At 70.9% G+C, this 57032-nt stretch carries 46 protein-coding genes, 1 tRNA gene and 4 pseudogenes (1 of these 51 only partly in view); 24 read left to right on the forward strand and 27 right to left on the reverse strand.

Going from position 1 to position 57032, the window contains the following annotated elements; translation table 11 throughout:
* Positions 1-264, forward strand: partial view of a hypothetical protein gene (locus ABT009_RS12160; RefSeq protein WP_351292373.1) — the 3' portion only. Its footprint begins 228 nt before the window's first position; 264 of the gene's 492 nt are visible here — the last part of the coding sequence; the start codon falls outside the window, past its left edge; the stop codon is at positions 262-264.
* A gap of 430 nt (positions 265-694) precedes the next feature.
* On the opposite strand, the gene ABT009_RS12165 is transcribed toward ABT009_RS12160, so the two are convergent.
* Positions 695-1948, reverse strand: coding sequence for a hypothetical protein (locus tag ABT009_RS12165; RefSeq protein WP_351292375.1), 1254 nt, complete (start codon positions 1946-1948; stop codon positions 695-697).
* 191 nt (positions 1949-2139) lie between these two features.
* On the opposite strand from ABT009_RS12165, the gene ABT009_RS12170 reads away from it, so the two are divergent.
* From ABT009_RS12170 to ABT009_RS12180, 3 genes are all read left to right on the forward strand, one after another.
* Positions 2140-5016, forward strand: a complete 2877-nt coding sequence (locus tag ABT009_RS12170) for an SCO1167/SCO6262 family helicase (RefSeq protein WP_351292377.1) — start codon at positions 2140-2142, stop codon at positions 5014-5016.
* Positions 5013-6260: an SWIM zinc finger family protein gene (locus ABT009_RS12175; RefSeq protein WP_351292379.1), complete on the forward strand. Its 1248-nt coding sequence runs from the start codon at positions 5013-5015 to the stop codon at positions 6258-6260. Before ABT009_RS12170 ends, ABT009_RS12175 begins: the two co-directional genes overlap by 4 nt.
* An 82-nt stretch (positions 6261-6342) precedes the next feature.
* Complete coding sequence (locus ABT009_RS12180) at positions 6343-7794, forward strand: AAA family ATPase (protein ID WP_502989866.1); 1452 nt, start codon at positions 6343-6345, stop codon at positions 7792-7794.
* Here the strand turns inward: ABT009_RS12180 and ABT009_RS12185 are convergent.
* Complete coding sequence (locus ABT009_RS12185) at positions 7755-7901, reverse strand: hypothetical protein (RefSeq protein ID WP_351293013.1); 147 nt, start codon at positions 7899-7901, stop codon at positions 7755-7757. The genes ABT009_RS12180 and ABT009_RS12185 overlap by 40 nt on opposite strands.
* Between ABT009_RS12185 and ABT009_RS12190 the strand changes: the two genes are divergently transcribed.
* Positions 7833-8426 carry an ISAs1 family transposase gene (locus ABT009_RS12190; protein ID WP_351292383.1) on the forward strand — a complete coding sequence of 198 codons (594 nt, stop codon included), beginning with the start codon at positions 7833-7835 and terminating at the stop codon, positions 8424-8426. The two genes, ABT009_RS12185 and ABT009_RS12190, sit on opposite strands and share 69 nt — an antisense overlap.
* 396 nt (positions 8427-8822) lie before the next feature.
* Here the strand turns inward: ABT009_RS12190 and ABT009_RS12195 are convergent, their stop codons facing one another.
* Positions 8823-10400, reverse strand: a complete 1578-nt coding sequence (locus ABT009_RS12195; protein WP_351292385.1) for a pectate lyase family protein — start codon at positions 10398-10400, stop codon at positions 8823-8825.
* Between the two features lie 197 nt (positions 10401-10597).
* On the opposite strand from ABT009_RS12195, the gene ABT009_RS12200 reads away from it, so the two are divergent.
* The 3 genes and pseudogenes from ABT009_RS12200 to ABT009_RS12210 form a co-directional block, all read left to right on the forward strand.
* Positions 10598-11956 (forward strand): hypothetical protein, encoded by a 1359-nt coding sequence (locus ABT009_RS12200; RefSeq protein ID WP_351292387.1) that lies wholly within the window; start codon positions 10598-10600, stop codon positions 11954-11956.
* The gene (locus ABT009_RS12205) at positions 11925-12203 is read left to right on the forward strand and encodes a Rieske (2Fe-2S) protein (RefSeq protein ID WP_351292389.1); all 279 of its coding nucleotides are present in this window, start codon (positions 11925-11927) and stop codon (positions 12201-12203) included. Before ABT009_RS12200 ends, ABT009_RS12205 begins: the two co-directional genes overlap by 32 nt.
* Before the next feature lie 20 nt (positions 12204-12223).
* Positions 12224-12979: pseudogene (locus ABT009_RS12210) on the forward strand (NAD(P)/FAD-dependent oxidoreductase); the annotation flags it as partial.
* A gap of 32 nt (positions 12980-13011) precedes the next feature.
* Here the strand turns inward: ABT009_RS12210 and ABT009_RS12215 are convergent.
* The 5 genes from ABT009_RS12215 to ABT009_RS12235 all read right to left on the reverse strand — a co-directional run bounded on the left by ABT009_RS12215 (position 13012) and on the right by ABT009_RS12235 (position 18479).
* Positions 13012-13938, reverse strand: coding sequence for a 2-keto-4-pentenoate hydratase (locus ABT009_RS12215; RefSeq protein ID WP_351292391.1), 927 nt, complete (start codon positions 13936-13938; stop codon positions 13012-13014).
* A 66-nt stretch (positions 13939-14004) separates the two neighbouring features.
* Complete coding sequence (locus tag ABT009_RS12220) at positions 14005-14544, reverse strand: flavin reductase family protein (RefSeq protein ID WP_351292393.1); 540 nt, start codon at positions 14542-14544, stop codon at positions 14005-14007.
* Positions 14541-15653 carry an LLM class flavin-dependent oxidoreductase gene (locus ABT009_RS12225; RefSeq protein WP_351292395.1) on the reverse strand — a complete coding sequence of 371 codons (1113 nt, stop codon included), beginning with the start codon at positions 15651-15653 and terminating at the stop codon, positions 14541-14543. The genes ABT009_RS12220 and ABT009_RS12225 overlap by 4 nt, the downstream gene beginning before the upstream one ends.
* A gap of 102 nt (positions 15654-15755) precedes the next feature.
* The gene (locus ABT009_RS12230; protein WP_351292397.1) at positions 15756-17246 is read right to left on the reverse strand and encodes a purine-cytosine permease family protein; all 1491 of its coding nucleotides are present in this window, start codon (positions 17244-17246) and stop codon (positions 15756-15758) included.
* 231 nt (positions 17247-17477) lie between these two features.
* Positions 17478-18479, reverse strand: a complete 1002-nt coding sequence (locus tag ABT009_RS12235) for a LysR substrate-binding domain-containing protein (protein ID WP_351292399.1) — start codon at positions 18477-18479, stop codon at positions 17478-17480.
* Positions 18480-18694: 215 nt separating this feature from the next.
* On the opposite strand from ABT009_RS12235, the gene ABT009_RS12240 reads away from it, so the two are divergent.
* The 8 genes and pseudogenes from ABT009_RS12240 to ABT009_RS12275 all read left to right on the forward strand — a co-directional run.
* The gene (locus ABT009_RS12240; RefSeq protein ID WP_351292401.1) at positions 18695-19534 is read left to right on the forward strand and encodes a cyclase family protein; all 840 of its coding nucleotides are present in this window, start codon (positions 18695-18697) and stop codon (positions 19532-19534) included.
* Positions 19535-19536: 2 nt separating this feature from the next.
* Positions 19537-21189 carry a thiamine pyrophosphate-binding protein gene (locus ABT009_RS12245; protein WP_351292403.1) on the forward strand — a complete coding sequence of 551 codons (1653 nt, stop codon included), beginning with the start codon at positions 19537-19539 and terminating at the stop codon, positions 21187-21189.
* Positions 21190-21412: 223 nt separating this feature from the next.
* A complete protein-coding gene (locus tag ABT009_RS12250) occupies positions 21413-22885 on the forward strand; it encodes a 2-hydroxymuconic semialdehyde dehydrogenase (RefSeq protein ID WP_351292405.1) in 1473 nt (490 codons plus the stop codon).
* Positions 22886-22946: 61 nt separating this feature from the next.
* A complete protein-coding gene (locus ABT009_RS12255; RefSeq protein ID WP_351292407.1) occupies positions 22947-23717 on the forward strand; it encodes a 2-keto-4-pentenoate hydratase in 771 nt (256 codons plus the stop codon).
* Positions 23714-24142: a RidA family protein gene (locus ABT009_RS12260; RefSeq protein ID WP_351292409.1), complete on the forward strand. Its 429-nt coding sequence runs from the start codon at positions 23714-23716 to the stop codon at positions 24140-24142. Before ABT009_RS12255 ends, ABT009_RS12260 begins: the two co-directional genes overlap by 4 nt.
* Positions 24143-24185: 43 nt before the next feature.
* A complete protein-coding gene (locus ABT009_RS12265) occupies positions 24186-24707 on the forward strand; it encodes a 3-hydroxyanthranilate 3,4-dioxygenase (protein ID WP_351292411.1) in 522 nt (173 codons plus the stop codon).
* A 3-nt stretch (positions 24708-24710) separates the two neighbouring features.
* The gene (locus ABT009_RS12270) at positions 24711-25706 is read left to right on the forward strand and encodes an amidohydrolase family protein (protein ID WP_351292413.1); all 996 of its coding nucleotides are present in this window, start codon (positions 24711-24713) and stop codon (positions 25704-25706) included.
* Between the two features lie 84 nt (positions 25707-25790).
* Positions 25791-26388 (forward strand): annotated as a pseudogene (locus tag ABT009_RS12275) (FtsK/SpoIIIE domain-containing protein); the annotation flags it as partial.
* Positions 26389-26468: 80 nt separating this feature from the next.
* On the opposite strand, the gene ABT009_RS12280 reads toward ABT009_RS12275, so the two are convergent.
* The 13 genes from ABT009_RS12280 to ABT009_RS12340 all read right to left on the reverse strand — a co-directional run bounded on the left by ABT009_RS12280 (position 26469) and on the right by ABT009_RS12340 (position 40139).
* Entirely contained in the window at positions 26469-27806 is a 1338-nt protein-coding gene (locus ABT009_RS12280) for an MFS transporter (RefSeq protein ID WP_351292415.1), read from the reverse strand.
* 113 nt (positions 27807-27919) lie between these two features.
* The gene (locus ABT009_RS12285) at positions 27920-29296 is read right to left on the reverse strand and encodes an FAD-dependent oxidoreductase (protein ID WP_351292417.1); all 1377 of its coding nucleotides are present in this window, start codon (positions 29294-29296) and stop codon (positions 27920-27922) included.
* Positions 29286-30125: an aspartate/glutamate racemase family protein gene (locus ABT009_RS12290; protein WP_351292419.1), complete on the reverse strand. Its 840-nt coding sequence runs from the start codon at positions 30123-30125 to the stop codon at positions 29286-29288. The genes ABT009_RS12285 and ABT009_RS12290 overlap by 11 nt, the downstream gene beginning before the upstream one ends.
* A gap of 9 nt (positions 30126-30134) precedes the next feature.
* A complete protein-coding gene (locus tag ABT009_RS12295; protein WP_351292421.1) occupies positions 30135-31595 on the reverse strand; it encodes an FAD-dependent oxidoreductase in 1461 nt (486 codons plus the stop codon).
* Entirely contained in the window at positions 31592-32209 is a 618-nt protein-coding gene (locus tag ABT009_RS12300) for a cysteine hydrolase family protein (protein WP_351292423.1), read from the reverse strand. Before ABT009_RS12300 ends, ABT009_RS12295 begins: the two co-directional genes overlap by 4 nt.
* A 43-nt stretch (positions 32210-32252) precedes the next feature.
* A complete protein-coding gene (locus ABT009_RS12305) occupies positions 32253-33035 on the reverse strand; it encodes an SDR family NAD(P)-dependent oxidoreductase (protein ID WP_351292425.1) in 783 nt (260 codons plus the stop codon).
* Positions 33032-34384, reverse strand: a complete 1353-nt coding sequence (locus ABT009_RS12310; RefSeq protein ID WP_351292427.1) for an FAD-dependent oxidoreductase — start codon at positions 34382-34384, stop codon at positions 33032-33034. The genes ABT009_RS12305 and ABT009_RS12310 overlap by 4 nt, the downstream gene beginning before the upstream one ends.
* Complete coding sequence (locus ABT009_RS12315) at positions 34377-35282, reverse strand: isocitrate lyase/PEP mutase family protein (protein WP_351292429.1); 906 nt, start codon at positions 35280-35282, stop codon at positions 34377-34379. Before ABT009_RS12315 ends, ABT009_RS12310 begins: the two co-directional genes overlap by 8 nt.
* Positions 35279-36454: an acyl-CoA dehydrogenase family protein gene (locus ABT009_RS12320; protein ID WP_351292431.1), complete on the reverse strand. Its 1176-nt coding sequence runs from the start codon at positions 36452-36454 to the stop codon at positions 35279-35281. The genes ABT009_RS12315 and ABT009_RS12320 overlap by 4 nt, the downstream gene beginning before the upstream one ends.
* 133 nt (positions 36455-36587) lie before the next feature.
* Complete coding sequence (locus ABT009_RS12325; protein WP_351292433.1) at positions 36588-37136, reverse strand: flavin reductase family protein; 549 nt, start codon at positions 37134-37136, stop codon at positions 36588-36590.
* A 62-nt stretch (positions 37137-37198) separates the two neighbouring features.
* Positions 37199-38050, reverse strand: coding sequence for an alpha/beta fold hydrolase (locus ABT009_RS12330; RefSeq protein WP_351292435.1), 852 nt, complete (start codon positions 38048-38050; stop codon positions 37199-37201).
* Positions 38047-38967 (reverse strand): VOC family protein, encoded by a 921-nt coding sequence (locus ABT009_RS12335; protein ID WP_351292437.1) that lies wholly within the window; start codon positions 38965-38967, stop codon positions 38047-38049. The genes ABT009_RS12330 and ABT009_RS12335 overlap by 4 nt, the downstream gene beginning before the upstream one ends.
* On the reverse strand, positions 38964-40139 hold the full coding sequence (locus tag ABT009_RS12340; RefSeq protein WP_351292439.1) for an acyl-CoA dehydrogenase family protein: 1176 nt from the start codon (positions 40137-40139) through the stop codon (positions 38964-38966). Before ABT009_RS12340 ends, ABT009_RS12335 begins: the two co-directional genes overlap by 4 nt.
* 219 nt (positions 40140-40358) lie before the next feature.
* Between ABT009_RS12340 and ABT009_RS12345 the strand changes: the two genes are divergently transcribed.
* On the forward strand, positions 40359-41696 hold the full coding sequence (locus tag ABT009_RS12345; RefSeq protein WP_351292441.1) for a TetR/AcrR family transcriptional regulator: 1338 nt from the start codon (positions 40359-40361) through the stop codon (positions 41694-41696).
* A gap of 22 nt (positions 41697-41718) precedes the next feature.
* Here ABT009_RS12345 and ABT009_RS47445 read toward each other — a convergent pair.
* Positions 41719-41869: pseudogene (locus ABT009_RS47445) on the reverse strand (IclR family transcriptional regulator); the annotation flags it as partial.
* Between the two features lie 172 nt (positions 41870-42041).
* Between ABT009_RS47445 and ABT009_RS12350 the strand changes: the two are divergent.
* Positions 42042-42601, forward strand: a pseudogene (locus ABT009_RS12350) (IS5 family transposase); the annotation flags it as partial.
* 114 nt (positions 42602-42715) lie between these two features.
* Here the strand turns inward: ABT009_RS12350 and ABT009_RS12355 are convergent.
* Together ABT009_RS12355 and ABT009_RS12360 are read right to left on the reverse strand one after the other, a co-directional pair.
* Positions 42716-42800: transfer RNA gene (locus ABT009_RS12355), tRNA-Leu, on the reverse strand.
* A 170-nt stretch (positions 42801-42970) separates the two neighbouring features.
* Positions 42971-43225 carry an ANTAR domain-containing response regulator gene (locus ABT009_RS12360; RefSeq protein ID WP_351292443.1) on the reverse strand — a complete coding sequence of 85 codons (255 nt, stop codon included), beginning with the start codon at positions 43223-43225 and terminating at the stop codon, positions 42971-42973.
* Positions 43226-43912: 687 nt separating this feature from the next.
* Between ABT009_RS12360 and ABT009_RS12365 the strand changes: the two genes are divergently transcribed.
* The 6 genes from ABT009_RS12365 (at position 43913) to ABT009_RS12390 (ending at position 53018) form a co-directional block, all read left to right on the forward strand.
* Positions 43913-46456, forward strand: coding sequence for a glycosyltransferase (locus tag ABT009_RS12365; RefSeq protein WP_351292445.1), 2544 nt, complete (start codon positions 43913-43915; stop codon positions 46454-46456).
* Complete coding sequence (locus ABT009_RS12370) at positions 46453-47988, forward strand: ArnT family glycosyltransferase (RefSeq protein ID WP_351292447.1); 1536 nt, start codon at positions 46453-46455, stop codon at positions 47986-47988. The genes ABT009_RS12365 and ABT009_RS12370 overlap by 4 nt, the downstream gene beginning before the upstream one ends.
* Complete coding sequence (locus tag ABT009_RS12375; RefSeq protein WP_351292449.1) at positions 47985-49292, forward strand: alkaline phosphatase family protein; 1308 nt, start codon at positions 47985-47987, stop codon at positions 49290-49292. Before ABT009_RS12370 ends, ABT009_RS12375 begins: the two co-directional genes overlap by 4 nt.
* On the forward strand, positions 49289-50308 hold the full coding sequence (locus ABT009_RS12380) for a hypothetical protein (protein ID WP_351292451.1): 1020 nt from the start codon (positions 49289-49291) through the stop codon (positions 50306-50308). Before ABT009_RS12375 ends, ABT009_RS12380 begins: the two co-directional genes overlap by 4 nt.
* A 77-nt stretch (positions 50309-50385) precedes the next feature.
* Positions 50386-51549, forward strand: coding sequence for an endo-1,3-alpha-glucanase family glycosylhydrolase (locus ABT009_RS12385; protein ID WP_351292453.1), 1164 nt, complete (start codon positions 50386-50388; stop codon positions 51547-51549).
* On the forward strand, positions 51546-53018 hold the full coding sequence (locus ABT009_RS12390; RefSeq protein WP_351292455.1) for a purple acid phosphatase family protein: 1473 nt from the start codon (positions 51546-51548) through the stop codon (positions 53016-53018). The genes ABT009_RS12385 and ABT009_RS12390 overlap by 4 nt, the downstream gene beginning before the upstream one ends.
* Positions 53019-53068: 50 nt before the next feature.
* On the opposite strand, the gene ABT009_RS12395 is transcribed toward ABT009_RS12390, so the two are convergent.
* The 3 genes from ABT009_RS12395 to sucC all read right to left on the reverse strand — a co-directional run bounded on the left by ABT009_RS12395 (position 53069) and on the right by sucC (position 56944).
* Entirely contained in the window at positions 53069-54610 is a 1542-nt protein-coding gene (locus ABT009_RS12395; protein ID WP_351292457.1) for an aldehyde dehydrogenase family protein, read from the reverse strand.
* 276 nt (positions 54611-54886) lie between these two features.
* On the reverse strand, positions 54887-55771 hold the full coding sequence (gene sucD, locus ABT009_RS12400) for a succinate--CoA ligase subunit alpha (protein WP_351292459.1): 885 nt from the start codon (positions 55769-55771) through the stop codon (positions 54887-54889).
* Between the two features lie 12 nt (positions 55772-55783).
* Positions 55784-56944 carry an ADP-forming succinate--CoA ligase subunit beta gene (sucC, locus tag ABT009_RS12405; protein WP_351292461.1) on the reverse strand — a complete coding sequence of 387 codons (1161 nt, stop codon included), beginning with the start codon at positions 56942-56944 and terminating at the stop codon, positions 55784-55786.
* Between the last annotated feature and the right edge of the window lie 88 nt (positions 56945-57032).

Consider the following 57032-nt stretch of genomic DNA (forward strand, 5'->3'; position numbering starts at 1 on the left):
GTCCAATTGATCGTCACCGGAGCCCTGCCAAGGCCCGTTCTACTGACGGATCTCCGGGTGGAAGTGGTGGCGCGTTCCGATCAATTCGGGGTGCTGAACCGCCACGCGGGCGAGGTTCCCAGGCGCCGTTTCGATGTGCTCCTCGATACCCAGCCGCCGTGCGTGCGGACTCGTGGCGACAGCGACTTCCCCTACACGATCAAGGAACACGAGTCCGAGGCCTTCGACCTCATTTCGCAGTCCGTCCCCCGCCAATCTAGATGACACACCGTCAGCAACATCCGGCGCTGATCCAGCAGACGTACAGATAACCAGGATTGACGACAGGTGACGAGACGTCAAGAAATCCAGCACGGATCCAGGAGCGGGTATGCCGAGGGGGGCGGCCCCGGATGGGACCGACCTCTCCTGAAGTGCACATTTGCCAGATCGTCACGTCGACGCTACGGCGGCTTCTAAACGTTGAACCGGAACATCAGCGACTCGGCTACTACCTGCGGAAACCGCCCGCCACGGCACGCGATCCAGCAGCGGAACAGCATCGTCCGGCGTGCCTGTCCAGGACCACTGCATCACCCGTGCCGGCCGTCTACGTCACGGCCGAGCCAGGGCGCAGCGCGACCTGCACCACGCTGCGGCAGCGGTCCCACGGGGTGAGATTGGGCTGGCGCCGTCAGGGATTGCGTCGTGCGGGTCATTCCTCGGTGAGCTGCTGGGCGAGGCGTTCGGCGTTCAGGGCGCGGATCGCGGCGTCGACGGCGGCCCGGTCCGTAAGATCGGTGCCGCGGGCGGCCAGGGCGGCGGCGGTCTGCTTGGCCGGGCCCCAGGCGATGTGGTCGTCGAAGGCCGCCTCGAAGTCGGGGAGATGAGTGTCGACGGCGTCGGTGGCAGGGGTGATCCAGCGGTCCTCGACGCCTCGCTCGGTGAGTGCGAAGCGCACCCAGTCCTTGAGTACGTGGGGCAGCAGGCTGCGGTGTGCCTGGTCGAGGACGGCCTTTCGGGGCAGCCAGTCCGTGAGGAACAGCGCGATGTGGGCGGGGCTCCAGCACAGGGGGCCGGTGGTGATGTAGTTCTCGCCGTAGTCGAGGAAGAGCTGGGCCAGGGAACGGACCGTGGCCGCGTCCTCGCCGGGGGCGGTGGCGCGGCTCGCGGTGAACTCGGTGAGCAGGCGGTCGCGTTCCGTCTCGGGCAGCTCCTGATGGTCGGACCAGTCGGGCTGGTGGCCGCGGCAGCGCGACCATGCCAGAGCGCGCAGCGCCACGTAGTCCTCGTCGTCGTGGCGGGGCCAGGTCATGTCCGTGGTGCGCAGGGCCGATGCGAGGTCGGCGAGGGTGTCGGGGACGGGGTGCTCGGCGAGCGGCATGGGGACGTCCTCGTCGTCGTGCAGGTCCGTCCAGGCAGTGGCCGCGTCGGGAGCGAGGAGGGCGAGTTTGCTAACGAGGGTGCCGCCGGGTTCGGTGATCTGGGCCATGAGGGTGTGGGGCACGGGGCCGTCGTAGGCGAGGAACAGCACGCGTTCGCTGTCGTAGACGTCCACCGCCCGCCAGGCGCGTACCGGCCGGTGGTCACCGGCGCCGTGCCAGACGGGCGGGGGCTGGGTCTCGGCGAGGATGGTGACGGTGCTCGCCAGCATCGGCCGGCTCGCCTGGGGTGCGACCCGTGACAGGGCGGCGACGGCGGCAAGGCCGTGCGGGGAGGGGGTGGTGGAGGCGCGGCCGGTCACTTCCAGGCACAGCCGTTCCTCCGGTTCGCGTTCCCCGAGGGGGGCGGCGAGCCAGGCCTCCCCAAGCCAGTCGCTCGCCCACGCCTCGGCCTGCAGCACGTCGATACCGCCCCCGGTCATCCGGCGGGCATCGCGCATCATCCGGTCGGACAGGCGCAGGGGTGCCGGGGAACGGCGTACGGACTTCTTCGACGAGGACTTGCGGCGGCCACGGCTCTTCGGCATACCCGCCAGGCTGCCACATCCGGCCCGGGCGCCGGGACGCGCGGCATCGTCCGGCGAGGGACGGCCGGCGTGCCTCTGGTGAGCGTGACCCTTGGCCTGGGTTTGGCTGCCGTGCGGACGCTGTGATGGAGTCGGCGTACGTGGTCGGCGGCAGTGGCGGCGACCGCAGGGACAGGGAGGGGTGGCCAGGCATGGCTCGCGTGTTCGTCGCGGCTCCCGGTGAGCGGATCCAGGTGGCACAGCCACTCGCCTCGCCTCAGTGCGCGGGGTGGGTGCGGGGACTGCTGGACGGCGGCTGGGCCGCGGTGTTCATGCCCGGGGAGCCGGACCGGCTGGGGCGGCTGCATCTGTGGCAGCCGGCAGATGCCGCGGCGCCCGCCATGCCGCCTCCGGACGGTGTCGAGCCGGTACGCGTCGAGTTGGTGCTGCCGCACGGCCGTGCGGTGCGCCGCCGAAGCATCGCCTCGTACGCGGTCTCGCCCGCCGTGGCGGTGGCCGGGCTGCTCGGCGCCGCGCCCTCGCATCCGTCCGCCGCCGCCTGGGGGCAGGCCGCCCGTCTGGCGCTGGGGATGCTGGCCGAGGGACGGCTGTATCCGACGCTGAGCGATGCGGCGTACGACGCCTGGCGGATCGGCCCGTACGACGCCTCTTGGCGGCGGGCCGTCGACGAGCTGGCCGCCGCGTTCCCGCCGTATGCGCACTGCCTGCCGCTGCCCGGCACCTCGCCCCTGCGGATCGCCGAACCGGCCGCGTTGATCCGGGACTTCGCGGACGCCGTCGCCGACGCGCTGGCCCGCACCCCGGCCGCCCCGTTGGCGCTCGGACACCTCCCCTACGCCTGGCGGGAGACGCGCCCGGTCCCCACTCTGCGCACGTGGGCGGAGGAGACCGATGCTGCCCTGTCGGCCAGGGTCGCCGTCAGCCTGCGCGTCGAGCCGCCCGCCGGGAGGCGGCGGCGCTTTCGCGCGGTGGTGCAGCTGCACACCGCCGACGACCCCGCCCTGGTCGTCGAGGCCGCGGACCTGTGGGCCGATCCGGCCACCGTGGAGCGGCAGTTGGGGCCGCGCGTGGAGGCCGAGGCCCTGCTGGCGCTGCGCCGTGGTGCCCGCGCCTGGCCGCCGCTGGGGCGGCTGCTCGATCAGGCCGCGCCCGACCAGCTGCCGCTGGACGACGACGAGGCCCTCGACCTGCTCGGAGACGCCACCGACGCCCTCCGCGCCGCAGGCATCGATGTGCACTGGCCGCGCGAACTGGTCAAGGCGCTCACCGCGCGGGCCGAGATCGGGCAGCCGGGCGCCCCGGGGTCGGCCGCGCCCGCCCTCCTGGACACCGACACCCTGCTCGACTTCCGCTGGCGGATCGCGCTCGGCGACGAGCCGCTCACCGAGGCCGAGCTGGACGCTCTCGCCGAGGCGCGCCGCCCGCTGATCCGGCTGCGCGAGCAGTGGGTGATCGCCGACCCGAAACTGGTCGCCCGCGCCCGGCGCCACCGCATGGAGCCCCTCTCCCCGATGGAGGCGCTCACCACCGCCCTGACCGGCGAGGCACAGGTCGACGGCGAGACCGTCCCCGTCCAGGCCACCGGAGCCTTCGCCGCGCTCGTCGACCGCCTCCGCGACCCGCACACCAGTGAACCGGTGCCCCAGCCCGACGCGTTGAAGGCCACCCTGCGCGGCTACCAGCTGCGCGGTCTGGCCTGGCTGGCCGACATGTGCGAACTCGGCCTCGGCGGCTGCCTCGCCGACGACATGGGCCTCGGCAAGACCATCACCCTGCTCGCCCTCCACCTGCACCGCCAGCAGCACCCCGCCACCGCCGGCCCCACCCTGGTGGTCTGCCCCACCTCGCTCCTCGGCAACTGGGAGCGCGAGGCCGCCCGGTTCGCCCCCGACACCCCGGTACGCCGCTTCCACGGCAGCGACCGCCATCTCGACGGCCTGGCACGCGGTGAGATCGTCCTGGTCACCTACGGCGTACTGCGCCGCGACCGCAAACAGCTCGCCGGCATCGGCTGGGGCCTGGTCGCAGCCGACGAGGCACAGCACGCCAAGAACCCCTACAGCGCCACCGCCCGCGAGCTGCGCGCCCTGCCCGCCCGGGCCCGCGTCGCGCTGACAGGCACCCCGGTCGAGAACAACCTCTCCGAACTCTGGGCGATCCTCGACTGGACCACCCCAGGCCTGCTCGGCCCGCTGGCCGCCTTCCGTGACCGGCACGCCCGCCGGGTCGAGGCCGGCGAGGACCCCGAAGCCGCCGAGCGCCTTGCCCGCCTGGTGCGCCCCTTCCTGCTGCGCCGCCACAAGTCCGACCCCGGCATCGCCCCCGAGCTGCCGGCCAAGACCGAGACCGACCGCGTGGTACCCCTGTCGACGGAGCAGGCCAGCCTGTACGAGGCCGTGGTGCGCGAGACCATGGACGCGATCCGAGCCAGCGAGGGCATCGCGCGGCGCGGACTCGTACTCAAACTCCTCACCGCGCTCAAGCAGATCTGCAACCACCCCGCCCAGTACCTGCGCCAGTCCGGCCCCCTGGACTCCGGCCGCTCCGGCAAGCTGGAACTGCTCGACGAACTGCTGGCCACCATCACCGCCGAGGGCGAGTCCGTCCTGGTCTTCACCCAGTACGTGGCGATGGCACGGCTCCTCGAACAACACCTGGCCGAACAGGACGTCGCGCCGCTCTTCCTGCACGGCGGCACGCCGGTGGCCCGCCGCGAGGAGATGGTCGCCGCTTTCCAGGCCGGCAAGGCACCCGTGTTCCTGCTGTCCCTCAAAGCCGCTGGGACCGGCCTCAACCTCACCCGTGCCACCCATGTCGTGCACTACGACCGCTGGTGGAACCCGGCCGTCGAGGACCAGGCCACCGACCGCGCCTACCGCATCGGCCAGGACCGTCCCGTCCAAGTGCACCGCCTGATCGCCGAGGGAACCGTGGAGGACAAGGTGGCAAGGCTCCTGGAGTCCAAACGGGCCCTGGCCGCGTCCGTCATCGGCGCCGGCGAGGCGGCCCTGACCGAACTCGGCGACGACGAACTCGCCGAACTCGTCGCCCTGGCCGGGCAGTCATGAGCCCGGCCGCGCGCCGCGCCCCCGCCCGCGGCAGGCGTGCCTTTGCCGCAACCTGGTGGGGCCAGGCATGGGTCGGCGCCCTGGAGGACTCCACCCTCGACGCCGGCCGCCTCTCCCGGGGCCGCACCTATGCCCGCCAGGGCATGGTCGGCGAGGTCACCGTCTCCCCCGGCACCGTCAAGGCCCCCGTCCAAGGCAGCCGCCCACGCCCGTATCGCACCACGGTCCGCGTCCCCACCCTCACCGGCGACCAGTGGGACACTCTCCTCGACACGATCGCCGCCCGCGCCGGGCACGCGGCCGCCCTGCTCGACGGCGAAATGCCCCAAGGCCTCGTCGACGACGCCCGCGCGGCCGGTGTCCCCCTGCTGCCCCTGGCCACCGAACTCGACCCCGACTGCTCCTGCCCCGACTGGGGCTACCCCTGCAAGCACGCCGCCGCCCTGTGCTACGCCATCGCCGCCAGCATCGACGCCGACCCCTTCGTCCTGTTCACCCTGCGCGGCCGTACAAAGGACCAGGTCTTCGCCGAACTACGACGCCGCCGCACCCCCCAGGCCGTGCCCGACAACGCACCCCCTGTCCAGACGGGCGTTCCCGCGGCCGCCGCGTACGCCCGCTGGAGCGCCGAGCGCCCCCCGCTGCCCGAACCGCCCCGCCACTCCCCGGGCCGCACCCTCACCCTCGCGGCGGACCCCCCACCGGCCGTCGGCCCGTCCGCCGACAGCCTGCGCCGCCTCGCCACCGACACCGCCACCCGCGCCGCGCGCCTCCTGGCCGGCGACCCCACCTCCCTGCACCTCACCCAGCACCACGACGCTCTCCGCCTGGCCGCCACCCACGCAGACCTCCACTGGTTCCACGACCTCCAGACCGGCACCGGACTGCGCCCGAACGAATTCGCCCGCCTCGTACGCGCCTGGCGCCACGGCGGCCCCGCCGGCGTCAGCACCGCCGAACAGCCCCACACCCCCGACCCCGCCGCCATGGCTGCCGCCCGCACCGCACTCGCCCGCACCCTCGCCGAGATCTACGGCGACGGCGGCGCCGCGCCCCGAGTGCGTATCTGGCGCAACCGGCTGACCGTCGAGGCAACCGGCCTCCAACTCCGCCTCGGTCCCGACACCTGCTGGCACCCGTACGAGCAGAACTACGACGAGTGGTGGCCCTGTGGCCCCGCCCACCCCGACCCGACCCCCGCCCTCACCAGCGTCTGGGACAAACGCCGGTCACCCAGGCCATGAAGCCAACACCGGCATTGAATAAGTCCAGCTATAATAAGCGCACCTATTCGTATTGAGGTGCGCTGTGAACAAACCCGCAGAGATGTTCGACCGCGACTTCGAGTGGGCCGAGCTGACCCGCTTCGCCACCCTGCCCGGGCCGCGCGCCACGCTCGGCGTGGTCTCCGGGCGGCGCCGCCAGGGCAAGACCTTCCTCCTCGACGGGGTCACTCGTGCCACCGGCGGCTTCATGTTCACCGCCACCGAAACCACCGAGACCGACGCCCTGCGCCAGTTCGGCGAGGCCCTCGCCCGCTACCGCGACCAGCCCACCCCGTTCCGCTTCACCCACTGGGACGAGGCCGTCACCGAGCTCATGCGCATCGCCGACCGGGGCGGACCCACCACCGCGGTCATCGACGAGTTCCCGTTCCTTGCCAAGGCCTCCCCCGCCCTCCCCTCGATCATCCAGCGCGCCCTCGACCCTGCCGCCCAGCACACCAACACCCCCGTACGACTCCTCCTGTGCGGCTCCGCCCTGTCCTTCATGGGCCGACTCCTCGCCGGCAACGCCCCGCTGCGCGGCCGGGCCGGCCTCGAACTCGTTGTCCCCACCCTGGACTTCCGCCTCGCCGCCGAGTTCTGGGAGATCATCGACCCCCGCACCGCCCTGCTCACCAACGCCATCGTCGGCGGCACCCCCGCCTACCGCCGTGAGTTCACCCAGGGCGACACCCCCAGCGGACCCGACGACTTCGACGCCTGGGTCACCCGCGCCGTCCTCAACCCCGCCCGCCCGCTCTTCCGCGAAGCCCGCTACCTGCTCGCCGAGGAACCCGAACTCCACGACACCGCGCTCTACCACTCGGTCATGGCCGCCATCGCCGCCGGAAACGCTTCGCGCGGCGGCATCGCCGACTACCTCGGACGCAAATCCACCGACCTCGCCCACCCGCTCAGCGTCCTCCAGGACGTCGGCATGATCACCCACGAAGCCGACGCCTTCCGCCGCAACCGCTCCGCCTATCGCATCGCCGAACCACTCCTCACCTTCTACCACGCGGTCATGCGGCCCGCCTGGGGCGACCTCGAGCGCCCTGGACGCGCCCCCGCCGTATGGCGCCGCGCCCAGTCCACCTTCCGCAGCAAGGTCGTCGGCCCGCACTTCGAACAGGTCTGCCGGGAATGGGCCCGCTGGCACGCGGCCCCCGCAACCCATGGCGGGCAAGCCACCCGGGTCGCGAGCGGTACCGTCAACGACCCCGCCGCAAAGACCAGCCACGAAGTCGACGTCGCGGTCCACGGCGAGACCGACAACGGCCGCGAAGCGCTGCTCTCCATCGGTGAAGCCAAATGGAACGACGTCATGGGGATGGGGCACCTGCAACGCCTCCAGCACATCCGCGCCCTCCTCATCGCGCGCGGCACCGCCATCGACGCCACCCGGTTGCAGTGCTACAGCGGCTCGGGCTTCACCGACGAACTACGCCACCTCGCCGAAAACGACCCCGGAATTCAGTTGATCGACCCGAACCGCTTGTACCACGGCGAGTAAGAGCCGATGCCCGCGTCTTTGAGGCCCTTGGTGAAGTGATGGCCGTATGTCGTGGCCGTCGGCATGATGCCCTTGCCCCGCTCGCGTGGTGCGAAGAACACATCCACCCCGCCCACCGTCACCGCGCCCCACTGCCGTGGCGTCGATCTCGGCTGCGAGGACGGGACAAAGGTAGGGCCAAGTTCTACGACCGCAGCAAAGGCCATGGAGGGCTGGAGACACGCGTGGTGCAGGTCCTCACCGTCCGCCGAGCTCGGCGGCGACTCCCGCAAGCCGCCCAGGTTGCAAAGATCGTCCGCCACCGGACCGGCACGAATACCCGCAAACGCAGCCGCGAGATGGTCTGCATCCTCACCGACCTGACCAGCCGCCAGGCCTCCCCCGAACGCCTCGCGAAGATCGTCCGCTCGCAGTGGACCATCGAGAACCGGCTCCACTTCGTCCGCGACACCACCTTCGCCGAGGACGCCTCCAAGGTCCGCACCGGCCACGGGCCGGACAACATGGCCGCGCTCCGCAGCTTCACGATCAGCCTGCTGCGAGCATCGGGCCACACGAACATCGCGGCCGGCCTCCGTGAGATGTCCTACGACTGTTTCCGCAGCCCGCTGGACCTCCTCGGCCTCGCCTGAGCTGCCCAGTCCAAGATCGAAGGACTTTGCAACAGCCCTGGTCTACGCCCACGTCCGACTCCGCCTCCGCCTCCGCGGCCAAGCCATCGACACCCTCAACAACGCCCTCAAACCGACCGGCAACGACCCTGACGCCCCACCCGCAGCCGTGCGCTGACGTTGCCGTCAAACACCCCAGAAATCGGGAGCGGCCACCATTCGTTGCTACTGACTTCGGTGTCGCGGGGTCGGTACGACACTCCACGGGGCGTGGTCCCGTCCCCGGGTTCTGACGGTGCGGGGCCGGAGGCCGTCGCGTCTGACGGCCCCCGGTTCGGGCGATCGGCTGCGAGTGGCGGTGAAGTCGCCGTTGCCGTGTGCGTCGCTGCTGCCCGTACGGGCAGCGGGGTCGTGCTGCTACTCGGCGTAGGTCTCGAACTCGGCGACCCGTGGTGTGCCGGTCGAGCCGGTGATCTTGAAGGTGATCTTGTTCAGTGAGGTCTGGGGGAAGGTGATGACGCCTGCCCCGCTGCCGGAAGTCAGGACGGCGCCGGTGTCGGCGTTGACGACCTGCCAGGATCCGATGGTGCCTTCGGAACCCGACGCCTCCCGGATGTTGATCCTGGACACGGAGGTGGCGGAGCCCCACTTGACCGAGACGGAACCGGTCGAGCCGGCCGGCGACCAGTAGGTGCTCATGTCACCGTCCCGCACATTGCCGTAGCTCGTCCCGTCGGCCTTGCTGGAGCCGTCGGAGCCGGCTCCGATGCTGAGGTTGGTCCCGCTGGGCTGGGTCGATGTCGCGGTGGCGGTCGGCGTCGAGGTGGGTGTCGAGGTAGCGGTCGGCGTCGCGGTGGGCGTCGAGGTAGCGGTGGGCGTCGGCGTCTGCGGCGAGCAGTTGCCGTCCGACACCTGCAGACCCGTGCCGGCGCCTGCCGTCCGGCTCACGACGTCGGGCACGCAACCGGCGTCGTCGAGGCTGTAGGAGTAGGGGATGCTGACCGAGGTGTTGGACTCCGGGTCGGGGCCGGCCGGGTTGTACTCGCTACTGGGGCTGGACCACGTCACGTTGTCGAAGATGTTGCCGCTGACCTGCCAGTAGCCGGCCGCGTCGGTGTAGAAGGTGCCCAGGACGTCCTTGGAGTCCTCGAAGTAGTTGTTGTCCACCTTGGCTCTGGCTCCGGCTCGGGAGTTGATGCCGGACTCGTTGAGGCTCACGTAGTGGTTGTTGTAGATGTGGGCCGTGCCGCCCCGCAGAAGCGGCGCACGGGAGTCGATGTTCTCGTACAGGTTGTGGTGGTACGTGATGAAGCTGTTCGTCAGGTCGCTCTCGCTGGATCCGACGAGGCCACCGCGGCCGGAGTTGCGCAGAGTGCTGTAGGACAGGGTCACATACTGGGTGTTGTCCTTCATGTCGAAGAGGCCGTCGTACCCCTCCGACTCCCCGCCCGACGCCTCCAGGGTCGTGTGATCGACCCAGACGTTGCGGACGTCGCTTTCCATGCCGATGGCGTCACCGCCGTTGGACGTGGGCGAGCCCGACTTCTTGACGTTCCGGACCGTCACGTTCTGGATGATGATGTTGCTTGCCTCGCGGATGTGGATGCCCAGCTGGTCGAAGACGGCGCCGCTGCCGACTCCGACGAGCGTGACGTTGCTGATCTGCTTGAGCTCGATCACATCGTCGGCCGTGTTGCAGCTGTCACCCGAGACCTTGCTGGTGTTGCCGTGGTTGATGGTCCCCTCGACCTCGATGGTGATCGGAGTGCTGCTGCTGGCCCGACCGCACAGCGCCGCGTGTATCTCCGTTCCCGTGGTGGCCCGCACGGTTTCCCCGCCCGCACCTCCGGTGGTCCCGCCGTTCTGGGTCGCGTAGCCGGTGGCGCTGCCGGTGGCCGCCGAAGCCTCGGGCATCGTCAGAACGGCGCCGGTCACGGCCGCCAGGCCCATCGCGGCCAGCGCCGCATACAGCCTCAGTGCGACTGGTCTTCTCATCCGCGTCTCCCCAATTCGTCGTTGAATTCCGGGTCTTGCCGCTTCAGGCCGTAGTCGCCCCGGGGGACGCCGAGGTTGCCGACCCGTCGCAGGCAATTTCGCCGGTCTGCTCCGAACAGCGCCGGAGACTCTGCCCAAGGACCCCTCTCCCCCCGAACCGCCGCTCACTGTCAGTGGCGCCCCGTAGCGTTCGCGTCATGAACCAGGGGCGGGGGCAAACGACAGACGACGACGGTTCGCACCGCGGGAACCGCGGTGCGGCGCGCTGGGGTCGGGAGCGGGTACGCGCGGCGCTCGGGCTGGCGGTGTGGGAGATCGAACTCGCGGCCGCGGCAGGCTTGTTGGAGCGCGACGATGACCGCCGGTTCGACCCGGAGGAGGTGGCGAGGGCGGCAGCGGACCTGGACGCGTTCCGGGCGCGCCTGGCGTGCGAGCACCGGTTGAACGCGTCGGAGGCGGCCCGTCGCCTGGGCATCTCGGCCGCACGGTGGCGCCGGGTCGTGGCGCAGACGGGACTTGCGCCGGTGGCCGAGGAGCAGGTGCGCAAGTACGGCAGGGTGCTGACCGTGCGCTACTACCGGGCGGCCGATGTCGACGGCCTCGCCGACCATGTCACCGCAGACCGGGTGCTTCGGGAGGTCGTGACCGCGGTGGGCCGCGCGGAGGCGGCCCGCAAGGCGGCCGTCACGCGCGCAAGGAACAAGGAGCGCGCCGAGCAGGCCCGCCACGAACTGGCTGCCGTGCGCGAGCAGACCGCACACGGCTCGCCCGTCGCCCTGGTGCGCTACGCCGCCGCGCTGGCGGCGCACCTGCCGCAGAGCCCAGAATTTCTGCGGAGGTTCACCGCGGACGAGGCGGTCGGCGCCCTGGCGGCCGTGGTAGAGGAATGTCGGCTGCGCCTCGAGGAGCGCTCGGCACTGCTCGATGGGGTGCTGCCGCAGGCTCGCGAGGCGTGCGCCGAACTCGCCTGGCCTCCTCAGATCGAGCGGCGCAGCGGCGTCGACGGGGTCGTGTTCGTGGGCCGGATCGACATGGTCGGCGGCTGCATGGCGCGGGCCGAGCTGGAGGAGTTGCTTGCCGCGCCCCCGGCGTGGCTGGCTCAGGCCCGTGCGGCAGCAGCGGCCGCAGAGGCGGCGGATGCGGCGCACCGGGCCCGGACCGCGGAGGAGCGTGCCGTGCTCGCGTCGGCCCAGGAAGCGACACGCCTCACCGACGAGGCGGTCGCCGAGCTGTTCGGCCTCCCGGTCGACGTCGCCGCCGCCCTGCGCCCGCGCCGCAGGGAGCGGTGGTGGCACCCCCAGCACGTGAGCAACCTCCTCGCCGCACCACCACCCTGGCTGCGAAGCGAGGAGGCTGCCCGCGCCGAAGTCGCGCGGCGCGCGGCGCGGTCCGTACGAGCCCGGCAGGCGCGCGCGAACCGGCGGGCGAGCTGGCGCAGGACATGGGCCGAGCAGCTCGGCGTGCCGCTGGAACAGGTGCCGGAGAACTGCGGCAGACCGACCGCCAAGGCGGTGCGGGCGGCCCGTGCCAATCCGCCGAGCTGGGCCCGGCTGTGACCAGCCGGGGCACCGCGTCAGCCTGCGCGGCGCCGCAGGAGGCGAGTTCCAGCAGGTCGCCGATTTCTACGTGAAGTCCGGACTGCTCACCAGAAGGTCGACGCTTCCAAGAGCGTGGTCGAAGTTCTGCCTACTCACCGGCAAGCCACTCTGCCTGCCCGCCACCCGCAGCACGACCACGCACCGCGTCGAGGTACGCGACGGCGACGTGTACCTCTACCCCACCGTGACGGCGGACGCCCCGTGATCGAAACGCCCGTATCCATAGTGATCGTCGGCGGCGGGCTCGCCGGCTTCAGCGCCGCACGCTCCCTCAGGGATTCCGGCTACGACGGGCTCCTCACCCTCGTCGACCCCTCCCCCCTCCCCTACGACCGTCCCCCCTTGAGCAAAGGGTTTCTCCTGGGCGAAACGCAGGAGCAGGACCTGCTGCTCAGCCCGGCGCACTGGTACGACGACCACCATGTCCAGGTCGTCGCCGGAACAGTGGCGCGCCTCGACCGCCACACAGGGCGGGTCGTGCTCGCATCGGGCCGCGAGCTGCGTGCCGACCGTGTACTCCTGGCCACCGGAAGTCGCCCGCGAGTGCTCGACGTGCCAGGCGGAGACCTGCCGGGAATCCACCGCCTGCGCAGTCTCACCGACGCCCAGCGCCTCAGCCAGGACCTGGTACCGGGCCGCCACCTCGCAATCATCCGCGCCGGCCTCATCGGCGCCGAAGTCGCCTCCTCCGCCCGCCGCCTGGGCCTGGATGTCACACTGGTCGACCCCGTCCCCATCCCCCTCGTCCCCGCCCTCGGCCACGACCTCGCCGCACGCCTGCATCAACTGCACGAACAAGCAGGCGTGCGCACCATCACCGGCCATGTCGTCGGCATCACACGAACGGCACACCACCACACGATCGCCCTGTCCACCGGCCTTGCTCTGACCGCCGACAGCGTCCTCACCGCAGTCGGCGGCGTGCCCGAGACGGACCTCGCCCGGTCCGCAGGTGTGCACACCGACGGCGGGATCATCGTCAATGCCTGGCAGCAGACGTCGAACCCCGCCATCTACGCCGCAGGCGACTCGGCACGCCTGCGCAGTGCGGACGGCACACTGGCGCGGCGCACCGAGCCTGCCGGCCGCGAGCGGCCGAGCAGCCGGACCTCGGTGTGGCCCAGGCCTGGCAGTTCGGCACGGTAGCGGCCGGGGACGTCGAATGCGACGGACGGCGTGAGCGCACCGGAGAGGACGACATCACCGGCCGCGAGCGGGCGTCCGTGCCGGGCGCACTCGCGGGCCAGCCAGGTCACCGCCCGCACTGGGGAGCCGAACGCGGTGGCACCGATGCCGGAGGCCAGCGGGGTGCCGTCGCGGTCCAGGGACAGCGCCACCTCGGTCAAGTCCCGGCCGGTGAGCCCGTACGGAGTGGTGCCGAGGACCACGGCCGCCGCACCGGCGTTGTCGGCGGCCAGTTCGGCGAGGGCGGGGGTCGGTCGGCCTGAAGCGGCCGGCGCGATCCGAGAGTCGGTGATCTCCAGGGCCGGCAGCAGGAACGCGGTGGCCCGCAGCACGTCGATCACGGTGGTCGCCGGTCCGGGCAGGTCGTCGGTGAGGACGAACGCCACCGCTGCGGTGATACGGGGAGCGAGGAAGGCATCGCGGACCAGGGTGTCGGTGTCGGTGTGCACCATGTCGTCCAGCAGGGCGCCGAAGACGTGCCCGACTGGTCCTCCCGGAGCGGTGAGCCCATCGTGCCCGGTCGGACCGGTCGGACCGGTCCGCAGGGTGCGCCCGATGGAGCGGGCTCCGGCGTCCCGGCGTTCCGCGAGCAGCAGTGACTGCACCGCGTACCCCGCCTCCAGGTCGTCGGCGCCGATCAGCCCGGCGACCGAGGCGCAGGGGTGGCCGAGGCGTGCCGCGGCGGAGAGCTGGGCCGCGGCCTCGAGCACGCCGTCCGTGGCCGTCACCCGGGTCTGGTTCCTGATCTGCTGCATGCTGCTGCTCGTCTCGATCTCTTCGGACGGTGCCCCCGGCTCCGCGCCGGGGGCACCACTTGGGGGTCAGCGCGGGGTGCCGAGCCGTCCCCGGTGGAACAGGAGCGGCGCGCCCTCGGCGACCATGGCGCTGTGCACCGAGGCGATGACGACGGTGTGCGTGTGCACCTCGTACGTCGTTTCCACCTCGCACTCCAGCGCGGCCAGGGTGCCGTCCAGCAGCGGCACGCCCAGGGCGCCGGAGTGCCAGTCGACGCCGGTGAACTTGTCCGTGTCACGGCTCGCGAACCGCTGCGCCAGCGCCTCCTGTTCGGCCTGGAGGACGTTCAGCGCGAACCGCCCGGCCCTGGTCACCAGGCCGTGGGTGGTGCTCCCCCGGTTCAGACAGACCAACACGGTCGGCGGGTCCAGGGTGAGCGAGGTGAAGGCATTCACCGTCATACCGTGCGGTGCCGTGGTCACCGGGTCTTCCGTGGTGACCACGCAGACACCGGTGGCGAAGGCACCGGCCGCGTGGCGCAGGGCGGCGCCGTCCACCACGGGGTACTCGGTGGCCGTGGTGCCGGGTCGGCGAACGCTCCGGGTCATGGACGCGATCCCGCTCATACCAGTTCCTGCTGCGGCTTGCGGATGCCCATCTCGGCGAGCCGGGGCAGCACGGTCTTGGCGAAGTACGGCAGCTCGTCTGCGTAGTTGAAGAAGGCCAGAGTGAGCCCGGCGAAGCCCGCGTCGTGGAACTCCTTGATCCGCGCGGCGATCTGGTCCGGGGTACCGACCAGCGGTACCGAGCCGTGTCCGGCGGCGAAGCGCTTGCGGTAGGTGGTCAGCATCTCGGGGGTGAACGACTGGGCGTGCGCGCCCATCAGGTGCATGATGTTGTCCACCGCGTCCCAGTCGGCCTCCTCCTCGCCGTACCAGCGCAGGAAGTCCCGGGCCTCCTTCTCGGTCTCCCGGCACACCACATGGCTCATCGTGAACACGCCCATGTCCCGCTCGAACTCCTCCCTGGCCTGCCGCTTCATCTTGGAGACGATCTCCGCGCCGTCCTCAGGGCCGTCTACGACGGTGAAGCCGTAGTCGGCGTTACGGGCCGCGTAGCCCCGCCCCTGCCCCGAGGAGCCCGCGTTGAGCACCGGGAGCCGTCCGGCGACGGGCTTGGGCAGCGCTTCGGCGCCCTTGAGCTGGTAGAACTTCCCTTCGTGGTCGAAGGAGCCGTCCACCGTCCAGAGCTTCTCGATGACCTCCCACCACTCCTGGGCCTGGGCATAGCGGTCGTCGTGGCCGATGGGCAGCGAGGTGCCGAGCGCGTCGTACTCCGGCTTGTTCCAGCCGGCGACGATGTTGATGCCGGCCCGTCCGCCGCCGATGTGGTCGACGGTGGCGAGCTGCTTGGCCGTCACCACGGGGTGGTTGAAGGCTGTGTGCACGGTGGAGAACACGGTGATCCGCTCGGTCTTCGCGAGCAGTCCGGCCGCCCAGGCAACCGGTTCAAGCACGCCCTCGTGGAAGTTGGTGGTCCCCTTGTAGCCGATGAAACGGGCGATGGGCAGCAGGAAGTCGATTCCGACGGAGTCGGCGATCTGCGCCATACGGACGTTGTCCGCCCAGCTCGCCGACCAGCGTCCGGGCGCCTTGGTGACGGCCATGCCGCTGGAGCAGTTGGCGGAGAACAGACCGAGCTTGAAGCCGGTGTCCGTGAGGAGGGGGCGGTTCATGAGAGGAACTCCTTCGGGATCGAAAGGGCCAGGGAGGCGTGATCGAGGTGGTGGGTGCCGGACCGGCAGACGGCGACGAACTGGAGGGTGGCGGGCTTGCGGTCAGTCCTTGTTGTCCAGGGCGGCTACCGCCGGGGCCCAGCCGCCGAAGCGCCCTTCCGGAAGCACGGCCCGCAGTAGCGGGTAGAGAAGCCCAGTCAGGACCAGGGCGACGAGGAATCCGAGGTGGGTCACACCCGTCTTGGTGAGCGTGTAGGCGACGGTGGAGGCCGCCAACATGGCGAGGATCCCCGCCCAGTTGAAGTTCTCGACCCGGTCGGCGGGGGCCGGACGGCGGCGCCGCACCCAGAAGAAGTCGGTGATCACCAGGGTGCAGAGCGAGGTGGTGAGGATGCCGAGCACCCCGAGCCAGCTGTTGATCAGGTCGAGGATGTCGCCCTTGATGGCGAGCAGGCCGATCACATTGCCCGCGACCACCATCCAGAACCGCCCCGGGCTGCGCCGGGTGACGGCGTCGGACAGGTTGCTCAGCGCCAGCGACCCGGAATAGGTGTTGATCACCTGGGCCTTGGCCTGCGCCGCGTACATCACCACGAAGCCCAGCACCCCGGCCAGCACGATGAAGTAGCCGCCCACGTTGGAGTGGCTCATGAAGGCGAGCTTCTGCGCGGTGGTGTCGCCGGCCTGGGCGGCGGCCGCTCCGGCGTTCGCGGGGTCCTCGAGCCAGGCTGCGACGACCGAGTCACCGGCCATGAAGATCAGCGTTCCGATGATCACCACGACCAGGTTGACCACGATGGAACCGCCGATCGCCATGACCCCGACGTCCTTGCTGGTGCGGGCGTAGCGGCCGAAGTCGGCCCCGGTGAGCGCCAGCGCGCCGGCGATCCCGCCGATCGCGGCCAGCGCCGCCGTGACGTTGTCCGGGGAGGCGTGCTGCGGGGTGTAGCTCCAGATGTCGCCGAGGCCGACGGACGACTTGCTGATGGCTATCGCCGTGACCGCCAGGATGAGGACGACCGAGAGTACGGTCAGGACCGCGGAGGTGCGCTGCACCAGGTTCAGACCGAAGGTGGTCAGGACGATCCAGACCACGGTGAAAACGCCGTAGATGCAGATGGCGTTGAGGTCGGTGGGGCTCCAGCCGAACATCAGCAGCGTGCCGTAGTAGAGGAGCGCGTTCTCCAGGGCGAGGAAGCCCAGCACCATGAACGCGAAGACGACCGAGGCCAGGGCGGAGCCCCGGGCGCCCAGCCCGTAGAAGCGGCTGGTCACTGTGGAGGAGGTGCCGGCGACCTGGCAGACGTGCCCGATCGCCCAGCCGAGCCCGGCGCCGAAGACCGCGGCGATCACCCCGACGGCCAGGCCCCAGCGGGTGCCCGCGGTGTAGCTGACTCCCCCGCCGATGCCCAGGATGACCAGGGTGGTGCCGACGCCGGACGTGTTGAAGAGCAGCGACCAACCGCTCTTGCGCTGGTCGGCGGGGACCGGGACCAGCGCGTTGTCCTCGATGCGGGACCGTAGGTCTGGGGCGCGCCCGGCCGCGGGCCGGGCGGCCGGGGAACTGCTTGTGGACGGAACAGTTTCCTGCATGAACGGCTCCTGTCTTCCCGGACGCCCCGAGTCGGCACCGGGGGACGGACCGCCCGCTCCACCTCCGGCGGCGGGGACACGGCCGGAGTACCGGCGTCGTTGACGGCCGGGACAGGCGGACTGATGAATTGCCGGTCATCGTGGCAGCGCCGGACACACCGGACCAATGCCTATGGCGTACCGGGTATAGCCGGTTGGGCATAGCCCCTGAGCCGGGCGAGCCCGTCGGGCTCAGAGCTGGCGGGAGCGCTCAGGCATCTCTGCCGTGATCTCCTTGGCGACCGCCCGGAGCATCCCCACCAGCCGCAAGGCGCTCTCGCTCAGCCGCTGGTCGGCGCGCCAGGTGATCCCGATGCTCCGGGGCACCGAACCGAGCACGATCGGCAGGACGTCCAGCGCGTCGTCGCCGGCGGCGATGAGCGCGGGCAGGGGCGCCACCGCGTCGGTGGCGGTCAGGATGGCCCTGATGGTGAGGAGGGTGACGCACTCGATCAGGTTCTCCGGCGGCTCCAGGCCCCGCTCGGCGAACAGTTCGTCCAGCTCGTCCCTGAGCAGCGCGGGGCGGTTCGGCAGGATCCAGGGGTATCCGGTCAGCGCGTCCAGGGTCGGCATCGGCAGGTCGAGCGCCGGATGACCGCGGCGCACCACGATGCGGACCGGCTCGTCGTACAACCGCAGTTGCCGCAGCCCGGTGCTGGACTCCTCGGGGGCGAGTCGGCCCACCAGCAGGTCCACCTCGTTCCTGCGCAGTTGTTTAACCAGTTCGTCCGGTACGTCCTCGATCACCGTGACCATCGTCCTGGGGCGCTCCTCCTTGAGCCGGACCACCGCCCGGGGCAGCAGGTGGTAGGCGCCGGCCAGGTTGGTGCCGACCCGCACGGGCCGGTCGCCGACCCGCTGGATCTCCTCGATGTGCTCACCGACGGTGCGCAGGTTGCCCAGGATGGTGCGGGCGTGCTCGAGGACGAGTTCCCCGTAGACGGTGGGCTGTACGCCGCGCGGGCCCCGGTCGAAGAGCCGTACGCCCAGCACGTCCTCGGCCTCCCGCAGGCCCCGGGTGACCACGGGCTGGGTGACGTGCAGCGCCTGCGCGGCGCCCACCAACGAGCCCTGTTCCGCGATGGCGGAGACCAGGGTGAGGTGCCGGAGTTTGAACCGTCCGTCCAGCAGCCAGTCGATCCGTTTGCGCGGCGGGACCAGGGTCGGCGCAGGCGTCTTCTTCGGAGGGGTCATCCGGTTCACACACTTCCAGTTCGGTGCCGCACCGCCCGGAGAGAGCAACAGGCAGCGTGGACGCGGGCGCAGCGAAGATGGTGCCGGGCCGAGGCGGTGGCCGCGGCCGTCGGAGGAGGTCATACCGCCCCGGCGTGGCGGTATGACCAAGAGAACATAGCTGCAGCGGGATGGGCAATGGTCAGCCCGTACCGCCCTGTTCAAGGATGGACGCCATGACCTTCCTCTCCGCTGCCCCGCTGCCGGCCGATGTCCTGACCGCGTTCGCCGACGGATCGCTGCGGGTGATCGATTTGACCGCCCCGCTGTCCGCCGCGACCCCCGTCCTGCCGCTGCCGGACGGAATGGTCCCCATCCCGCGTTTCCGGCTGGAGCAACTCGCCCACTACGACATGCCGAACGAGATCTCCCTGCAGAACGGCATCCACACCGGCGAGCACGTCGGCACCCACTTCGACGCTCCGCTGCACTGGGAGACCGGACGGGACGGCGAGGACGTCGGGAGCGTCCCGGCCGGCAAGCTCGTGGCCCCCGCGGTGGTCATCGACAAGAGCGCCGAGTGCGCCGCGAACCCGGACTACCTGCTCACCGTCGAGGACATCGTGGACTGGCAGGCGAGCAACGGCCCGCTGCCGGACGGCGGCTGGCTGCTCTACCGCACCGGCTGGGACGCCCGCTCGCACGACCAGGACCTCTTCCTGAACGCCGACGCCGAAGGCCCGCATACCCCGGGCATCCATCCCGACTGCGCCCGCTGGCTGGCCGAAGAGGCACCCGTCACGGGCCTGGGCGTGGAGACCGTCGGCACCGACGCCGGGCAGGCCTTCCGCTTCGACCCGCCCTTCCCCGCCCACTCCCATCTGCTGGGACGCGGCAAGTACGGCGTCACCCAACTCCAGAACCTGGCCCAACTGCCGCCGGTCGGCGCCGTACTGATCGTCGCGCCGCTCAGGATCGTCGGCGGCTCCGGCAGCCCGGCCCGGGTGCTCGCCCTCGTCGGCGGCGGTCCCGACGCGGCCGCAAGCACCCCCGCTTCCCAGAACGGAGAGAACTGACCATGCTGGTACGCGAAGCCATCGGCCGCACACTCCACGACCTCGGCGTCCGCACCGTGTTCGGAGTGGTCGGCAGCGGCAACTTCCACTTCACCGACGCGCTGATACAGGCCGGCGCTCGCTTCGTCGCCGCACGCAACGAGGGCGGCGCCTCCGTGATGGCCGACGCCTACGCCCGGATGAGCGACGAGGTCGCCGTCCTCTCCCTGCACCAGGGCTGCGGGTACACCAACTCCCTCACCGGGATCGCCGAGGCCGCCAAGAGCCGTACCCCCCTGCTCGTGCTCACCGCGGAGGCCACCGAGCCGACGTCCAACTTCTTCATCGACCAGCAAGGCATCGCCCAGGGACTGGGCGCAGTCGCCCTGCGGGTGCGCTCCCCCCGCACCGCCCTCGACGACGTCACCCGGGCCTACGAGCTGTGCGCCCGGGAACGCCGCACCGTCGTACTCAACGTGCCCATCGACGTCCAGGACGAGCCCCTCCCCGAGGGCGCCCGAGCAGTGCCGCGGCCGGCCGTGGGCGACCCGCGCCCCGCCGCTGCCGACGTCGCCGAGTTCGCCCGGCTGCTGCGCTCCGCCCGCCGCCCGGTCTTCGTGGCGGGCCGCGGCGCCCGGACGTCCGGCGGCCGCGAGGCGCTGATCGCGCTGGCCGAGCGGTCCGGGGCGCTGCTGGCCACCTCGGCGGTGGCCCGGGGCCTCTTCCACGACCAGGAGTGGAGCATCGACGTCTCGGGCGGATTCTCCACACCGCTGGCCGCCGAACTCATCGCCGGCGCCGACCTGGTGGTGGGCTGGGGCTGCGCGCTCAACATGTGGACGATGCGGCACGGGCGGCTGATCGCCGACGACGCCACCGTGGTCCAGGTGGATCTGGAACGGGCCGCGATCGGCCGCGTCCGGCCGGTGGACCTCGGCCTGTGGGGCGGTGTCGCCGAGACGGCGGCCGACACGCTGGCCGCCGTCGGCGAGCAGCGGGCGACCGGCTATCGCACCCCGGACATCGCCGCCCGCATCGCCGCCGAAGGTTCCTGGAAGCAGGTCCCCTACCGGGACAAGTCCACCGAGCCCTCCGATCCCGGCACCGGGGCCATCGACCCGCGCACCCTCACCATCGAACTGGACCAGCTGCTGCCCGCCGAGCGGGTCGTCTCGGTGGACTCGGGCAACTTCCTCGGCTACCCCAGCATGTACCTGGACGTCCCCGACCACTACGGCTTCTGCTTCACCCAGGCGTTCCAGTCCGTGGGCCTCGGCCTGTCCACCGCGATCGGTGCCGCACTCGCCCAGCCCGGCCGACTGCCGGTCGCGGCCTGTGGCGACGGCGGTTTCATGATGGGCATATCGGAGCTGGAGACCGTGGTCCGCCTGGGTCTGCCGCTGTTGATGGTGGTCTACAACGACTCCATGTACGGCGCCGAGGTCCACCACTTCGGCCCCGAGTCCCCCGGCCTGTCCACGGTCACCTTCCCCGACACCGACATCGCCGCCATCGCCCGTGGATACGGCTGCGAGGCCCTCACCGTCCGCACTCCCGACGATCTCGGTCCGCTCAAGTCCTGGCTGGAGAACCCGGAACGGCGCCCGCTGGTCATCGACGCCAAGACGTCCTCCACCGAGGGGTCCTGGTGGCTGAGGGAGGCGTTCGGCCACTGACGTTGGCAAGCTGACGCGAAGCGCCGGGAACAGCGGGATGGCTCCCGCTGCTCCCAAGCTGTCGCCGCCACGCCGAAGCCACGGACCGGCTCTTCGCCGGTCCGTGGCTTCGGCGCGCCCGCAGGGGCGTCGCCGCTGAAGCGTCCAGCTATACCCGAGGCGCTATACCGGCGGCGAGGAATGCATTGGTCCGGCATGACACTGCGCCCCCAGAGTGGACGTCATGACGGCAGACACAGGGCGGTGGATCCGCAACTTCGTCGATGGGCGTTTCATCGAGCCCGACGAGAACCACAGCTTCGACAACATCGACCCGGCCACCGGGCTGGTGCACGCCAGCGTCCACGAAGCAGACGCCACGCTCGTGGACCGTGCCATGACGGCGGCCCGGCGCGCGCTGGGCCCTTGGTCGGCCACCCCGGTACGGGAGCGCACCGCGGTCCTGCGCCGCGCGGCCGACCTGGTCGAGGAGCGCTTCGAGGAGTTCGTCTCCGCGGAGAGCGCCGACACCGGCAAGCCCGTCAGCCTCGCCCGCGAACTCGATGTGGCACGGGCGATCGCCAACTTCCGCACCTTCGCCGACGTGGTCGCCGCCGCCGGCCAGGAGTCGTTCCTCACCGACCTGCCCGGCGGGCACCACGCCCTGAACTACGCGGTCCGCAAGCCCCTCGGCGTCGTGGCGGTCATCGTTCCCTGGAACCTGCCGCTCCTCCTGCTGACCTGGAAGGTCGCGCCGGCCCTCGCCTGCGGCAACGCCGTGGTCGTCAAGCCCAGCGAGGAGACCCCGGGCACGGCCACCCTGCTCGCCGAGGTACTGGCGGACGCGGGCCTGCCGGCGGGCCTCTACAACGTCGTCCACGGCTTCGGCGGCGGCTCGGCGGGCGAACACCTGACGACGCATCCGGGCATCGACGGAGTCACCTTCACGGGTTCGTCGGCCACCGGCGCCCATGTGATGCGGACGGTCGCCCCACGGGTCAGGCCGGTCTCCTTCGAACTCGGCGGCAAGAACGCCGCGATCGTCTTCGACGACGCCGACCTGGAGGAGACGCTCACCGGGCTCACCCGGTCCGTGTTCGCCAACACCGGCCAGGTCTGCCTGTGCACCGAGCGGGTCTACGTCCAGCGGTCGGTGTTCGCGGACATCGCAGACGGGCTGGTCGAGCGTGCCCACACGCTGCGGCTGGGCAGCCCACTGGACGAGGCCACCACCACCGGGCCGCTGATCTCGCAGAAGCACCGCGAGAAGGTACGCGGCTACTTCGAGCTGGCCGAACGTTCCGGGGCCAAGATCCTCACCGGCGGCGGTGTCCCCGACATGGGAGCCGAGCTGGCCGGCGGGTCGTGGATCGAACCGACCCTGTGGACGGGGCTGACCAACAAGGACCGCGTGGTGCGCGAGGAGATCTTCGGCCCGGTCGCCGCGCTGATCCCCTTCGACACCGAGGAGGAGGCCATCGCCCTCGCCAACGACACCGACTACGGCCTTGCCGCCTCTGTCTGGACCCGTGACCTGCGGCGCGGGCACCGCGTAGCGCAGGCGATGAACGTGGGCATGGCCTGGGTCAACACCTGGTTCCTGCGTGACCTGCGCTCCCCCTTCGGCGGCGTCGGGCTCTCCGGCATCGGCCGGGAAGGCGGCGAGTCGTCCCTGCACTTCTACACCGAGCCGACGAACGTGTGCGTCCACCTGTGACCGCACTCCCCACCCCGGCGCGCGCCACGGGCGCAGCACCCGTCACCGAAAGGAGCGTCCCGTGATCACACCGGAGACGACACACGTACTGGCCCAGCGGCTCGACGAGGCACAGACCACGCGGACCGACATCCCCAGCCTCGCCGACACGCACGAGTTCGACATCGACGACGCCTACGCGATCCAGGCAGCCCTGCTCGCCCGGCGCGAGGCACGCGGTGAGCGCGTCATGGGCGTCAAGCTCGGCTTCACCAGCAAGGCCAAGATGGCGCAGATGGGCGTCTCCGACGTCATCGTCGGACGGCTCACGGACGCGATGGCCGTCACCGACGGCGCCGAAGTCGACCTGTCCCGTTTCATCCACCCCAAGGTCGAGCCCGAGGTCGCCTACCGGCTCGCCCGCGACGTCGACCTGGCCGACCCGGCCACGGACATCGAGGCCTGCGTCGACGCGGTCGCCCCCGCGCTGGAGATCATCGACTCCCGCTACCGTGACTTCCGGTTCACTTACGAGGACGTCGTCGCGGACAACACCTCCGCCGCCGGATACGCGGTCGGCCCCTGGCGTCCGATGACGGGCGTCGGCGATCTCGACGTGCGGCTGGTCAGCGGGGCGGAGGAGGCCGTCGGCTCGACCTCGGCCATCCTCGATGACCCGCGTAACGCCCTGCACGCCCTGCTGGACATGTGCCGACGCCGCGGCATCCCGCTGCGCGCCGGGCAGGTTGTGCTGGCCGGCGCGGCCACGGCGGCGCTGCCGCTCGCGCCGGGCGTCACCACCGCCCACGTGGCGGGCCTCGGCTCCGTCAGCGTGCGGGGGGTGCGGGCATGAGCGGCGCACGCGTCATCGCGGGCAAGGCCACACCGCGGGGCCGCTTCCCTCACGTCAAGGTCGCCGGCGACTTCGTCTTCGTCTCCGGTACGAGTTCCCGCCGCCCCGACAACACCTTCGTCGGCGCCGACGTGGACGAGGTGGGCACCACCGACCTCGACGTCCGGGCGCAGACCCGCGCGGTGATCGAGAACATCCGGGACATCCTCGCGGAAGTCGGCGCCGACCTGTCCGACGTCGTGCAGATCACCACCTACCTGGTCTCCATGAACGACTTCGGCGGATACAACGAGGTCTACGGCGAGTTCTTCGACGAGGGCGGCCCCACCCGCACCACCGTGGCCGTGCACCAACTGCCGCACCCCCATCTCCTCATCGAGATCCAGGCCATGGCCCATCTGCCGCGCACCGCGCACCACGGATAGCTCCCTACCCACCGACAGCGACAGGCGACACGGAGGAGACGTCATGACCGACATCCCCGAGACCATCGACTTCCAGGGCTGGATCACCGAGCACGAGCACCTGCTCAAGCCGCCGGTGAACAACAAGACCATGTCCCTGGGCGAGGACTTCATCGTCCAGATCGTCGGCGGCCCCAATCAGCGCACCGACTACCACCTCGACCCGTACGAGGAGTGGTTCTACCAGGTCAAGGGCGACATGCACGTCAACCTCATGACCGAAGACGGACCCCGCACCGTACACATCAAGGAAGGCCACGCCTGGCTGCTCCCGGGCAACACTCCGCACTCGCCGCAGCGGCCCGACCCCGACTCCATCGGGCTGGTCATCGAACGGGTCCGCGAGGAGGGCACGCTGGAGAAGTTCCTCTGGTACTGCCAGGAGTGCTCCGCCCTGATCCATGAAGCGGAACTCCAGGTCCGCGACATCGTGGCGGACCTGCCGCCGGTCTTCCAGGCCTTCTACGACAACGAACAGGCCCGCGTCTGCCCCAAGTGCGGTGCCTTGCACCCCGGGAAGGGCTGATCCGTGGACCGAGTGATCGACGTCCATACCCACTACGTGCCCCGCGGGTGGCCGGACCTGACAGCCGAGGCCGGCCCCGACGCTCCGTGGCTGCGGATCGAGTCGGAGTCCGAAGCCGTGATCATGATGGGTTCGAAGGAGTTCCGGCGCATCCAGGCCGACTGCTGGGACGCCGAGACGCGGCTGCGCGACATGGACGCCGACGGGGTGGCGATGCAGGTGGTCTCGCCGACCCCGGCGTTCTTCACCTACCAGGCCGGCGGCCCGCAGGCGGCGAGGGTCGCGCGGATCTTCAACGACCTGGCCCTGGAGATCACTGCGCCGGCAGCCGACCGGCTCATCCCGTTCTGCCAAGTGCCGCTGCAGGACCCGGACGCCGCCTGCCACGAACTGGAGCGCTGCATCGCGGCCGGACACCGCGGCGTCGAGATCGGCAACCACATCGGCGACCTCGACCTGGACAGCGAGGGCGTCGTCACCTTCCTCCAGCACTGCGCCGCACTGGACGTCCCGGTGTTCGTGCACCCCTGGGACATGGCCGACTCGCCGCGGCTGGACCGGTGGATGGCCCAGTGGCTGACCGGCATGCCGGCCGAGACGCACCTGTCGATCCTGGCTCTGATCCTGGGCGGGGTCTTCGACCGCGTCGACGAGAGCCTGAAGATCTGCTTCGCGCACGGCGGTGGCTCGTTCGCCTTCTGGCTGGGCCGGTTGGAGAACGCCTGGCACCGGCGCAACGACGTCGTCGGCACCTCCGAGCACCCGCCCTCGCACTACCTGGGCCGCTTCTACGTCGACTCGGTCGTCTTCGACGACCGGGCCCTGCGGCTGCTGGTGGACACGGTAGGCGCGGAACGAGTGATGGTGGGCAGCGACTACCCCTATCCGCTGGGCGAGCGCCCCGTGGGCGAGGTGGTGCGCAAGAGCCCGCACCTGGACGACGACGTCCGGCACCTGATCGCCCGCGGAAACGCCGAACGCTACCTGGGGCTCCAGTAACGCGACTGTGTCCGTGACGCCGAGGCCGCAGCACTTATGGGCTGCGGCCTCGGCGTTTGTCGTGGCTGCGGGCCGAGCCGACACCCTCCGGCCTCGGGCGCGGCGACGATCGCGTCACCAAGTGGCCGAATCAGCGACCGGGCACCCGGTATCCGGGTCCTGGACTTCCCCGGCCTCCTGAACATCGACGACCCTGCCGCCCTGGACCTTACGCGGCTGTGGGCGCCGCGCGGGCGGGACTTCCTCCGCGTGCCCATCGGCGTGAACGACCGACACGTGCCGGTACTGCTGGACCTGAACGAGTCCTCCGAGCTGGGCATGGGTCCACACGGCCTACAAGGGCGGCGCCACGTTCGCGCCGTTCGCCGAGCTGCCGCACGTGGCCGGTGTGATCACGAACCTGGAGAACCAGTCCGGGCTAGTCGAGCGCGTCCACACCAGCCTCGCGGGCAACGTCAAGCGATGACAACAGGTGCTGAAGGGCGCCGGGAACGTCGCCGACATCGGCCACTACGCGGCCCTGCGCGCCACCAAGCCGAACCTGGAGCCGCTACCTCACCTGTTCGCGGTCATAGGCGAGTTCGGTGACCTGCTCACCACCAAGCCTGACTTCATCGACCTGTTCCTCTCCATCGGCCGCATCGGCCGCTCCATCGGGGTCCATCTGCTGCTATTCAGCCAGCTATCTCCACTGGCTCGTTCTGGTCCACGGGGCATCCTCTGAGGCTGCCCCGTGGGCTATGCCCCTGACGCCGACTCCGCTCACGCCGGCAAGGCGCAGCCCCGAGTCTCCTGCAGCGAGAAGACCGCCGCCAGCGTCAGCGCGGCGGTGGCCATCAGGAAGAAGGCCGGCGAGAGCGGGTTCCCTGTCCGGTCGATCAGCCAGAGGGCGATGTACGGGGCAGTGCCGCCCACGGCCATGCCGGCCAGGTTGTAGCCCAGTGCGGTGCCGCTGTAGCGGACGCGTGCGCTGAACATCTCGGCGAAGGCGGTGAACGCCACGGCCGCCAGCGCGGCTTCCATGACGCCCAGCAGGATCTGAGCCACGTAAGGGAGGACTCCTCCAGCGTCCAGCAGCATGAACAAGGGATAGGAGAGCGTCAGATAGCCGATCGCACCGGCTGCCAGCACCGGCTTACGGCCCACCGTGTCGGCCAGCAACCCGAACAGCGGGATCACAGCGCATGCCACGAGGAGAGTGGCGACTGTCGACCAGAAGGCGTTGTCCGCCGACAGACCGATGGTCTTCTGCAGGTGGATGGGAATGTAGACGAACGAGATGTAGTAGCCGGAGAAGGTCGCCGTGGACAGCCCGATGGCCGTGAGCAGCGGCAGCGGGTAGCGCTGCACGACCTCCCTGATGGGTGCCTCCGCGACTTCCCCGCGGTCGGCGATCCGGTTGAACTGGTCTGTGTCCTCCAGCTTCGTGCGGATGTAGATCCCGACCAGGCCGAGCGGTAGCGCGAGGAGGAAGGGCACACGCCAACCCCAGGAGTGCATCTGGCCGGTGGTGAGGGTGTGCGTGAGCAGCGCGACCGTCAGCGAGGCGAGCAGGGCGCCCGCGTGTGAGCCGAGCAGGGCGAAGCTGGTCAGCAGGCCTCGGCGGTGGTCGGGCGCGGCCTCGACCAGGTACGAGCCGGCGCCGGCCATCTCGCCGCCCGCCGCGATGCCCTGGGCGCACCTGGCCAGGACGAGCATGGCTGTGGCGCCGGTGCCGATGGCCGCGTAGGTGGGCAGCACGCCTATGGCGAAGCTGGCCACCGCCATCATGATCACCGTGGCGGCGAGCACCTTCTTGCGACCGATACGGTCGCCGAAGTGACCGAAGATCATGCCGCCCGCGGGCCGGAGGACGAACGCGGCTGCGAAGGTGGCGAGCGTCGCCAGCAGGGCCGAGGTCGGGTCGTCGCCGGAGAAGAACACCGTGGCCGTGATCGTGGCCAGGTAGCCGTAGGCGCTGAAGTCGTAGTACTCGACGAGCGATCCGATCGCGGAGGCGATCACGATGCGGGGGTCGGTGCGGGTGGGGGCGACGTCAGCAGGAGTAGACGTGCCGTCCGGAGTCGGCTCGGCCGTGTCCGCGGTGCTTGGTACATCCATGGAGATCTCCCTGTGGCGATCGTGCTGATCGGTGCACTCGTCCGGCTCGCGCGGAGGCGTGCCTGAGGGTCCCGGCCGGGCCTCCCGTGCCCGGCCGGTGTGTTCGGGCGCGGTCAGCGCCTGCCGAGAGTGGCGGCCAGGTGGTTGCCCGTGATCCAGCCGAAGCCGAGGGCTGTCAGCAGGCCGTTGCCGGACATGTAGCCCTCCGAGGTGGGGCCCGAGATGCCGGCTGCTGAGCCGCCGCCCGCGTACAGGCCGGGGATCGGGTGGCCGGAGTGGTGCTGGACGCGGCCGAGGGTGTCTACGAGAAGGCCGCCCTGAGTGGTGAGGACGCCGCGGGTGGCCCAGCCCGCGTACAGCGGGAAGTGGAGCGGGCCGTGGTCGGTGCCGGACGGGTTATCCACTACCGAGACCGATCGGAAGCCGGCCAGCGTCTCGGCGAGGCGGGAATCTGGGAGGCCGGTGGCGGTGGCCAGGGCGCCCAGGGTTTCGTGACGGCGGAAGGCCCCGGCAGCGGCGGACTCGCGCATCAACTCGGAGTGCATCGCGGCCTTGTGGGCGCGTTCGTCCCAGATGAGCAGGGCACGGCCGCCGGGCTGCTCGGCGATGATGCGACCCAGCTTGGAGTAGCCCTGTGCTTTCTCGTCGACGAACCGCCGGCCGTCGGTGCCGACCAGTAGTGCGCCCAGGAACGGCAGCACCGGGTTGAGCCGGGTGCCGTGGCCGGGGACCACCAGGCCGTGCCCGAGGAAGCCGCCCATGTTGCGGGTGGCGGCGCCCAGTTCGAGGCCCCAGCGGATGGCGTCGCCCGTGCTGGTGCTGACGCCGCCGTAGAAGGCGCCGGCCGCGTCGGGGCAGAACTCCGCCATCATGTTCGGGTTCGCCGCGAAGCCGTCGGCGGCCAGTACCACCGCTCGGGCACCGGCGCGGCGCGGCTCCCCGCCGTCGAGCACCTCCACCCCGGTCACGGAGCCGTCCTCGGCGGTCAGCAGCCCGGTGCCCGGCGCGTTGTCGACGAAGACGATGTTGTCGCGGGCCTCGACGGCGCGCCGCAGCGTGGCGATCAGCCGTGCTCCCCCGGCACGGCCCGTGTCTGTGTGCAGCCGGGGCACGCTCTGGCCTGATCGGGCCATGTCCACGCCCAGTTCGACCGGGTGGCCCAGCTCGTCGGCCAGCCACTCCACGTAGTGGGGTGCCACCCGGCACAGGGCGGTGACGATCGGCTCGGCGTCCGGGTCGCCGTTGACGGCGAGGATGTCACGGGCGTGCTGCTCGGGTGAGTCGGAGATGCCGGCGGCCCGTTGGTAGCGGGTGCCCCCGGCGGCCAGACTGCCGCTGGAGAATTGGGAGTTGCAGCCCTCTTTGGTGCTCTTCTCGAACACGGCGACGAGGAGGTCGGGGTTGCGGGCGGCGCGCAGGGCGGCGACAAGGCCGCACGCCCCGCCGCCGACCACCGCGACGTCCACCTCGTAGTCGGCGTCAGACGTCATGTCCGGCTCCCGATGAGGCTTCTGTTCCGGCTCCGGCTCCTGGCCCGAAGTAGAACTCCCGGGCCGCCTTGATCAGCGCCGCGTCCGGCCGCGAGAAGTACAGGCCGGTCCGGGCCGGGTGCAGCCCGGTGCGGCGCCAGGCCTCGGCGCGGACCTCGGCAAGCGCCAGGCCAGTGCCCAGCGAGTCGATGACCGGGACGTCGTCGACTCGCGACACGCCCTGGTCGGCGAGGAAGACATTGAGCGGCCCCTCCCCCGGCACGATCACCTCGGCGCCCTGCGCGATCGCTTTCCTGGCCGCCGTCCGGAACGCCTCGAGCAGCGGCCCCGGGTCGGCGTACGCGGCCATCACGTCGGTGAACTCCCGCTCCACCTGGACGATCGGGCCGACGAGCCGGTCGAATCCGTACGTCGCCATGTTCCGCCGCAGTTGCGGCTCGAGTTCCGCGATGAAGTTGACGATGCCGATGCGGCTGCCCAGCGTGGCCGCGTACGCAACCGAGGCGTTGCCGAAGGCGACGACCGGGATGTCGACGAGGGTGCGGATCTCCTCGAAGCCGGTGTCGGGGATGGTGGCGATGAAGAAGGCGTCGTAGCCCTGCTCCTCGGCGGTCAGGGCGGCCCTGACGAATTGCTCTTTGTGCAGGTTGGTGAGGTAGAGGTGCCTGATGTGGGTGCCCGGATAGGCGCTCGGGTAGGTGCCCGGTGCCATGCCGTGCAGCTCCACGGTGGTGCCCGGCCGGGCGACGGCCTGCAGGTGGCGGGCGAGCGCGTCCCGATAGTGCGGGACGTCGTCCAGGACGGTGAAGCTCTGGTGCCAGATCCGCATGTCCGCTCCTCAGCTCCTCACCGAACTCGCCGTCGCGGCGAGGCCGCCGGCGATGCGGCCGAAGACCGCGCCGCGCAGCACCGAGGTCGAGCCGGTGTAGTTGGTGTAGTACATGCCGGTCAGCTCTCCGGCCGCGTACAGGCCGGGGATCGGGTTGCCGTCGAGGTCCAGTACCTCGGCCCGCTCGTTGGTCTTCAGGCCGCCGAAGGTGAAGACGTTCGAGGCGATGATCGGGTACGCGTGGTAGGGGGCGGCGTCGATTGGCCGGGCCCAGTTGGACTTGGGCGGGGCGAGCCCGTCGGTGGCCAGCCCGTCCGTCGCCAGCGGCCGGAACTCGCCGCCGGGGCACGCCTTGTTGTACTCGGCGATGGTGTCGGCCAGCGCCCGCGCGGGGATCTCCAGCTTGGCCGCCAGCTCCTCCAGGGTCGCCGCGGTGATGGCGGGCTGGTCGCTGCGCACGGCCGCGGCCAGCCCTGGTACGTCCGCGCTGCGGGCGTCGAAGACCGCGTAGGCGATGCCGTCGGTCTGGGCGTGGATGCGCCGGGCGACCCGCTCGTACCAGGCGTCGACGGGCCCGGGCGCCTCATCCGTGAACCGGCAGCCCTCCTTGTTGACCAATATGCCGTATGGGAAAGAAAAGACGGCCGCCTCGGCGACGCCGGAGCGCGGGTCGACCGGCTCGGCGTGGAAGAGGCTGAAGTCGCCGGCGGTGGCCGCCCCGACGGCCAGGCCCATCAGCAGGCCGTCGCCCTTGTTGTAGTGGCCGCCGCGGGCGACCGGGCGCGTGTGCCGGCCGCTGCGGCCGTGGTAACGCGCCATCAGCTCGGCGTTTCCCTCGTAACCGCCGCAGGCGAGCACGACCCGGCCGCGCAGCTCCCGCACGGTACCGCCGGAGGCCGCCCGTACGCCGGTGACCGTGCCGTCGGCGTCCTGCACGAGCGAACGCGCGGTGGTCTCGTACGAGAACGTCACCCCGGCCGCCTCCGCGGCTGCGGTGAGCGCCTCCACCAGGGCCAGACCGCCGCCGACCGGCATGAGCCGGGTGGTGGAGGTGGTCAGAAACGGGGTCGGCAGGGACTCGAACCGCACCCCGTGGGTGGCGATCCAGCGCAGCGTCGGGCCCGCGGACTCGGCCAGCTCACCGACGACCTCCGGGCTCGCGGTGCTCAGCGACTTCAGCGGCGCAGACCAGGAGGCGGGCGCGCGTAGCGACTCCACCATCAGGGATGGGTCCGGGTAGCCCGTGAAGTCGCCGAGCAGCCGCTCCTCGAAGTCGTCGGAGACCTCGTCCAGCGACTTCATGCGCAGGAACGCCTCGGTGTGGCGGGTGTTGCCGCCCGCGTCGTGGCGCGGAGCCCGCTCCACCACGGCGACCCGGGCTCCGGCCTCGGCGGCGGCGAGCGCGGCGGTCAGTCCGGCGACGCCGGAGCCGACGACAACGACGTCGCACTCGGTCTCGGGCGCGGTCATGCGGTCCTCCGGCTCAGCTCGGCGATGGTCTCGTCGGCCGTACGCACGGCCGCGAACATCGGCAGGATTCGGGTCATCGCGATGTCATGCAGTTCGGGGTCGAATGAGGCGCACATGTCCTCGACGACGGTCACCTGCAGTCCGCTGTCCACGGCGTACCGGGCGGTCGACTCGACCACCAGGTTGGTGGCGACGCCGCCCAGCACGACATGGCGTACTCCGGCGCCGAGCAGCATCTGCAGCAGCGGGGTGCCGTTGAAGGCGCCCACCCCGCCCTTGTCCAAAACCGGCTCCGCGGGCAGCGGAGCCAGCGGGCTCACGATCTGGGCGCCCGGCGCGGTGGCCAGCATGGCGCGCTCGCGCGGGTAGGCGTCGAAGCGCGCGGAGCGGTTGGTCCGCAGTTCGTAGGAGGGGTCGAAGGCGAGCCGGACGTGCACCACGTAGGCGTCGGCGTCGCGGGCGGCGGTCAGCACCTTCTCGGCGGTGGCCAGCACGCCGCGCTCGGCGACCTGTTCGGCGAGGGCGGGCATCCGCAGGTGCTCGCCCTGCTCGCACAGGGCGACCTGGTAGTCCAGCATCAGCAGGGCCGTGCGGCCCGGCGGGGTCTCGGTCATCTCGGGACTCTTTTCGTTTCGTGCGGAGTACGGCGAGTACGGGTCACCACGCGGACCAGCCGCCGTCGACGTAGACGATCTGGCCCGTCATGTAGCGGCCGGCATCGGAGGCGAGCAGCAGGAGCGGGCCGTCGAGGTCCTCGCCGGGTACGCCGAGCCGGCCGAGCATGGTGCGCTCCGAGAACCAGGCCAGCCGTTCGGGGTCGTCGCCCAGGGCGGCGGTCATCTCGGTGGGGTAGAACACGGCCGGGGCCAGGCAGTTGACCCGTACTCCCTGTCGGCCGAGCTCGGCGGCCATGGAGCGGGTGAGGTTGCCGATGCCTGCCTTCGAGGCGTAGTACGCGGACTCGGGCACGGGCCCGACCCGCTCGGCGTACACCGTTGAGAAGTTGACGATCGTGCCATGCTTCCGCTCGGCCATCAGCCGGCCCGCTGCCCGGTTGAGCAGCCAGGTTCCGGTGAGGTTGACGTCGAGCACGCGCCGCCACTCGTCGAGGGAGGTCTCGAAGACTTCCTTGCGGAGCATCACTCCGGCGGCGTTGACCAGGATGTCGAGGCGCCCGTCGGGGTCGGCGGCGTGCGCGACCAGGGTCTCCACCTGATCCTCGCGGGTGACGTCCACGCGCAGCGCGCGGGCCTTCGCTCCGGCCGCGAGGAGGGTGCCGACGGTGGCGTCCAGGTCGGCGCCGCGCGACGGCAGGTCGGCGACCACCACCTCGGCGCCCTGCCGGGCCAGGGCGAGTGCGGCGTACGCACCGAGCCCGCCCTTCGCCGCCCCGGTGACCAGCGCCCGCCGCCCGGTCAGATCGAACAGGTTGCCGCTCATGCGGACTTCGCCTCCTCGCTCGCCGACAGCCCGGCGATCCGGCCGAAGATCGCGGCCTTGCCGATGGAGGTGCCGGTGACATAGCCGGCGCCGTGCAGTCCGCCGGTGATCTCTCCCGCCGCGTACAGACCGGGGATGACCTCGCCGTACACGTCCAGCACGCGCGCGTGGGGGTCGATGGTCAGGCCGCAGTACGTGGCAAGCACGACGGTTGTGGACGGGTGGGCGTAGAAGGGCGCGGTGGCGATGGGAGTCGGCCTCCCGACTCCGCCCGACAGGGTTCGCCTGCCGAGGGGGTCGGGGGTGCCCTGCTCGATCGCGGTGTTGTACTCCGTGACCGTGGCGGTGAGCGCCTCCGCAGGGATGTCCAGCTGCTTCGCCAGCTCGTCCAGGGTGTCGGCCTGCAGCAGCAGGCCGTTGTCCAACCGGGCGGCGAAGTCGTAGATCGGCACGCTTGGGTCGCTGTGCGCCATCACGCCGGCGTCGAAGATCTGGTGGGCGATGCCCCCGTCCTGTGCGAGACAGGCGTCGCCGATCACCTTGTACGGCAGCGACTCGTCGATGAACCGCCGTCCGTCGCCGTTGACCGCGATCGCGCCCTTGTAGACGGCGAGGATGCCGGTGCCGCCCTCGGCGCCGCCGGGCTCGGGGTGGATGCCGAACGTGCCCTTGATGTACGGGGTGTCCGTCACCCCGGCGCCCGCCTTCCAGGCCATCAGCATCCCGTCACCGGTGCTGCCCGCGCCGCCGCCGCGCAGCGCCCGCTCCATCTGCGGGGCGAACCGGGCGAGCAGCTCGGGGCTCCGGGAGAAGCCGCCGGAGGCGAGGACCACCGCCCGGGCGGCCAGCTTCCCGCCATCCGTGACGACCCCGACCACCCCGCCGTCCTCAACCAGCAGCCGCCGCACCCGGGTCTCGGGCAGGAAGTCGGCGCCGCGTTCCAGTGCCCGGTCCAGCAGGGTCCGGACCAGTACCCGCGTGTCGGTGGGGTGAGAGCGCGGCACACTCTGCCCCGACGCGGCGTGCACCTCGCCGTACGCGATGCCCATGCCGCGAAGCCACCGGTAGGTGGTCAGCTGTTCGGCGCAGTATGTGTCGACCAGGGCCGGGTCGTTGCGGTGCTGCCCGGTCTCCAGTAGGTCGCGGCGGAGTAGCTCGGCATCGTCGGCGACGCCCTCGGTGGCCTGCTCTTCGGTGCCGGCGAAGGCGGACAGGCCCGCGCTGAGCACCGTGCTGCCGCCGATCTCGGGTTGCTTCTCGCAGATCACGACACGGGCCCCGGTCTCCGCTGCGGCCACGGCCGCGGCAAGTCCGGCCAGTCCGGCACCGACCACCACCACATCAGCCATCGCGGAACCTCCTCTCCAGCGCGGTGTATTCGGGGAGTCCGAAGAGGGACTGCCGGTCGGCCCACGGCAGCAGATGCGGCGTACGGCTACTGGTCTCCCCCGCCGTGCGCAGGTGAGCGAGTGCCTCACGGCCGGACTGCAGCATGCTGCGCATCAGGTAGTTGGCGAAAAGTGCAACGGAGAACCCGAGTTCGGCGAGCTCGGCAGCGCTCAGCTCCGGCGTCTTGCCGCCCTCGACGATGTTGGCCACCAGCGGCACACCCGCCAGTTCGGTGCCGATGGTGCGCATCTCCTCGACGCTGCGCGGCGCCTCTATGAAGATCACGTCGGCGCCGGCCTCGACATAGAGGTGGGCGCGCTTGATCGCCTCGTCCAGGCCGAGCACCCCGCGGGCGTCGGTCCGCGCGACGATGACAAGCTCGGAGTCGCCACGAGCGGCGACGGCGGCCTCGATCTTGGCCTGCATCTCATTGGCGCTGACCAGCTGGTGCTCGTCGAAGTGGCCGCAGCGCTTGGCGAGCACCTGGTCCTCCAGCTGCACCGCGGCGGCCCCGGCGGCCTCCAGCAGGCGGACCGTGCGCATCACCGACAGCGGCCCGCCGTAGCCGGTGTCGGCGTCGACGATCAGCGGCAGGTCGGTCGCGGCGGACAGTCGGGCGACGTGGTCCACGACCTCGCGCTGCGAGACCAGCCCGATGTCGGGCAGACCGTACTGGGCGTTGGCGAGACCCGCCCCGGTCACGTACGCGGTGGCGAAACCGGCCTCCTCGACCAGCCGTAGCCCGGCGGCGTCCGTCACCCCGGGGGTGATCAGCGTCTCGCCCGCGGTCAGCAGACGGCGCAGCTCGCGGCGGCGCTGCTCGGCGGAGAGGCCAGGGAGAGTCGCATGGGTGGTCACAGGTGGACCCCCGGCCGGTCCTCGGCGCCCAGGTGCAGAGCGCTGAAGGCCTGGCCCAGCGGGTCGGCGAGCAGGAAGGCATGGCCGACCGCGGCGGTGACGTCCTGGAAGCGGCGGTGCAGCGGGTGGTCGAGGTAGGCGACCCGGCCGCTGGAGGCGCGCATCAGGCGGGTGATGGCGGCGCCTGCCTCCTGCGCGGCGCGGGCGACGTCGTACCGGTAGAAGGCGCGAGCCTCGCGGCTGGGCCACTCGCCGGACTCGGCGACGGCCGTGAGTTCGACGGCGGCGCGGCGCAGCTTGAGCCGCCCGGCATCGACGGCGTAGAGGTTCTCGGCCAGGTGGTTCTGGATGAGTGCGTCGTCGCGCAGCATGCCGCCGTAGTTGGAGCGGCGGGTGCGGGTGGCCTTCACCCACTCGTCGACGAAGCCCTGGGCCGCGCCCAGCGCGCCGGCGGCGATGATGAGGTTGAAGACGACGGCCCACGGCAGCCGGTACAGCGCACCGGAGTTGAGCTCGCGTCCGGGCAGCGGGGCACCCAGGTGGTACGTGTAGTCGACGTGGGACTGGCCCCGGTGTTCGGGCACGAACAGCTCGTCCACCACGATGTCGTTGCTGCCGGTGGCGGCCAGGCCCGCGGTGTGCCAGGTGTCCTCGATCCGGTACTGGTCGCGGTCCAGGATCACCGAGGTGAAGTCGGCGACATCGTGGCCGTTCCACTCCCGGGTGCCGGCGATGCCGCCGAGGATCACCCCGTCGCAGTGCAGGCTGCCGGAGGAGAACGACCAGCGGCCGGAGACCCGGTAGCCGCCGTCGACCCGCTCGATCCTGCCGGTGGGGGTGTAGGAGGAGGCGATCGCCCGGTCGGGGTTCGCACCCCAGATCTCCTGCTGGGTCCGCTCCGGGAAGAGCGCGATCTGCCAGGGGTGCACGCCGACCACGGCGGTGACCCAGCCGGCGGCCGGGTTGGCGCGGCCGACCTCGACGACGGCATCGAGGAACTCGGCCAGGGGCACTTCGCCCCCGCCCCAGCGGGCGGGCTGCAATGCGCGCAGCACGCCGGTTTCGTTCAGCTGTTTCCAGGCGACGTCGGTGAGGCGCCGCTGCCCGGCCCCGGCCGCGTCCTCGGCGGCCAGGGCGGGCGCGGCGGCACGCACCGCTTCAACGATGGACATGTGTTCCTGCCTCAAGAGCGAAAGGAGCGAACGAGCAACGCACGCATGGATGGAGCGTTCGCTACAGGGAAAGTGGCGCAGGGGCCCCTTGGCCGTACGGCATGTGGGATCAGAACGCCGACGGCATATCTGGTCAGGACGCCAGCTGCGCCCGGTAACCGCCGTAGTTCCCGCGGTAGAAGATGAGCGGGCCGCCCGCCTGCTCCGCGCCCAGGTCGAGGACCCGCCCCAGCGCGAGGAAGTGGTCGCCGGCCTCGTGCACGCGCTCCAGCCGGCAGTCGATCCAGGAGATGGCGTCGTCCAGCACCGGGGCACCGGAGGCGCCCGGCTCCCAGCCCAGGGAGCCGAACTTGTCGGCGCCACGGGTGGCGAAGAGCCGGCAGACGTCCTGGTGGTCCTCGCCCAGGACGTTGACGCAGAAGGCGCCCGCCTCCCTGATACGCGGCCAGGTGGTCGAGGACGAGTCGGGGAAGAAGCCGACCAGCGCAGGGCTCAGCGACACCGAGGTGAAGGAGCCGACGGCCATGCCGACCGGCTCGCCCTCGTGCATCGCGGTGACCACGACAACGCCGGTCGGGTAGTTGCCGAGCACCCGCCGGAAGTGCGCGGGGTCGATCGCGCCGGCCGGGCGCGTGCCGCGATCCTGGCTGATCGGCGTCGGAGGCTGCAGGGTTTCGGGCATCGACGATTCCCTTCAGGAGATGTCGGGAGAGCTGTGCGGCCGGAGTGTGCGGCCGGCCCCGGTCAGAAGGTGCCCTGGGCGAAGCCGGAGACCAGGTTGGCGAACATCTCCGGGTACTCGATCTGGCTCCAGTGCCCGCACTTGGGGACGATGTGCAGTCGCGCGTTGGGGATGTGCTGGGCGAGGTAGTGGCTGCACTCGACCGGCACGATCTTGTCCTCGCGGGCCGCGATGACGAGCACGTCCTGCTCGATCTTCGCCAGCTCCTCCGGCAGCCAGCCGATCTTCGGGCCCGCGGTGAAGTCGAAGGTGGCCAGGTGCGAGCGCTTGACCTCCTCACGGGTGGCGCGGGGGACGCGGACCGCGGCGATCTCGTTCAGCCGGTCGCCGAAGGAGGCGGGGTCGTAGACGAAGAGAGAGAGCAGCTCTGCCATCGCCTCCTCGGTCGGGTCGTCGTAGAAGTTGATCAGCTTGGCCAGGCCGGGCAGCGGCTTGAGGCCGGGCATGCCGCCACTGCCCATGAGGATCACCTTGTTGATCCGCTCCGGGCGCTCCAACACCATGGCCAGCGACATCTGGCCGCCGTAGGAGTTGCCGACGAGGGTGACCTTCTCGACGCCCAGCTTGTCCAGCAGCTGCCAGGTGGCCGCGAGCCGGAGCTCCGTGAAGGCGGCCATGCCCCGCGGCGGCGGGTTGGGGTGGTCGGAGTCACCGAAGCCCAGCGTGTCCGGGGCGATGCAGTAGTAGCGGTCCCCCAGGTCGCCGATGAGCTGCTCCCAGTTGGACAGGCCGGTGACGCCCGGGCCGGAGCCGTGCAGGAAGAGCAGCGCCTCCGCCGAGGGGTCGCCTGCGGTGCTCACGTGGAGGGTGTAGTCGCCGACCGGGATGTCGGTGGTGGTGATGCGGGCGGTCATTCCGCGTTCCTCTCAAGGGAGTTCGGCTTGTTGAACAGGGCGAAGGGCAGCTCGTCGCGGTGCTTGGTGCCCTGGTGTCCCCAGATCTTGGTCTGGGTGTAGGTGGCCGGCTCCCAGAGGCTGTCGTCGACCTGCAGGCCGCCGTGCCCGTACTCCAGGTGGAAGCCCGCCGGCGTGTAGAGGTAGAAGGACGTCATCAGGTCGTTGGTGTGCCGGCCGAGCGTCAGCACGATCGGTACGTCGCGCTGCTCGCAGAGGTCGTACGCGGTGCCGACGTCGTCGAGTGAGGCGACCTCGACCATCAGGTGCTGGAAGCCGCTGGCGCCCGGCACCTCGGCGATGGCCAGCGAGTGGTGGCGGCCGTTGACGTGGTAGAACTGCGCGGTCAGCGGTGGGTCGATGATCCGGTCGGACAGCTTGAAGCCGAGCACGTCGGTGAAGAAGTCGTTGGCCTGCTGCATGTCGGGGACGACCAGAACCGCGTGGCCGAGGCCCTGTTCACCGGTGACGAAGCCCGAGATCGCCCGGCCCGGGCGGAAGCTCGCCGGATGGCGTGACTGACCCCAGGTCAGCTCGTGGCGGTTGCCGAACGGATCGATGAACCAGGCCAGACCCGCGACCGCCCGCTCCTGCAGCAGGTCCGGCTTGCCCTCGTGCACCTCGATGCCGAAATCGGTCAGGCGGCGCACCAGCGCGTGGAGGTTGTCCGGCGTACGGACATTCCAGCCGAGGTATTCGTTGGCGTGCTCCTCGCCGGGGTGGATGGCGAGCCGGTAGTCGGCATCGTCGACCTTCAGGCGCACCGCACCGTCGGGGCCGCGCCCGGCCACCTGCATGCCGAGCACCTCGGGGCCGAACGTCAGCCACTCCTCGTAGCCGGGAGAGGAGAAGCCGATGTAGCTGAGGGAGTGGATCACAGTTGCACCTCCGGAGGAGTCGCGCCCAGCGCGCGGGCGGCGTAGGCGAGGCCGACCGCATCCGGGACGAGGAACGCGTGGCCGAGAGCGGTGACGATGTCCTGGTAGCGGCGGTGGAGCGGGTGGTCGAGGTAGGCGACCCGGCCGCTGGAGTTGCGGTACAGATCGGCGATCGCGTCACCGACCAGCTCGCAACCGCGAGTGATGTCCCAGCGGTAGCGGGCCCGTACGTCCTTGCTGATGTGGATCCCGGCCTCGGCGGCCTCGCTGATCTCGATGGCGGCGCGGCGCATCTTCATGATCGCGGCGTCCAGCGTCCAGTAGGCCTGCGCGAGATGGCGCTGCGTCAGCGGGTCGTCGCGGTAGAAGCCGCCCCAGTTGCCCCGCCGACTCTTGTTGATCTCCGTCCACTGGTCCAGGAAGCCCTGGGCCATGCCCAGCGTCGGGGCCACCAGCACGAGGTTGAACAGCGTCGCCCAGGGCAGGGCGTAGCGCGGGCCGGGGTTGGTCTCCTGACCCGGTGCACGGACCCCCGGCACGTACTCGTAGCGGATATGGGAGAGGAACCGGCGGGCGGGGACGAAGGCGTCCTCGACCACGATGTCCTTGCTGCCCGTGGCCTTGAGTCCTGCGGTGTGCCAGTTGTCGTCGATGCGGTACTGGTCCCGCAGCAGGATGATCGAGCCGTAGTCCGGGACCCGGACGCCGTCTGCGACCTCGGTCTCACCGGCCACTCCGCCGAGGATCACGCCGTGTCCGTGGTCGCAGCCCGAGGAGAACGACCAGCGGCCGCTCACCCGGTATCCGCCCTCGACCGGGACGACCTTCCCCGTCGGCGCGTAGGACGAGGACACCATGCGGGCGGCGTCCTCGCCCCACAGCTCCTGCTGGGTCTCCTCCGGGAAGAGTGCGCTCTGCCAGGGGTGGGACCCTACGACCCCGGAGACCCAGCCGGCCGCGGGCGCGACCCGGGCTATCTCGAAGACCGCGTCGAGGAACTCGGCCAGCGGCAGCTCCCCGCCGCCCCAGCGGGCGGGCTGGAGGGCGCGCAGCACCCCGGTCTCCTGGAGGTACTTCCACGTCGTATCGGTGAGGCGCCGTTCTTCCGAGCCCAGTGCCTCTTCGGCAGCCAACTCCGCGGAGAGCTGCCGGACCTTCTCGACGATCGTCACAGACGACCCCTTTCACCACGTCGCTGTAGTGAGAGACGATTCCCTGTAGCGATCGCTACAGGGAGTTCACGAGCCGGAAACCTAGACCCGCTCGGAGTGCTTGGCAAGGGGTCCGGCGGAAGGATCTGCACGGAAACTCCCCGAAGGCCGCTCCGCCCGGGACCCCGGCAGAGCACCGGAGGGCCGCTCGACCAGGGACCCACGTGATAGAAGAAGCACGTGGCCAGGAAGACGGAGCGCACCCACCGACAGGGCGACGAGTCACGCAAGCGGATACTCGAGGCGACCCTGGAGATCGCCGCCGAACGCGGTTACGACGGCACGTCCGTCGCACTCGTCACCGAGCGGACCGGCCTGCCCGCGAGCTCGATCTACTGGCACTTCGGCAACAAGGACGGGCTGATCGCGGCGGTCCTGGAGCACAGCTACCGCGCGTGGCGCGAGCACGCGCCGGACTGGGACTCCGCCGCGGCGCCGGAGCGGCGCGGCGAGACCCTGCAGGCCCTGCTGCGCCAGGTCGACCAGGCGTTCATCGGCAAGCCGGAGTTCTGGCGGCTCGGGCTGATGCTGGCTCTCGGCAAGTTCGCCAAGGAGCCCGCCGCCAGGGCGCGGTTCCTGCAGGTCCGTGGCGAGAGTCTGGAGCGGGTGGCCGGCTGGTGGGCCAGGGTGCTGCCCGCAGAAGTACTCGACGACGCCCCGGCGATTCCGCGCATCCTCGCACAGCTAAACGTCGCGACCACCGACGGCTTCTTCCTCGCCGCCCGGGCCCACGGCGACTGGGACTTCACGCGGCTGCTGCACATGTTCGCGGTGGGGCTGGACGCCGCGGCCGACCTGCTCGTGGACCGTGTGCGGGCCCGCGCCGCACTCCCTCCCGGGATCGCCGGGGATCCGGGCCGGAGCGCCGCCGACTCGCCTGCGGCTACCGCCTCGTCCGGACCGGAGGGGGACAACTCCCGGCTGCGCATCCTTTCCGCGGCCGCCGAGATCGCCGCCGAACGGGGCTACGAGGGGACGAGCATCGCGCGCGTCTGCAAGCGTTCGGGACTGCCGGTTTCGTCCCTGTACTGGTACTTCAAGGACAAGGACGAGCTGTTCGCGTCGGTCCTGGAGCACAGCTTCGAGCAGTGGTCGGCGGGGCAGGCCACGTGGGAGCCGGTCGTCGAACCGGCCGGGCGGGCGGCGGGTCTGCGCGCGACCCTCACCCGGTCCCTGAGCAGCCTCGCCGCGGCGCCGGACTTCATGCGGATCGGCCACATGCTGACGCTGGAGCAGCGCGAGACCGAACCGACCGCCCGCGTGCTGTTCCTCGACATCCGGCGCCGCGTCCTGGAGTCGATGGCCGAATGGTTCTCCGCGAACCTCGGCGAGGGGCCATCGGCCCGCGACCCCGAACTGCCTTTGACGCTGGCGATGTTGCTGATGGCCATCTCGGACGGCCTGTTCATCGCGGAGCAGGTCGGGGACTCCTGGGACCTCGAGACCTTCGTCCACGTCATCGTCGACATGATCGAGGCGATCATCACCGACGCAGCGCCGGCGCTTGCGGCGGGCTGAGAATTCAGCCCGTCCGGCACGATCACACCCCCGTCCGCAGCACCCGCGAAAGCCCCAGCGCAGCGGTCCGTTCCGCTGGCGCGAGCTGCGCAGGTGATACCGGGCCGGGGTACGGCGATCGAGAGTGCGGAGACGGCTGCGGCAGCGATGCAGCCGACGCCGAGGGCTGCCTCCTACTCCTCTTACGCAACGCGGGCGGCACCTCACAGGGGATGTGCCGCCCGCGACTGGGGTCACTCCGGCAGGGGAGCGCGGTAGGCCTCACGCAGTGTCAGGACCGTGGCGAGCGTTACCAGGGCGCAGACCTGTCTCGTCCGATGGGTCGAGTAACTCCCCGGGGGATGAATCGTTCCGGTTGATGTAGGGCGCGGTGATCTTTCCGATGTCGAGTGGGCTCAGCTGGAACCGCATCTGCCGAGGAACCGTGGGCGATGCGGGCGTTGACAGTGTCACCGGCGCGTGATCAATGGGATTCTCTTCCGGCAGCGGACCGGCCTGCCGTGGCGGGATCTGCCGTCCCGCTTCGGGATTGGCAGACGGTCTATGACTGGCATCGCAGGTGGTCCGCAGACGGCACGTGGGAGAGGATCTTGCGCGCCGTCCAAGCCGACCCCGACACCGTGGGCCGGATCGACTGGAGCGTGGACCCCACGGTGTGCCGTGCCCATCAGCATGCCGCCGGGGCTCGTCGCCGGCCAGCCGGGGTGCCGAGGCGGCGCCGTCGCCCTCCGAGCATCGCTGAGGCGGTTGGCCGTTCACGGGGTGGCCTCACGACGAAGATTCATCTGGCGAGTGACAGCGGCCGTCGCCCGCTGGCCGTTCTGATAACCCCCGGACAGTGGGGTGACGCTCCGCCGTTCATGCGGCCGGAAACATTACGGACACGCTGCGTAATGCCGAGACCGGCCGAAAGAACCAGCTGTACCGAGCGCTCGGGCTGTCCATGACCTACCAGCCCGCACAGCGCAAAACGGTGGTCGAGATCGCTCCCGACCACCATTCCATTGGTGAAAATTCTGTGTCCGAGGGGGGACTTGAACCCCCACGCCCGATAAAGGGCACTAGCACCTCAAGCTAGCGCGTCTGCCATTCCGCCACCCGGACTAGGTGTCTGTCGTTCGCGTGGTGTTCCCCGCGGCGACATGGACAACAATACCAAGGTTTCGGAGTGCCCTTCACCTGCGTATCGGTGCGGTGAGCTCGGGATACGACTAGCGCGGGACTGCGTCCCGGACTCTCACGCTGAGTGATCCGGCGGTTACGACCGCGGGGGCTCAGGGGACCGGCCGCACCGGCAGCGGCACGCCCCGCACCGCGAAGTCCTCCGCCACCGCCCGGACCTTGCGACGCTGTTCCCGCGAGAGGCGGACCAGCAGTTGGAAGGCGGTCGCCTCGTCGCAGCCGTGGCTCGCCATGAGCATGCCTTTGGCGCGCTCTATGAGGGCACGACCCTCCAGGGCCTCCTTGAGCTGACGGTTCTCTGTCCTGAGTACCTCCAGGGCGTCGAGCAGACGGAGGACGGAGCGCATCGCCTCCACCGGCGTGGTGGCATGATCCCCAGCACCGTCGGACCCAGCGAAACCAGCGGGCCCACCTGGCCCGGCAGCCCCAGTGAACCCAGCCCTGGCCCCATCGGCCCCAGCGGACCCAGCAGGCCTATGGGACCCAGCGGCCCGGGCGGGCCCCGCGGACCCATAGGACCCATCGGCCCTGGCGAGCCCCGCGGACCCGGCAGGCCGGGACGGCAAGGCGGCGGAAGCGTCGGTCGGCATGCCCGTCATGGTTGTCACGGAACGAAGGATTCGGCTGGGAAGTCGTGAAGAATGCGCAGAGATTCACGGCCGTGTAATCGCGCCGTACGTGGATCTGCGTACCCACAGGACGCGCGAGACCTCTGGGGTCCACAGCGATCATTGCGCCCCGTGTGATCAACGCCGGTTAACAGCAGGCTAATTACCGCCGGATACAGCGGGAACGCCCGGCGAATCTCCCAGTTCCACTGCTAGCCTCTGGCTCCTGCTCCTGACCGTGGAGCCCGGTGCGCACCGCCATATCCGGTGCGTACCCGTACGTCCCCACGCCGCGTCGAGACCGTACGCCGCGAGGGTCACCGCTCACTTCTTCCCGCCCGCCTGTTCGCGGGCGGTGTCTCCGGTGCCCGTCGCGCTGTCCCTGTGCAATCGGCGGTAGGCGGGCCCGTCTTCAGGGGGGACTCCATGGCTCAAGTCGTCAATGCCCGCGCGGGCGGCGCGCCGTCCGGCGCGGCCCATGCACGCACGGGTTCCGAGGGCGGTTCGGAGACCGCGCCTCACGTCTGGGACGTCGGCGGCGGCGCTTCCGGCGATCAAGCGGCGCCACCCCGGCTCACCGTTCTCGTGCCCACCCGCAACGAGCAGGAGAGCGTGCCGCTGCTCCTCGACCGGCTCGGACCTGCGGTCGCGCCCCTTGGCGCGGAGATCCTCTTCGTGGACGACAGCGACGACGGGACAGTGGACGAGATCAGCGCTCTCGCACCCGGCTGCCCCGTCGCCGTACGCGTCCTGCACCGGCCGTCCGGCCGCCGCGGAGGCGGTCTGTCCGGCGCCGTCGTCGCCGGGATGCGGGCGGCCCGCGGCGAGTGGGTGCTGGTGATGGACGGTGATCTGCAGCATCCGCCGGGGGCCGCCGCGCTGCTGGCCAGGACGGCGATGCGGGAGGGCGTCGACATCGCCGTCGGCACCCGGTACGCGGGCGCGGGTGCGTCCGGGGGGCTTTCGGGCGCCACCCGCCAGGCCACCTCGTCCGGCGCGACCCGACTGGTCAAGGCCGCCTTTCCGCGCCGGCTCGCCACCGTGAGCGACCCGCTCAGCGGGCTCTTCGCCTTCCGCAAGGACGCGATCGATCCCGGTCGGCTCAACCCGGTCGGGTTCAAGATCCTCCTCGAGATTCTGGTGCGGCATCCCGCCGCCCGCGTGGCCGAGGTCGCGTACTCCTTCGCGCCGCGCGAGGCGGGCCGGTCCAAGGCCTCGCTACGAGAAGGGCTCGCGTTCGTACGGCATCTGGGGCGGTTGCGTCGCGGTGTGGCCGGCGGGCAGCGGCAGCTGCTGCGGATGGCCGCCTTCGGGGCGGTGGGGCTCTCCGGTATCGCCGTCAACACGGCCGCGCTGTGGCTCTTCTTCGAGGTGCTCGGCGTCCATCATCTGGTGGGTGCGGCGCTGGCCACCCAGTTCTCGACGGCCTGGAACTTCGCCCTCACCGATGCCGCCGTATATCGGAAGGAGCAGCGAAAGGGCACCTGGTACGGGCGTGCCGGGCGCTTCTTCGCGATGAACAACCTGCTGCTCCTCGCACGGCTGCCCGTGCTGCAGTGGCTGGTGCTGGCGGGGGCGGGGGTGCTCACCGCCAATGCCCTGACCCTCGTGCTCCTCTTCCTGCTGCGCTTCCTCGTCAGCGACCGGATGATCTACCGGGGAGGCGAGGCCCGCGCGCAGCGCCGGGACCCGGTCAGGATGCTGGTCGACCCGGAGGGTCTGCCGGCCGCCGACGCGCAGCAGCCCGCGAAGAAGCGGTCCGTCTACCTCCCGTACCGCTACGACATCGCCGGAACCGTCACCATCGGCTCGCAGATACGGCTGCCCGAGCTCGAGTTCTTCCGCGCACAGTGGGTCCCGGACGCGGACGTCGACATCGCGGTGCGCGTGGGTGACGTCGGGCGGCGCAGGCCGCGGCGGCGGGCGGCGCTCACCGAGCACGGCGACCTCGGCGGACCGGGCGAGCCCGCGGCGCTGCGCTACGAGGAGCATCTGGGACGCCTCGGCGCCAACTTCAGCGTCCGGCTCGGTCCGCCGATCACCGTCGAGGTCGGGCCGCTGCTGGCCCGTTCCCCGCACGTCGTCTACACGAACGTGGTCGAGGCCCTGCTGCGCTTCGTACTGATCTCGCGCGGCCGCATGCTGCTGCACTCCGCATGCGTGGAGCTCGACGGACACGGCGTGATGCTGTCGGCGCTCACCGACACGGGCAAGACCGCGACGATCCTGCGGCTGCTGCGTGAGCACGGCGGGCGGTTCCTGTCCGACGACATGACGGTGGTGGACGCGACGGGCAACGCCGTGTGCTTCCCGAAGCCGCTCACCATCAGCTCGCACACCCTGCGCGCCGTGCACGCCGACGACCTGACGAAGAAGGAGTGGCGCCGCCTCAACTTCCAGTCGCGGCTGCACTCCAAGGGCGGCCGCTCAATCGCCCTGATGCTGTCCCGCTTCAACCTGCCGATCATGGGCATCAACGCGATCACCCAGATCCTGATCCCGCCGCCGAAGTACAGCGTCGACCGGCTCGTACCGTGCCGTCTGGGGTCGAGTACGCAGGTGCGGGACCTGTTCGTCATCGAGCGCGGTACGCCCGGCCTGCGCGACCTCGACCACACCACCGCGCTGGAGCGGATGCTGGTCAACACCGAGGACGCGTACGGCTTCCCGCCCTACCGCTATCTCGCGCCCGCGCTGCGTATCAACGGCATGGACTACGCCGAACTGCGTGAACGCGAGCGCGAGATCCTCGCCGGGTTCCTCAAGGGCGTACGGACCCGGGTGCTCGCCTCAGACAGCTTCGGCTGGGCCGACGAGATCCCCCGCCTGCTCGCGGACGAAGCGCAGGCAGAAGCGGCCCGAACGGGCGCGGCGGATCCCGCCGGGACGGCGCCGGCCGAGGCATGGCCCCGGTGGGGACTGTGGCACAGGCCGGTCCAGGCGCCCGGCGCCGCCGGTTCCGCCGCATGACCGAGCGGTCTCTGCTCCCCACCGGGGCACCCCGCGCCGCCCCGGTGCCGTTCCCTCCCGGCACCGGGGCCCGGGCAGCGCTGCGCCGGGCGGCACCGCTCATCGCGGTGCTGCTCGTCGCGGTCTTCCTGCGCTTCCAGCGGCTCACGGCCACCGGATTCAACAGCGACGAGGCGGTGTACGCGGGCACGTCGGCGTCGCTGGCGGGGGACGACGAACTCGGCTCCCTGTTCCCCGTGTTCCGTGCCCACCCGGTGCTGTTCCAGTCGCTGGTGTCGCTCGCGCTGCGCGTGCACCCCGGCGACTGGGCGGCGCGCGCCGTTCCTGCACTGCTGGGCGTGGCGACGGTCGCGTTGACGTATGCGCTGGCCCACCGGCTGTACGGGCGCAGGGCTGCGGTGGTGGCGTCGCTGCTGCTGGCGGTGATGCCGTACCACGTCGTCGTCAGCCGTCAGGTGCTGCTGGACGCGCCGATGACGTTGTGCGCGACGGGGGCGCTGTACTGCGTCGTGCGGTACGCGGAGTCGCCCACCCCGCGCTGGCTGCTCGCCGCGGGCGGGATGCTCGGTCTGACGGTGCTCGCCAAGGAGACGTCGATCGTGCTGCTCGGCTCGCTGTACGCGTTCTTCGCGCTCACGCCCGCGGTACGGATGCGGTGGCGTCATCTGCTGCCGGCGCTGGGTGCTGTGGGCGTGGTGGCAGTCGCGCATCCCTTGTCACAGCTGCTCGCCGGGCATTCGAAGGCGGGCGGGAACTATCTGCTGTGGCAGCTGTTCCGGCGAGCCAACCATCCGTACAGCTTTTATCTGACCGAAGTGCCTTGGGCGATAGGGCCGTTGGCGGTTGCGGCGGCGCTGGCCGGGCTGGTGTGGCTGCGGCGTGAGAACACCTGGCGGGAGCGGCTGCTGGTGTGCTGGGTGGTCGTGCCGGCCCTGTTCTTCACGGTGTGGCCGGTGAAGGGTTTCCAGTATCTGCTTCCCGCGGCACCGGTGTTCGCGGTGCTGGCGGGGCGGACGCTGACGTCGTTCCCGCGGGTCGTGCGGTTGCAGCGGACCGCGGCGGCCGCGGCTGTGTGCGTCGTCGTCGCGTCGCTGGCCGTTCCGTCGTGGCTGCGGACGGAGCCGCCCACGGGAACCCGGTTTCTGGCCGGAACCGGCGGGCTTCCGGGTGGGCGGGAGGCGGGGCTGTGGGTGCGCGAGCATGCTCCGGAGGGCGCGCGGCTGCTCGCCATCGGTCCGTCCATGGCGAACGTCGTGCAGTACTACGGCCTGCGACCGGTCTCCGCGCTGTCCGTGTCGCCCGACCCGAACCGCCGCAACCCCAGCTACCGGCCCGTCCCGAACCCGGACCGGGCGCTGCGCGACGGCCGCTTCCAGTACCTCGTATGGGACGCGTACACGGCCCGCCGCACTCCCTTCTTCACCGCCAAGCTCCGGGAGCTGGTGAGCCGTTACCACGGGGACGCGGTGTTCACGGCGCGCAATGCGGACGGCGTGCGAGTCGTGGTGATCTATCGAGTGAGGGCGTCATGAGGAGAGTGCTGGTCGCCGTTCTCGTCCTGCTCGTCATGGGGCTTTCCGATACCGCCGGGGCTTCGACGACCCGCCCGACCCGCACGCCCATTCGCCACTTCGTCTATCTCATGCAGGGCGACCGCACCTTCGACCACTACTTCGGTACGTATCCGGGAGCCGACGGGCTCCCTGCGGACGCGCGCCAGTACGTCGATCCGGAGGACCCGGACAGCGGTGTCGTCGCCCCTTATCCGCTGCGCGAGTCGACCCCCGTCTCGCCGGGTGCTGGTCCGCGACTCGTCCAACGGCAGTTCAGCGGCGGCCGCATGGACTCGTTCGTTTCCGCCTTCGAACGACAGGGGCGCGACGGACGGGTGGCGATGGGCCACTACGACCGGCGGACGCTGCCCTTCTACTGGAACGCGGCCGACCGCTACACCCTCTTCGACCACTTCTTCGCCTCGTCGCTGGACGGCACCCGCACCAATCGCGCGCACTGGGTGACAGGCGGTGCCGACCTTACGGGCCCCACCGTGTTCGACGGGCTGGAGGAGGCCGGAGTGAGCTGGAAGTTCTACGTCCAGAACTACGACCCGGCCAAGACATACCGCACGACATCCCCGTCCGACCCGGCCACGCAGACCGTCCGCGTGCCCCTGCTCGACATCCCGCGCTTCGTCGACGACCCGAAGCTGAAGTCCCACATCGCCGATCTCTCCGAGTACTACCGGGACCTGGAGCACGGCACGCTGCCCGCGGTGGCGTACATCGCGTCGTCGGGGGCCAGCGAGCGCTCCGGGCGCTCCATCCCGGCCGGGCAGCGGCTGGTGCGCGAGCTGAGCACGCAGCTGATGTTGAGCCGGTACTGGGACTCGTCGGCGCTCCTGTGGTCGTACGACGGGTCGGGCGGCTGGTACGACCATGTGAAGCCGCCGGCGGGGCGTGGGCTGCGGGTGCCCGCGCTGCTGGTCAGCCCGTACGCGGCGCGCGGCAAGGTGGATCACACGCGGCTTGAGGCGGCGAGCGCACTGCGGTTCGTGACAGAGAACTGGGGCCTCGAGCCGCTCCGCGGCCGGGCCTCCAAGGCGCAGAGCCTGGCCGGTGCCTTCGACTTCGACTCGCCGCCGCGGCGCGCGGAGCTCATTCCGGCCGACGCGGGGCAGGCAGCGCTCCCTGTGGCCCGGCGGCCTTCGCCGGTGCCGGTGTACGCGGTGTACGGCGGGGCTTCGGCCGTGGTCGCCGTGCTGCTGTACGGAGCGGTGCGGGGGCAGCGGGGGCCGGTGCGCCGAAACGGGCCGGCACGCGCGCGTGGTGCGTCATGAGGTGGCGTGGGCTGGTCGTCACGGCGGCGCTCGTCGGATCGGGATGCCTGGGTGCGACATCCGCGCCCGCCGTCGCCGCACCCGGCGCGCGGTCCGTCACCGTCACGGTCCGTACGGCACCGCAACTGGCCGGGGTGCGGTTCCTCTTCGACGGACATGAGGTCCGCACGGGGGCCGACGGAGTGGCGCGGTTCACCGGGGCGCACGACTTCGCGGACCACACGCTGTCCGTCGACGACAGCGGGCTCGGTGAGGCGGGGCGGAAGTTCCGGTTCGTGCGATGGGCCGGGCAGCGCGACCCGGACCAGGCGTACCGGACGACTGTCGCGGGGCTTCCGCTGCGCGCGGACTACACGGTGACGGCGGCGTTCACGGCCCGCTTCCGCATCACCGTGCGCTGCGTCGATCAGGATGGGCGACCGGTGCCCTCCGACCGGGTCCCGTACGTCACGGTCAGGAGCGACACCGGGCGCACGCGGCGTCTGCCGGTGGGGCGTCCGGTGTGGCTGGAGGGGCTGCTGCCCGTGTACCGGAAGAGTGTCCTGACCTCGCGCAAGGTCGGCTACACGCTGGTGGCGGCCGACGCCTACGGCACCAACGCCGTGGACGCCGGACGGCAGCACTTCAGCCCCGCCGCGGACAAGGACGGGAAGGTGGTGTTCACGACGCCCTTCCACGACCTGACCGTCTCTGCGCAAGACGCCGTGTTCGGTTCCCCGGCCGGGCGCGCGGCACGCGTGACGATGCCCGACGGGTCCGTCCGCACGGTGCGGTTCGGCGACGACAGGGTGGCAACGATCAGGGACCTGCCGCATGGGCAGTACGTGGTGGAGGTGACCGGAGCGAAGGGGCTGACAGCGGCCCAGCAGATCAGGCTGTCGCGGAACCAGGCCGTCGAGCTGCGGGTGGTGAGCCGCACCGATCTGGGCCTGGCGGGTGGTGCGGTGCTCGGGGTCGCGGGCGGGCTGCTCGTCGTGGGGCGGCGGCTGCGCAGACAGCGGGGTGGTGCGTCGTGAAGAGCGACGGGTTGGTCATGAGGGCGCGCGGATCCGCCATGAAGGGCGGCGGATCACTCGGGGGCGGCGGATCCGTCTTGAAGGCGCGCCTGTTCGTCGTCACGGCCTTACTGGCGGCTCTGACGACGGCGGCCGGGCTGCTGCCGCCGCCCGCAGGCGCCGCCGAGGCCCGGACGCCGATCCTCGCGTACTACTACCAGTGGTTCGAGCGGTCCTCCTGGCAGCGGGCCAAGACGGACTATCCGCGGCTCGGCCCTTACTCGAGCGACGACGCCTCCGTGGTCCGTACGCACATCGCGTGGGCCCGGTCGGCGGGCATCGACGGTTTCGTGGTGAGCTGGAAGTCCGGCGAGGTCAACAACCGGCGTCTGGAGCTGCTGCTGGCGGAGGCGCGGCGGCAGGACTTCAAGGTGGCGGTGATCTACCAGGGCCTCGACTTCCACCGCCGTCCCCTCTCCCCCGCCCGTATCGCCGCCGACTTCCGTCTGCTGCGTGACCGCTACGCACGCGATCCCGCCTTCTTCCGCCTCGGCGGCAAACCGCTCACCGTCCTCAGCGGCACCTGGGAGTTCTCGACCGCCGAGGTCGCCCGCATCACTGCGCCCGTGCGCGGGCGGATGCTGGTGCTGGGCACCGAGAAGAACCCGGAGGGCTGCCGCAGACTCGCCGGCGTCACGGACGGCGACGCCTACTACTGGTCGTCGGTCAACCCGGCGACGAACGACCGGCACGAGACGAAGCTCCGCGAGATGGCCGAGGCCGCGCATGCGTCCGGCGGCTACTGGATGGCGCCGTTCGCACCCGGTTTCGACGCGCGGCTGGTGGGCGGCACGAAGGTGGTGCCGCGGGCCGGTGGCGGGACGCTGCGCGCCGAGTACGCGGCCGCGGTGGCGTCGCGGCCCGATGTGCTCGGGCTGATCAGCTGGAACGAGTTCAGTGAGAACTCGCACGTCGAGCCGTCGCAGGCGCACGGCACGCGCGCGCTCGACCAGTTGCGGGAGCTCCGCGGTCTGTCCGCGTCGCAGCGCGCCTCGGTCGCGCCGTCCGCGTCGGCAGGCACGGGGTCGTCGGCACGCCGGGAGCCGCCCGGCGTGTGGCCAGGTCTTCTTCGCCTCGCCGGAGCCGTCGTGCTGCTGGTGGGCGGGGTCGGCTGGTTGTCCCGTACGAGACGGGCAAGGAGCGCGCGCGAAACGCGAGGCGCGCGCCGCACAGGCACCACCGGGAAGGAACGAGCCACATGAACGCCGACAGCAGCAGCCGCAGACGCACACTTGTCCCCCGTTGCGCCGTACTCGCCCTGTGTCTGGGGGCGGGTACGGCGCTGCTGTCTGCGCCACGAGCGCAGGCCGATCTGCCCGGCGCCGACGCGCAGTTGACGCGGGCGCCCTATCTCACGGATGCGACGACCACGTCGGTGCAGGTCAGCTGGGCGACCACGACGCAGAGCAGGAGCGTGGTCCGCTACGGGCCGCCGGGTGACTGCACGGCGTACACGGCGACGTCTCCCACGCTCGGCAACCCCATCACGGTCGGTTCCGAGCGGCAGTACGGCAACACGCTCACACTGACGGGCCTGACCGCGAGCAGCACGTTCTGCTATCGGATCTTCACCGGTTCCGGCACCGATCTGCTGGGCTCGCTGCCCACACCGTCGTTCACCACGCCCGAGGCGGCCGGGTCCACCGCTCCGTTCACGTTCGCGGTGCTCGGCGACACCGGCGAGACGACGAACAGCGGCGTCAACGACGGTTCGGTGAACGTCAACCAGGCGAATGTGCACCGCCTCATCGGCGAGAGCGCCGCGCGGTTCGTGGTACAGACGGGCGACATCACGCATCCCGGCACCTCGCAGACCCAGTACGGGGATCTGAACCAGACCGGCCCGGATGTCAGTTCCTGGTTCGGTCCGTCCTACTGGGCGGAGCCCGGCATGCGGATCCCGCTCTTCGCGACCGTCGGCAATCACAGCATGACCGGCACGTTCACCTCCGTGTGGAAGCAGCCGGCGGTGACGGCCGCGTCGGGCGGAGTCTTCGGCATGGTCGACTATCCGTCGTACCTCGGGTCGGATCCGATCAGCTACCCGACGTCGTACTACGCCTTCACGACCGGCGGCGTCCGCTTCTACGTTCTCGACGCCGCGTGGGGGAACTCCAACACGGGTGAGGCGACGGGCGGACCGTGCGGTTCCCACTGCGCGATCTATGAGCAGGACGCGCATGCCCACTGGCTGGCAGGCACAGCCGAGTACGAGTGGCTCGCGGCCGATCTGGCCGCGCATCCGAGCGGGCCGAAGTTCGCCTTCTTCCACTTCCCGCTGCACTCGGACAGCGAGAGCGAGCCGAGCGACACGTATCTGGCGGGCCTCGAGTCACTGCTCGCCGACAGCGGAGTGGACCTCGTCTTCAACGGCCACTCGCACATCTACCAGCGCAACTCGACCACCCCCGTGTCGTATGTGACGGGCGGCGGAGGCGCCGACGTCAGCACGGTCGGAACGACCGGCTGCTCGGCCACGGACGCCTACGCGCTCGGGTGGTCGTACAGCCGCGACCGGGGCACGGCGTGCGGCGCCGCGCCCGTGCCGACGGATGACGCGCAGGTCTACCACTTCCTGAAGGTGTCGGTGGACGGCACCTCGGTGACGGTGACGCCCACCAACTCCCTCGGGCAGACCTTCGACGTCAGGACCTACGCCCTTACGCCGTGACCACCGGGGCGGCTCCCGCGCCGCCCCGGCATCATCCCGTGGGCCGTTCGTTACGGCATCAGGTGGTAGTCCGGGAAGTTCCCGGGCAGCCGCTCCTCCGCCGGCCCCTGCGTCACCGCACGCACCAGCAGCTCGCCGCCCACGAACGCACCCCGCCAGGAAGCGCCGAACCCGCCGAACAGCTCCTCACGGTCACCGCGCGAACGCGGCTTGCTCTGCCCGACCTTGAAGGCGCGGATCTGCGGTGCCAGCCGCTCGTATGTCGCCGGGTCGTCGGTCGACAGGGTGGCGACCAACGCGCCGTTCGACGCGTTCATCGCCGCCAGCAGCTCGGCCTCGGTGTCGACCAGGACGATGGTGTCGACCGGGCCGAACGGCTCCGCGTGGTGCAGCGGTGAGGACGGGGGCGGGCCCAGCAGGGTCACCGGCGGGAAGTACGCGGAGGTGTCCTGGCCGGGGAGGAAGCGCCCGTCGGCGAGCGAGCCGCGGTGCAGCGGCACGGCTCCCCGATCGATGGCCTCGGTGACCTGGTCGGTCAGCTCCTTCGTCTTCGTCGCGTTGATCAGCGGCCCGAAGTCCAGCTCGGGGAACGGGTCGTCGGGCTGCTCCACCGCGAGCGGGTGGCCGATGCGGATCGTGCGGGCGGCCGGCAGATACGCGGCGAGGAACTCGTCGAACAGGCTTCGCTGCACGACGAAGCGCGGATACGCCGTACAGCGCTGCTTGCCGTAGTCGAAGAGCTTCGGGATGACGGCCGACAACTTGTCCCAGTCGCTGTAGTTCCAGATGCCCCAGGTGTTGAGTCCTTCCTGCTCCAGGATGTGCCGCTTGCCGAGGTCGGCGACGGCGGTTGCCACCGCGGCGCCGGTGTCGCGGCCGCCGACGAAGGAGACGCAGCCGATCTCCGGGGCGCGCACCAGCGCCTCGGAGAGCTCGCCTCCGCTGCCGCTCACGAGGGTGACGGGAATCCCTTCGCGGGCGGCGAGCGCGCAGGCCAGGGTGAGGCAGGAGACGCCGCCGTCGGTCGGGGTCTTGGCGATGACCGCGTTGCCCGCAAGTGCCTGTACCAGCATTGCGTGAACGAGCACGGACATCGGGTAGTTCCAGCTCGCGATGTTGGAGACCGGACCGTCCAGCGGGGCCCGGCCTTCGAGCATGGGTTCGATGCCGTCGACGTACCAGCGCACGCCGTCGATCGCACGGTCGACATCGGCCTGCGCGAGCCGCCACGGTTTGCCGATCTCCCAGACGAGGAGCAGGGCGAGCAGTTCGCGGTGCTGAGTGAGGGCGTCGAGGGTGGCGGCTACGCGGGCTCGCCGCTCGGCGGGCGCGATGTGCCGCCAGGCCCGGTGCTGGTCGAGCGAGGCCCGCACGGCCTGCCCGGCCGTCGCCGAGTCGAGGCGCGGCGGGCCCGCGATGGGGCTCCCGTCGACGGGGCTGGTGGCGGGCAGCGCCCGGCCGTCCGCCTGCCAGGCGGCGCCCCAGAGGTTGAGGACACGGTCGTCCCGGAAGGCCTCGGGAGCGACGGCCAGGCAGCGCTGCCAAGCGTCGTCCCAGGACGTTCCGGACTTGAGGGTGAGGGTGGATGCCATTCGGTTTTCTCCGCTCACGGTGCACAGTCGGGGGCGGGGGCATGGCTCGTACGGGTTCCGTCGCGGATCCGCGTGGGTGTTCGCGCTCGTCTCCGCGTTTGTTCCCGCTTACGCACGTGCGCACGTAAGCGGAAGGTAGTGAGGCGCCGTTGTGGGTGACAGAGCCCCGACTCAACTATGAGTGACGTCACGCTCCACTGAGGGTGACATCAGGCCGGGCAATGGGGCGATTCACGTTCAGCGCGTGACGTCCTCACCTGCCACGTTTCTTCCCTCTTACGCTCCCTCTTCGAGCCGCGCGAGCACCAGCCGTGCCGTCTCGGTCGGCGTACTGCCCACTGCGACGCCCGCCGCCTCCAGCGCCTCCTTCTTCGCCTGCGCGGTTCCGGAGGAGCCCGAGACGATCGCTCCGGCGTGCCCCATCGTCTTGCCTTCGGGTGCGGTGAAACCGGCGATATATGCGACGACGGGCTTGGTGACATGATCGCGCACATAGGCGGCCGCCCGCTCTTCCGCGTCGCCGCCGATCTCGCCGATCAGCACGATGAGGTCCGTGTCGGGGTCGTCCTGGAACGCGGCCAGGCAGTCGATGTGCGTGGTGCCGATGACGGGGTCTCCGCCGATGCCGACGCACGTGGAGAAGCCGATGTCGCGGAGCTCGTACATCAGCTGGTAGGTGAGCGTGCCGGACTTGGACACCAGTCCTATCCGGCCGGGCTTGGTGATGTCGGCCGGGATGATGCCGGCATTGGACTGCCCCGGAGTGATGAGGCCCGGGCAGTTGGGGCCGACGATGCGCGTCCCACGCGCGCGTGCGTATGCGTGGAACGCCACGGCGTCGTGGACGGGGATGCCCTCGGTGATGACGACGGCGAGTCCGATGCCGGCGTCGGCGGCCTCGATGACGGCCGCCTTGGCGAACGCGGGCGGTACGAAGACGACGGTGACGTCGGCTCCGGTCGCCTCGATTCCTTCGCATACCGATCCGAAGACGGGGACGGCCCGGTCGTCGAACTGGACGCTGCGGCCCGCCTTGCGCGGGTTGACGCCGCCGACGATGTTCGTGCCGGCCTGCAGCATCCGGCGGGTGTGTTTCATGCCCTCGGCCCCGGTCATGCCCTGGACGAGGACCTTGCTCTCCTGGGTCAGGTAGATGGCCATATCCCGTCTCCTTCAGCTGTCCGAGATGGTTGCGGTGCCTGCGGTGGCATTAGCGAGGGCCGCTGCGCGGCGTGCGGCGCCGTCCATGGTGGTGGCCTGCTGGACGAGGGGGTGGGCGCGCCCGTCGAGGATGGCGCGTCCGCGGACGGCGTTGTTGCCGTCGAGGCGCACGACCAGAGGCTTCGTCAGGTGCACGCTGTCCAGGGCCTGGACGATGCCATCGGCGACCGCGTCGCAGGCGGTGATGCCGCCGAAGACGTTGACGAACACCGACTTCACGGCCGGGTCGGACAGGATCACGGACAGCCCGTCGGCCATGATCTGTGCCGACGCGCCGCCGCCGATGTCGAGGAAGTTGGCGGGCCGTGCGCCGCAGCCGGCGACGACGTCGAGTGTCGACATGACCAGGCCCGCGCCGTTGCCGATGATGCCGACCTCGCCGTCGAGCTTGACGTAGTTGAGGCCCTTTGCGGCGGCCGCGGCCTCAAGCGGGTCCTCGTCGTGTGTCGCTTCCTGTGAACCCCATCGCGACCGGCGGAAGCGTGCGTTGTCGTCGAGGGTGACCTTGCCGTCCAGGGCCAGGATCTGGCCCTGTGCCGTCCGTACGAGGGGGTTCACCTCGACGAGGACTGCGTCCTCCCGGGTCAGCACCTGCCAGAGCCTGACCAGGACGTCCACCGTCTGCGGGGGCAGTCCTGCGGCTTCGGCGATCTGTGCGGCCTTGGCTGTCGTGACGCCCTCGGCCGGGTCGATGGGGATGCGCGCCACTGCCTCGGGCCGGGTCGCGGCGACCTCCTCGATGTCCATGCCGCCCTCGGCGGAGGCGATCGCGAGGAAGCCTCCTGCCGCGCGGTCGAGTACGTACGAGACGTAGAACTCGGCCTCGATGTCGACCGGTTGGGCCAGCATCACCTTGTGCACGGTGTGGCCCTTGATGTCCATGCCGAGGATCTGGCGTGCCGTCAACTCGGCGGCCGCCGGATCGGATGCGAGCTTCACCCCGCCCGCCTTGCCGCGGCCGCCGGCCTTCACCTGGGCCTTGACGACGACGCGGCCGCCGAGGCGGCGTGCGCTCTCGCGTGCCCCTTTGGGCGAGTCCGTGACCTCGGCCTTCGGCACCAAGATGCCGTATTCCTCGAAGAGTTGCCTTGCCTGGTGCTCGTACAGGTCCATCTCGGCTCCTGACTGCCGTGGCCTTTCGGGGAGCAACGCCTGCTGCCCGTATGGCCCTCGACTGGCTCTCGGAAAAGTGCCGCACGCC

It is taken from the genome of Streptomyces sp. NPDC002896 (assembly GCF_040295225.1).
GTDB lineage: Bacteria > Actinomycetota > Actinomycetes > Streptomycetales > Streptomycetaceae > Streptomyces.

What these genes read in the sequence shown, in the direction of transcription:
- ABT009_RS12165 (WP_351292375.1), bottom strand. Translation starts at nt 1,948, where the DNA reads ATGCCGAAGAGCCGTGGCCGCCGCAAGTCCTCGTCGAAGAAGTCCGTA.
- ABT009_RS12170 (WP_351292377.1), top strand. Translation starts at nt 2,140, where the DNA reads ATGGCTCGCGTGTTCGTCGCGGCTCCCGGTGAGCGGATCCAGGTGGCA.
- ABT009_RS12175 (WP_351292379.1), top strand. Translation starts at nt 5,013, where the DNA reads ATGAGCCCGGCCGCGCGCCGCGCCCCCGCCCGCGGCAGGCGTGCCTTT.
- ABT009_RS12180 (WP_502989866.1), top strand. Translation starts at nt 6,343, where the DNA reads ATGTTCGACCGCGACTTCGAGTGGGCCGAGCTGACCCGCTTCGCCACC.
- ABT009_RS12190 (WP_351292383.1), top strand. Translation starts at nt 7,833, where the DNA reads ATGGCCGTATGTCGTGGCCGTCGGCATGATGCCCTTGCCCCGCTCGCG.
- ABT009_RS12195 (WP_351292385.1), bottom strand. Translation starts at nt 10,400, where the DNA reads ATGAGAAGACCAGTCGCACTGAGGCTGTATGCGGCGCTGGCCGCGATG.
- ABT009_RS12200 (WP_351292387.1), top strand. Translation starts at nt 10,598, where the DNA reads ATGAACCAGGGGCGGGGGCAAACGACAGACGACGACGGTTCGCACCGC.
- ABT009_RS12215 (WP_351292391.1), bottom strand. Translation starts at nt 13,938, where the DNA reads ATGCAGCAGATCAGGAACCAGACCCGGGTGACGGCCACGGACGGCGTG.
- ABT009_RS12220 (WP_351292393.1), bottom strand. Translation starts at nt 14,544, where the DNA reads ATGAGCGGGATCGCGTCCATGACCCGGAGCGTTCGCCGACCCGGCACC.
- ABT009_RS12225 (WP_351292395.1), bottom strand. Translation starts at nt 15,653, where the DNA reads ATGAACCGCCCCCTCCTCACGGACACCGGCTTCAAGCTCGGTCTGTTC.
- ABT009_RS12230 (WP_351292397.1), bottom strand. Translation starts at nt 17,246, where the DNA reads ATGCAGGAAACTGTTCCGTCCACAAGCAGTTCCCCGGCCGCCCGGCCC.
- ABT009_RS12235 (WP_351292399.1), bottom strand. Translation starts at nt 18,479, where the DNA reads ATGACCCCTCCGAAGAAGACGCCTGCGCCGACCCTGGTCCCGCCGCGC.
- ABT009_RS12240 (WP_351292401.1), top strand. Translation starts at nt 18,695, where the DNA reads ATGACCTTCCTCTCCGCTGCCCCGCTGCCGGCCGATGTCCTGACCGCG.
- ABT009_RS12245 (WP_351292403.1), top strand. Translation starts at nt 19,537, where the DNA reads ATGCTGGTACGCGAAGCCATCGGCCGCACACTCCACGACCTCGGCGTC.
- ABT009_RS12250 (WP_351292405.1), top strand. Translation starts at nt 21,413, where the DNA reads ATGACGGCAGACACAGGGCGGTGGATCCGCAACTTCGTCGATGGGCGT.
- ABT009_RS12260 (WP_351292409.1), top strand. Translation starts at nt 23,714, where the DNA reads ATGAGCGGCGCACGCGTCATCGCGGGCAAGGCCACACCGCGGGGCCGC.
- ABT009_RS12265 (WP_351292411.1), top strand. Translation starts at nt 24,186, where the DNA reads ATGACCGACATCCCCGAGACCATCGACTTCCAGGGCTGGATCACCGAG.
- ABT009_RS12280 (WP_351292415.1), bottom strand. Translation starts at nt 27,806, where the DNA reads ATGGATGTACCAAGCACCGCGGACACGGCCGAGCCGACTCCGGACGGC.
- ABT009_RS12285 (WP_351292417.1), bottom strand. Translation starts at nt 29,296, where the DNA reads ATGACGTCTGACGCCGACTACGAGGTGGACGTCGCGGTGGTCGGCGGC.
- ABT009_RS12290 (WP_351292419.1), bottom strand. Translation starts at nt 30,125, where the DNA reads ATGCGGATCTGGCACCAGAGCTTCACCGTCCTGGACGACGTCCCGCAC.
- ABT009_RS12295 (WP_351292421.1), bottom strand. Translation starts at nt 31,595, where the DNA reads ATGACCGCGCCCGAGACCGAGTGCGACGTCGTTGTCGTCGGCTCCGGC.
- ABT009_RS12300 (WP_351292423.1), bottom strand. Translation starts at nt 32,209, where the DNA reads ATGACCGAGACCCCGCCGGGCCGCACGGCCCTGCTGATGCTGGACTAC.
- ABT009_RS12305 (WP_351292425.1), bottom strand. Translation starts at nt 33,035, where the DNA reads ATGAGCGGCAACCTGTTCGATCTGACCGGGCGGCGGGCGCTGGTCACC.
- ABT009_RS12310 (WP_351292427.1), bottom strand. Translation starts at nt 34,384, where the DNA reads ATGGCTGATGTGGTGGTGGTCGGTGCCGGACTGGCCGGACTTGCCGCG.
- ABT009_RS12320 (WP_351292431.1), bottom strand. Translation starts at nt 36,454, where the DNA reads ATGTCCATCGTTGAAGCGGTGCGTGCCGCCGCGCCCGCCCTGGCCGCC.
- ABT009_RS12325 (WP_351292433.1), bottom strand. Translation starts at nt 37,136, where the DNA reads ATGCCCGAAACCCTGCAGCCTCCGACGCCGATCAGCCAGGATCGCGGC.
- ABT009_RS12330 (WP_351292435.1), bottom strand. Translation starts at nt 38,050, where the DNA reads ATGACCGCCCGCATCACCACCACCGACATCCCGGTCGGCGACTACACC.
- ABT009_RS12360 (WP_351292443.1), bottom strand. Translation starts at nt 43,225, where the DNA reads ATGCGCTCCGTCCTCCGTCTGCTCGACGCCCTGGAGGTACTCAGGACA.
- ABT009_RS12365 (WP_351292445.1), top strand. Translation starts at nt 43,913, where the DNA reads ATGGCTCAAGTCGTCAATGCCCGCGCGGGCGGCGCGCCGTCCGGCGCG.
- ABT009_RS12370 (WP_351292447.1), top strand. Translation starts at nt 46,453, where the DNA reads ATGACCGAGCGGTCTCTGCTCCCCACCGGGGCACCCCGCGCCGCCCCG.
- ABT009_RS12375 (WP_351292449.1), top strand. Translation starts at nt 47,985, where the DNA reads ATGAGGAGAGTGCTGGTCGCCGTTCTCGTCCTGCTCGTCATGGGGCTT.
- ABT009_RS12380 (WP_351292451.1), top strand. Translation starts at nt 49,289, where the DNA reads ATGAGGTGGCGTGGGCTGGTCGTCACGGCGGCGCTCGTCGGATCGGGA.
- ABT009_RS12390 (WP_351292455.1), top strand. Translation starts at nt 51,546, where the DNA reads ATGAACGCCGACAGCAGCAGCCGCAGACGCACACTTGTCCCCCGTTGC.
- ABT009_RS12395 (WP_351292457.1), bottom strand. Translation starts at nt 54,610, where the DNA reads ATGGCATCCACCCTCACCCTCAAGTCCGGAACGTCCTGGGACGACGCT.
- sucD (WP_351292459.1), bottom strand. Translation starts at nt 55,771, where the DNA reads ATGGCCATCTACCTGACCCAGGAGAGCAAGGTCCTCGTCCAGGGCATG.
- sucC (WP_351292461.1), bottom strand. Translation starts at nt 56,944, where the DNA reads ATGGACCTGTACGAGCACCAGGCAAGGCAACTCTTCGAGGAATACGGC.